This is a genomic window from Sutcliffiella sp. NPDC057660 (assembly GCF_042800035.1).
Classification (GTDB): Bacteria; Bacillota; Bacilli; order Bacillales; family Bacillaceae_I; genus Sutcliffiella_A.
Genome location: NZ_JBHVHV010000002.1, coordinates 1 through 56,644 on the forward strand (window position 1 = coordinate 1; position 56,644 = coordinate 56,644).

The 56,644-nt window shown below is 42.5% G+C and carries 61 protein-coding genes and 3 pseudogenes (1 of these 64 cut by a window edge); 18 read left to right on the top strand and 46 right to left on the bottom strand.

The window, feature by feature from the left end:
- Window positions 1-133 precede the first annotated feature (133 nt).
- From ACFVAD_RS01610 to ACFVAD_RS01620, 3 genes are all read right to left on the bottom strand, one after another.
- Window positions 134-1,681, bottom strand: coding sequence for an ATP-binding protein (locus tag ACFVAD_RS01610; protein ID WP_386635386.1), 1,548 nt, complete (start codon window positions 1,679-1,681; stop codon window positions 134-136).
- Window positions 1,682-1,830: 149 nt separating this feature from the next.
- A complete protein-coding gene (locus ACFVAD_RS01615; RefSeq protein WP_386635389.1) occupies window positions 1,831-2,079 on the bottom strand; it encodes a DUF2552 family protein in 249 nt (82 codons plus the stop codon).
- Entirely contained in the window at window positions 2,076-2,411 is a 336-nt protein-coding gene (locus ACFVAD_RS01620) for an iron-sulfur cluster biosynthesis family protein (protein ID WP_386635392.1), read from the bottom strand. The genes ACFVAD_RS01615 and ACFVAD_RS01620 overlap by 4 nt, the downstream gene beginning before the upstream one ends.
- A gap of 166 nt (window positions 2,412-2,577) precedes the next feature.
- Between ACFVAD_RS01620 and ACFVAD_RS01625 the strand changes: the two genes are divergently transcribed.
- Entirely contained in the window at window positions 2,578-2,790 is a 213-nt protein-coding gene (locus ACFVAD_RS01625) for a CDGSH iron-sulfur domain-containing protein (protein ID WP_204417703.1), read from the top strand.
- A 40-nt stretch (window positions 2,791-2,830) separates the two neighbouring features.
- On the opposite strand, the gene ACFVAD_RS01630 is transcribed toward ACFVAD_RS01625, so the two are convergent.
- Window positions 2,831-3,670, bottom strand: a complete 840-nt coding sequence (locus tag ACFVAD_RS01630) for an SPL family radical SAM protein (protein WP_386635395.1) — start codon at window positions 3,668-3,670, stop codon at window positions 2,831-2,833.
- Between the two features lie 95 nt (window positions 3,671-3,765).
- Here ACFVAD_RS01630 and ACFVAD_RS01635 point away from each other — a divergent pair, with 95 nt between their 5' ends.
- Window positions 3,766-4,005 carry an HPr family phosphocarrier protein gene (locus ACFVAD_RS01635; RefSeq protein ID WP_386635398.1) on the top strand — a complete coding sequence of 80 codons (240 nt, stop codon included), beginning with the start codon at window positions 3,766-3,768 and terminating at the stop codon, window positions 4,003-4,005.
- Window positions 4,006-4,096: 91 nt separating this feature from the next.
- Here ACFVAD_RS01635 and ACFVAD_RS01640 read toward each other — a convergent pair whose 3' ends face one another.
- A complete protein-coding gene (locus tag ACFVAD_RS01640) occupies window positions 4,097-4,423 on the bottom strand; it encodes a YolD-like family protein (RefSeq protein WP_386635401.1) in 327 nt (108 codons plus the stop codon).
- Between the two features lie 16 nt (window positions 4,424-4,439).
- Entirely contained in the window at window positions 4,440-5,696 is a 1,257-nt protein-coding gene (locus ACFVAD_RS01645) for a Y-family DNA polymerase (RefSeq protein ID WP_386635404.1), read from the bottom strand.
- Between the two features lie 180 nt (window positions 5,697-5,876).
- Between ACFVAD_RS01645 and ACFVAD_RS01650 the strand changes: the two genes are divergently transcribed.
- A complete protein-coding gene (locus tag ACFVAD_RS01650) occupies window positions 5,877-6,068 on the top strand; it encodes a YqzH family protein (RefSeq protein WP_386635407.1) in 192 nt (63 codons plus the stop codon).
- Window positions 6,069-6,088: 20 nt separating this feature from the next.
- On the opposite strand, the gene ACFVAD_RS01655 is transcribed toward ACFVAD_RS01650, so the two are convergent.
- From ACFVAD_RS01655 to ACFVAD_RS01670, 4 genes are all read right to left on the bottom strand, one after another.
- Complete coding sequence (locus tag ACFVAD_RS01655) at window positions 6,089-6,523, bottom strand: NUDIX hydrolase (RefSeq protein WP_386635410.1); 435 nt, start codon at window positions 6,521-6,523, stop codon at window positions 6,089-6,091.
- 56 nt (window positions 6,524-6,579) lie between these two features.
- Entirely contained in the window at window positions 6,580-7,230 is a 651-nt protein-coding gene (locus tag ACFVAD_RS01660) for a zinc dependent phospholipase C family protein (RefSeq protein WP_386635413.1), read from the bottom strand.
- An 85-nt stretch (window positions 7,231-7,315) separates the two neighbouring features.
- Complete coding sequence (locus ACFVAD_RS01665) at window positions 7,316-8,533, bottom strand: MFS transporter (RefSeq protein ID WP_386635416.1); 1,218 nt, start codon at window positions 8,531-8,533, stop codon at window positions 7,316-7,318.
- A 22-nt stretch (window positions 8,534-8,555) separates the two neighbouring features.
- Entirely contained in the window at window positions 8,556-9,602 is a 1,047-nt protein-coding gene (locus ACFVAD_RS01670; protein ID WP_386635419.1) for an ArsR/SmtB family transcription factor, read from the bottom strand.
- Between the two features lie 368 nt (window positions 9,603-9,970).
- Between ACFVAD_RS01670 and ACFVAD_RS01675 the strand changes: the two genes are divergently transcribed.
- Complete coding sequence (locus ACFVAD_RS01675) at window positions 9,971-10,156, top strand: hypothetical protein (protein ID WP_386635422.1); 186 nt, start codon at window positions 9,971-9,973, stop codon at window positions 10,154-10,156.
- A 54-nt stretch (window positions 10,157-10,210) separates the two neighbouring features.
- Window positions 10,211-10,690, top strand: coding sequence for a hypothetical protein (locus ACFVAD_RS01680; RefSeq protein ID WP_386635425.1), 480 nt, complete (start codon window positions 10,211-10,213; stop codon window positions 10,688-10,690).
- Window positions 10,691-10,767: 77 nt separating this feature from the next.
- On the opposite strand, the gene ACFVAD_RS01685 is transcribed toward ACFVAD_RS01680, so the two are convergent.
- The 4 genes and pseudogenes from ACFVAD_RS01685 to ACFVAD_RS01700 all read right to left on the bottom strand — a co-directional run bounded on the left by ACFVAD_RS01685 (window position 10,768) and on the right by ACFVAD_RS01700 (window position 14,569).
- Window positions 10,768-12,453 (bottom strand): hypothetical protein, encoded by a 1,686-nt coding sequence (locus ACFVAD_RS01685; RefSeq protein WP_386635428.1) that lies wholly within the window; start codon window positions 12,451-12,453, stop codon window positions 10,768-10,770.
- 113 nt (window positions 12,454-12,566) lie between these two features.
- Window positions 12,567-12,989: pseudogene (locus ACFVAD_RS01690) on the bottom strand (NUDIX hydrolase).
- 10 nt (window positions 12,990-12,999) lie between these two features.
- Window positions 13,000-13,482, bottom strand: a complete 483-nt coding sequence (locus ACFVAD_RS01695) for a DinB family protein (RefSeq protein WP_386635433.1) — start codon at window positions 13,480-13,482, stop codon at window positions 13,000-13,002.
- A gap of 274 nt (window positions 13,483-13,756) precedes the next feature.
- Window positions 13,757-14,569: a DUF2935 domain-containing protein gene (locus ACFVAD_RS01700; protein WP_386635436.1), complete on the bottom strand. Its 813-nt coding sequence runs from the start codon at window positions 14,567-14,569 to the stop codon at window positions 13,757-13,759.
- A gap of 163 nt (window positions 14,570-14,732) precedes the next feature.
- On the opposite strand from ACFVAD_RS01700, the gene ACFVAD_RS01705 reads away from it, so the two are divergent.
- Both ACFVAD_RS01705 and ACFVAD_RS01710 read left to right on the top strand, forming a co-directional pair.
- Entirely contained in the window at window positions 14,733-15,230 is a 498-nt protein-coding gene (locus ACFVAD_RS01705) for a hypothetical protein (protein WP_386635439.1), read from the top strand.
- A 121-nt stretch (window positions 15,231-15,351) separates the two neighbouring features.
- A complete protein-coding gene (locus ACFVAD_RS01710) occupies window positions 15,352-15,627 on the top strand; it encodes a DUF3889 domain-containing protein (protein ID WP_386636022.1) in 276 nt (91 codons plus the stop codon).
- A 165-nt stretch (window positions 15,628-15,792) separates the two neighbouring features.
- Here ACFVAD_RS01710 and ACFVAD_RS01715 read toward each other — a convergent pair whose 3' ends face one another.
- Genes ACFVAD_RS01715 through ACFVAD_RS01725 form a run of 3 tightly spaced genes read right to left on the bottom strand, consistent with a single transcriptional unit; the run spans window position 15,793 to window position 18,193 of the window.
- Complete coding sequence (locus ACFVAD_RS01715) at window positions 15,793-16,368, bottom strand: hypothetical protein (protein ID WP_386635442.1); 576 nt, start codon at window positions 16,366-16,368, stop codon at window positions 15,793-15,795.
- A gap of 53 nt (window positions 16,369-16,421) precedes the next feature.
- On the bottom strand, window positions 16,422-17,216 hold the full coding sequence (locus ACFVAD_RS01720) for an SDR family NAD(P)-dependent oxidoreductase (RefSeq protein ID WP_386635444.1): 795 nt from the start codon (window positions 17,214-17,216) through the stop codon (window positions 16,422-16,424).
- Complete coding sequence (locus ACFVAD_RS01725; protein ID WP_386635447.1) at window positions 17,213-18,193, bottom strand: MBL fold metallo-hydrolase; 981 nt, start codon at window positions 18,191-18,193, stop codon at window positions 17,213-17,215. Before ACFVAD_RS01725 ends, ACFVAD_RS01720 begins: the two co-directional genes overlap by 4 nt.
- Before the next feature lie 715 nt (window positions 18,194-18,908).
- Between ACFVAD_RS01725 and proC the strand changes: the two genes are divergently transcribed.
- Window positions 18,909-19,748 carry a pyrroline-5-carboxylate reductase gene (proC, locus tag ACFVAD_RS01730; RefSeq protein ID WP_386635450.1) on the top strand — a complete coding sequence of 280 codons (840 nt, stop codon included), beginning with the start codon at window positions 18,909-18,911 and terminating at the stop codon, window positions 19,746-19,748.
- Between the two features lie 420 nt (window positions 19,749-20,168).
- Here proC and ACFVAD_RS01735 read toward each other — a convergent pair whose 3' ends face one another.
- The 4 genes from ACFVAD_RS01735 to ACFVAD_RS01750 all read right to left on the bottom strand — a co-directional run bounded on the left by ACFVAD_RS01735 (window position 20,169) and on the right by ACFVAD_RS01750 (window position 23,953).
- On the bottom strand, window positions 20,169-20,441 hold the full coding sequence (locus tag ACFVAD_RS01735) for a S41 family peptidase (RefSeq protein WP_386635453.1): 273 nt from the start codon (window positions 20,439-20,441) through the stop codon (window positions 20,169-20,171).
- A gap of 5 nt (window positions 20,442-20,446) precedes the next feature.
- Entirely contained in the window at window positions 20,447-21,229 is a 783-nt protein-coding gene (locus ACFVAD_RS01740) for a nucleotidyltransferase domain-containing protein (protein ID WP_386635456.1), read from the bottom strand.
- Window positions 21,230-21,310: 81 nt separating this feature from the next.
- Complete coding sequence (locus ACFVAD_RS01745) at window positions 21,311-22,231, bottom strand: GNAT family N-acetyltransferase (protein WP_386635459.1); 921 nt, start codon at window positions 22,229-22,231, stop codon at window positions 21,311-21,313.
- A 120-nt stretch (window positions 22,232-22,351) separates the two neighbouring features.
- On the bottom strand, window positions 22,352-23,953 hold the full coding sequence (locus ACFVAD_RS01750) for a M20/M25/M40 family metallo-hydrolase (RefSeq protein ID WP_386635462.1): 1,602 nt from the start codon (window positions 23,951-23,953) through the stop codon (window positions 22,352-22,354).
- 138 nt (window positions 23,954-24,091) lie between these two features.
- Here ACFVAD_RS01750 and namA point away from each other — a divergent pair, with 138 nt between their 5' ends.
- Entirely contained in the window at window positions 24,092-25,108 is a 1,017-nt protein-coding gene (namA, locus tag ACFVAD_RS01755; RefSeq protein ID WP_386635465.1) for an NADPH dehydrogenase NamA, read from the top strand.
- 337 nt (window positions 25,109-25,445) lie between these two features.
- Here the strand turns inward: namA and rnz are convergent, their stop codons facing one another.
- The gene (gene rnz / locus ACFVAD_RS01760; protein ID WP_386635468.1) at window positions 25,446-26,366 is read right to left on the bottom strand and encodes a ribonuclease Z; all 921 of its coding nucleotides are present in this window, start codon (window positions 26,364-26,366) and stop codon (window positions 25,446-25,448) included.
- Between the two features lie 115 nt (window positions 26,367-26,481).
- Between rnz and ACFVAD_RS01765 the strand changes: the two genes are divergently transcribed.
- From ACFVAD_RS01765 to ACFVAD_RS01775, 3 genes are all read left to right on the top strand, one after another.
- The gene (locus tag ACFVAD_RS01765; protein ID WP_386635471.1) at window positions 26,482-27,318 is read left to right on the top strand and encodes an HAD family hydrolase; all 837 of its coding nucleotides are present in this window, start codon (window positions 26,482-26,484) and stop codon (window positions 27,316-27,318) included.
- 111 nt (window positions 27,319-27,429) lie between these two features.
- Window positions 27,430-27,636 carry a hypothetical protein gene (locus tag ACFVAD_RS01770; RefSeq protein WP_386635474.1) on the top strand — a complete coding sequence of 69 codons (207 nt, stop codon included), beginning with the start codon at window positions 27,430-27,432 and terminating at the stop codon, window positions 27,634-27,636.
- Window positions 27,626-27,799 (top strand): hypothetical protein, encoded by a 174-nt coding sequence (locus ACFVAD_RS01775; protein WP_386635477.1) that lies wholly within the window; start codon window positions 27,626-27,628, stop codon window positions 27,797-27,799. The genes ACFVAD_RS01770 and ACFVAD_RS01775 overlap by 11 nt, the downstream gene beginning before the upstream one ends.
- A 100-nt stretch (window positions 27,800-27,899) precedes the next feature.
- On the opposite strand, the gene yunB is transcribed toward ACFVAD_RS01775, so the two are convergent.
- The 7 genes from yunB to mce form a co-directional block, all read right to left on the bottom strand.
- On the bottom strand, window positions 27,900-28,757 hold the full coding sequence (yunB, locus tag ACFVAD_RS01780) for a sporulation protein YunB (protein ID WP_386635480.1): 858 nt from the start codon (window positions 28,755-28,757) through the stop codon (window positions 27,900-27,902).
- 126 nt (window positions 28,758-28,883) lie between these two features.
- On the bottom strand, window positions 28,884-30,125 hold the full coding sequence (locus ACFVAD_RS01785) for a DNA polymerase IV (protein WP_386635483.1): 1,242 nt from the start codon (window positions 30,123-30,125) through the stop codon (window positions 28,884-28,886).
- A 105-nt stretch (window positions 30,126-30,230) separates the two neighbouring features.
- Window positions 30,231-30,707, bottom strand: coding sequence for a chemotaxis protein CheW (locus ACFVAD_RS01790; RefSeq protein WP_386635486.1), 477 nt, complete (start codon window positions 30,705-30,707; stop codon window positions 30,231-30,233).
- A gap of 88 nt (window positions 30,708-30,795) precedes the next feature.
- On the bottom strand, window positions 30,796-31,914 hold the full coding sequence (locus ACFVAD_RS01795) for a tripeptidase T (protein WP_386635488.1): 1,119 nt from the start codon (window positions 31,912-31,914) through the stop codon (window positions 30,796-30,798).
- An 81-nt stretch (window positions 31,915-31,995) separates the two neighbouring features.
- A complete protein-coding gene (locus ACFVAD_RS01800; protein ID WP_386635491.1) occupies window positions 31,996-32,481 on the bottom strand; it encodes a GNAT family N-acetyltransferase in 486 nt (161 codons plus the stop codon).
- 59 nt (window positions 32,482-32,540) lie between these two features.
- Complete coding sequence (locus ACFVAD_RS01805; RefSeq protein ID WP_386636024.1) at window positions 32,541-34,088, bottom strand: acyl-CoA carboxylase subunit beta; 1,548 nt, start codon at window positions 34,086-34,088, stop codon at window positions 32,541-32,543.
- Window positions 34,084-34,503: a methylmalonyl-CoA epimerase gene (gene mce / locus ACFVAD_RS01810; protein ID WP_386635494.1), complete on the bottom strand. Its 420-nt coding sequence runs from the start codon at window positions 34,501-34,503 to the stop codon at window positions 34,084-34,086. The genes ACFVAD_RS01805 and mce overlap by 5 nt, the downstream gene beginning before the upstream one ends.
- A 147-nt stretch (window positions 34,504-34,650) precedes the next feature.
- Between mce and prli42 the strand changes: the two genes are divergently transcribed.
- Window positions 34,651-34,743 carry a stressosome-associated protein Prli42 gene (gene prli42, locus ACFVAD_RS01815; protein ID WP_386635497.1) on the top strand — a complete coding sequence of 31 codons (93 nt, stop codon included), beginning with the start codon at window positions 34,651-34,653 and terminating at the stop codon, window positions 34,741-34,743.
- 54 nt (window positions 34,744-34,797) lie between these two features.
- Here prli42 and ACFVAD_RS01820 read toward each other — a convergent pair whose 3' ends face one another.
- The 3 genes from ACFVAD_RS01820 to ACFVAD_RS01830 all read right to left on the bottom strand — a co-directional run bounded on the left by ACFVAD_RS01820 (window position 34,798) and on the right by ACFVAD_RS01830 (window position 36,164).
- Window positions 34,798-35,079 (bottom strand): hypothetical protein, encoded by a 282-nt coding sequence (locus ACFVAD_RS01820; RefSeq protein WP_386635499.1) that lies wholly within the window; start codon window positions 35,077-35,079, stop codon window positions 34,798-34,800.
- Between the two features lie 2 nt (window positions 35,080-35,081).
- Window positions 35,082-35,627: a GNAT family N-acetyltransferase gene (locus ACFVAD_RS01825; RefSeq protein ID WP_386635501.1), complete on the bottom strand. Its 546-nt coding sequence runs from the start codon at window positions 35,625-35,627 to the stop codon at window positions 35,082-35,084.
- 114 nt (window positions 35,628-35,741) lie between these two features.
- Window positions 35,742-36,164, bottom strand: a complete 423-nt coding sequence (locus tag ACFVAD_RS01830) for a hypothetical protein (protein ID WP_386635503.1) — start codon at window positions 36,162-36,164, stop codon at window positions 35,742-35,744.
- A 404-nt stretch (window positions 36,165-36,568) separates the two neighbouring features.
- Here ACFVAD_RS01830 and ACFVAD_RS01835 point away from each other — a divergent pair, with 404 nt between their 5' ends.
- Window positions 36,569-38,311, top strand: coding sequence for an ABC transporter ATP-binding protein (locus tag ACFVAD_RS01835; RefSeq protein ID WP_386635505.1), 1,743 nt, complete (start codon window positions 36,569-36,571; stop codon window positions 38,309-38,311).
- Between the two features lie 123 nt (window positions 38,312-38,434).
- Here the strand turns inward: ACFVAD_RS01835 and gnd are convergent, their stop codons facing one another.
- The 3 genes from gnd to hxlR form a co-directional block, all read right to left on the bottom strand.
- Window positions 38,435-39,328 (bottom strand): phosphogluconate dehydrogenase (NAD(+)-dependent, decarboxylating), encoded by an 894-nt coding sequence (gnd, locus tag ACFVAD_RS01840; protein ID WP_386636026.1) that lies wholly within the window; start codon window positions 39,326-39,328, stop codon window positions 38,435-38,437.
- Window positions 39,329-39,412: 84 nt separating this feature from the next.
- Window positions 39,413-40,873, bottom strand: coding sequence for a glucose-6-phosphate dehydrogenase (zwf, locus tag ACFVAD_RS01845; RefSeq protein WP_386635507.1), 1,461 nt, complete (start codon window positions 40,871-40,873; stop codon window positions 39,413-39,415).
- Window positions 40,874-41,525: 652 nt separating this feature from the next.
- Window positions 41,526-41,891, bottom strand: a complete 366-nt coding sequence (gene hxlR, locus ACFVAD_RS01850; protein WP_386635509.1) for a transcriptional activator HxlR — start codon at window positions 41,889-41,891, stop codon at window positions 41,526-41,528.
- Between the two features lie 201 nt (window positions 41,892-42,092).
- Between hxlR and hxlA the strand changes: the two genes are divergently transcribed.
- Window positions 42,093-42,725, top strand: coding sequence for a 3-hexulose-6-phosphate synthase (hxlA, locus tag ACFVAD_RS01855; protein WP_386635511.1), 633 nt, complete (start codon window positions 42,093-42,095; stop codon window positions 42,723-42,725).
- A gap of 202 nt (window positions 42,726-42,927) precedes the next feature.
- Here the strand turns inward: hxlA and ACFVAD_RS01860 are convergent, their stop codons facing one another.
- The 3 genes from ACFVAD_RS01860 to pepF form a co-directional block, all read right to left on the bottom strand.
- The gene (locus ACFVAD_RS01860) at window positions 42,928-43,434 is read right to left on the bottom strand and encodes a L,D-transpeptidase (protein ID WP_386635513.1); all 507 of its coding nucleotides are present in this window, start codon (window positions 43,432-43,434) and stop codon (window positions 42,928-42,930) included.
- Between the two features lie 54 nt (window positions 43,435-43,488).
- Entirely contained in the window at window positions 43,489-44,454 is a 966-nt protein-coding gene (locus ACFVAD_RS01865) for an aromatic acid exporter family protein (protein WP_386635515.1), read from the bottom strand.
- 297 nt (window positions 44,455-44,751) lie between these two features.
- Window positions 44,752-46,623: an oligoendopeptidase F gene (pepF, locus tag ACFVAD_RS01870; RefSeq protein WP_386635517.1), complete on the bottom strand. Its 1,872-nt coding sequence runs from the start codon at window positions 46,621-46,623 to the stop codon at window positions 44,752-44,754.
- Window positions 46,624-46,788: 165 nt separating this feature from the next.
- Here pepF and ACFVAD_RS01875 point away from each other — a divergent pair, with 165 nt between their 5' ends.
- Both ACFVAD_RS01875 and ACFVAD_RS01880 read left to right on the top strand, forming a co-directional pair.
- Window positions 46,789-47,445 carry an alpha/beta family hydrolase gene (locus tag ACFVAD_RS01875; protein ID WP_386635519.1) on the top strand — a complete coding sequence of 219 codons (657 nt, stop codon included), beginning with the start codon at window positions 46,789-46,791 and terminating at the stop codon, window positions 47,443-47,445.
- Complete coding sequence (locus ACFVAD_RS01880; protein ID WP_386635521.1) at window positions 47,442-48,260, top strand: GNAT family N-acetyltransferase; 819 nt, start codon at window positions 47,442-47,444, stop codon at window positions 48,258-48,260. Before ACFVAD_RS01875 ends, ACFVAD_RS01880 begins: the two co-directional genes overlap by 4 nt.
- A gap of 321 nt (window positions 48,261-48,581) precedes the next feature.
- Here the strand turns inward: ACFVAD_RS01880 and ACFVAD_RS01885 are convergent, their stop codons facing one another.
- The 3 genes and pseudogenes from ACFVAD_RS01885 to ACFVAD_RS01895 all read right to left on the bottom strand — a co-directional run.
- Entirely contained in the window at window positions 48,582-49,394 is an 813-nt protein-coding gene (locus tag ACFVAD_RS01885; protein WP_386635523.1) for a class I SAM-dependent methyltransferase, read from the bottom strand.
- An 18-nt stretch (window positions 49,395-49,412) separates the two neighbouring features.
- Window positions 49,413-50,243, bottom strand: coding sequence for an inositol monophosphatase family protein (locus tag ACFVAD_RS01890; RefSeq protein WP_386635525.1), 831 nt, complete (start codon window positions 50,241-50,243; stop codon window positions 49,413-49,415).
- Window positions 50,244-50,291: 48 nt separating this feature from the next.
- Window positions 50,292-50,406, bottom strand: a pseudogene (locus tag ACFVAD_RS01895) (DinB family protein); the annotation flags it as partial.
- A gap of 307 nt (window positions 50,407-50,713) precedes the next feature.
- Here ACFVAD_RS01895 and ACFVAD_RS01900 point away from each other — a divergent pair.
- Window positions 50,714-52,693: an LTA synthase family protein gene (locus ACFVAD_RS01900; RefSeq protein WP_386635527.1), complete on the top strand. Its 1,980-nt coding sequence runs from the start codon at window positions 50,714-50,716 to the stop codon at window positions 52,691-52,693.
- A gap of 649 nt (window positions 52,694-53,342) precedes the next feature.
- Here the strand turns inward: ACFVAD_RS01900 and ACFVAD_RS01905 are convergent.
- From ACFVAD_RS01905 to ACFVAD_RS01925, 5 genes and pseudogenes are all read right to left on the bottom strand, one after another.
- Window positions 53,343-53,918, bottom strand: a pseudogene (locus tag ACFVAD_RS01905) (peptide-methionine (S)-S-oxide reductase MsrA); the annotation flags it as partial.
- An 81-nt stretch (window positions 53,919-53,999) separates the two neighbouring features.
- Window positions 54,000-54,725 carry a hypothetical protein gene (locus ACFVAD_RS01910; protein ID WP_386635529.1) on the bottom strand — a complete coding sequence of 242 codons (726 nt, stop codon included), beginning with the start codon at window positions 54,723-54,725 and terminating at the stop codon, window positions 54,000-54,002.
- A complete protein-coding gene (locus ACFVAD_RS01915; RefSeq protein WP_386635532.1) occupies window positions 54,722-55,426 on the bottom strand; it encodes an ABC transporter permease in 705 nt (234 codons plus the stop codon). Before ACFVAD_RS01915 ends, ACFVAD_RS01910 begins: the two co-directional genes overlap by 4 nt.
- Complete coding sequence (locus ACFVAD_RS01920; protein ID WP_386635534.1) at window positions 55,427-56,272, bottom strand: ABC transporter ATP-binding protein; 846 nt, start codon at window positions 56,270-56,272, stop codon at window positions 55,427-55,429.
- Between the two features lie 11 nt (window positions 56,273-56,283).
- Window positions 56,284-56,644, bottom strand: the 3' portion of a protein-coding gene (locus tag ACFVAD_RS01925) for a TetR/AcrR family transcriptional regulator (protein WP_386635536.1). 233 nt of this gene lie beyond the right edge of the window; only the last 361 of its 594 coding nucleotides appear in the window; the start codon falls outside the window, past its right edge; its stop codon occupies window positions 56,284-56,286.

Below are 56,644 nucleotides of genomic sequence, written 5' to 3' on the forward strand. Positions count from 1 at the left end.
TTTTTCTTTTTCATACTTTTCACCCTGAGAGTTATATAAGAACATTATAAGAACAGTTATCCACAATTTAAAGGGGTTTATAATTTCCTAAACAAATATAAAGGTGTCCTTTTATATTTCAGGACACCTTCTCTTATGTTTGCGGTAGAATGATATCCACTATCGCTCCGCCGTCTTGCTTATTATGAATGATCAGCTGGCCATTATGAATGGTTTCCACTATCCTCTTGCAGACCATGACCCCAAGGCCGTTGCCATCTTCTTTTGTAGTAAGGAATGGTTGACCCATCCTCTTTAGGATATGCTCCGGAAATCCGTCCCCATCATCCATAAAACGGATCAATATACTCTCAGGGTTGGGTGATTCGACCGTTATGTCAATCCTTCCATTGTGGCCGACTGCTTCCACACTGTTTTTCACAAGGTTGATGAATACCTGCTTTAGCTGATTAGCATCACAAAAGATAGGTTCTATATCTTTAAAGCTATGGGTGATTTCGATATTTTTGCTGATTGCGAAACTCGATAAGAGCACCCCGATTTCTTTTACAAGTTCCCGGACATCATACCAGTCCTTCGCTTGTACGGTCGGTCTCGACAAAACGAGAAATTCGTTTGTAATCTGGTCAATTCTCTCAATTTCATTTAGCATGATGGCTGGATAGGTGTCACTGTATCTATTTTCCTGAACAAGCTGAATGAATCCCTTTAATGTGGTGAGCGGATTTTTTATCTCGTGCGCCACACCCGCTGCCAAATGTCCGACGATGGAGAGTTTCTCAGCATTTTGGATATAGGCCTCCGTCAATTTATACTCCGTTATATCGCGGATCTGAATCAGGGTCCCTGCCTGAAATGGAAAAAAGTCAACGAGGCAGGTTCTATTTTCCGTTCCATTCTGGAGAATTATCTCGTAATCCTGTAGTTCTTCATCTTGCTTTTTGTATTGTTCATGAACCTCTCTTAGCTGCAATATATCCTTAATGGAAGAGTAGTCAGGTATCTTGTCCAGGATGGCTTTCGCTTTTGGATTTACTTTTACTATACTTCCACTTTCATCAAGGACGATGTAGCCGGTTTTGGATTGTTCCAGGATCATCTGATTCATTTCATCGAGATAGCGGTTCTGCTCGCGCAAATCCAATTCCCGTTCAATGGAATCCACCACAGTTTCCAACGAAGCCATAATCATCGGATTCGCTACATGCAGGAATGTCATCATGGAAATCGTGCCGATTACTTTTTTCTGAAGAAACAACGGGACACTGTAGCAGGCCGTTAGATGGAGAAATTGATAATAGTGATCATCCCCTATCACCTGCACCGGCATCTGTAGCTCCAGTGCTGCAAGAACGGAATTCACCCCTGCCTTCTCTTCCGTAAACTGGACCCCCTTTTGCAGTCCGATTTGATTGACCACCGTATCCTCGAGACTTTCATCTCCCATATATTCAATAATATTCCCCTTATCATCTGTCACTGCAACCAATAAGGGAATTCCTTTGCTTTTCCCTAAAAATTTATCCATAAACAATCTAATAATATGTAATCTCGCTTTATATTCACCTTGTATTCTGGCAAGTTCCTCATTGGATAACCTTGTAAAGACAGGAATTACATTTGGATCTAACTTATACTCAAGGCATCTTTCCCGTACCTTCGCTATATAATTATCCAACATGTCTATCAACCCTCTTGACTTTAATTTACTTTATACGTAAAAAGTATACCCTAGTGTGTCTATATGTGCACGAAGTTCTCGGTGATTCTGGATTGCAAACAAAATAGCCAAAGAGTCAATCTCTGGCTTGTTCCACAGTTTTCTATTAATTAACCCAGCACATCCGTAATACCTTCCATATTTGCCGCTATCCACTCGATGGCAACATCCAAGCTTGCAAATTCCTGCACTTCAAATGTCACTTCGTCCTGCAGAAGCCATACATCCTTATCTTCATGATTGATGCCGCCAATCGACCAGTGCAGTAGGCTGTACGGGTGATTATTGTTCAGGAAGGATGCCCAGGTTTTGGATTGAGCGGCATTCCTTAAGGAGTTGATTTTGCCCTCGACACTCATTTCGTTCCCTCCACTACGAGTAGTGACATGCGAGGGTTCAAAATCTGGCTTGGACACTTCAGCATGTATGTGTTGGCGCTCTCCACGAAATCGACCGTCATATCCTCATCGAAGAAGAGCAACTTTGACTTTTCCATTAATAGTGGCCCGACATTGGTGTCCAATGCCACATCATCGTCCTCTTTCTCCGGTGTGATCCATAATGCGGAGACCCCGCTCACCACACACCCGCATCCGTCTGTATCATATTTAAGCTTCAACCATTTCCCTTCCTGGTTTTCAAGCTTTGCTTTTACTCGTTCTGCTGCTGTTTCTGTGAACGTTACTTTCACGTTTCATGCCTCCACTGTTTCATTGTTAGCCTGATTGTACCATATTTTACCCGATTGTATAACCAGAAGGCATTTGGAAAGGATGGTAGGGGTACAAGTTCTTATTGTAAAATTGGGTAATTGTAGGTACGATACTAATATCTGAATATGAAGGAGGGTTTTACCAATGTCAAAAGTAACGATCAAAGTCCTGGATAACGGGGGTTTCCGTGTAACCGGAGATGTCGAGCTGATTGATGCAGAAGGCAATAAATTCCCGGACAAGCCTGCATTTACACTTTGCCGCTGCGGCCTTTCCAAGAAGCTTCCATATTGCGATGCTTCCCATAAAGGGAATTTCGAGTCCTGTGTGCGGGCTGAGCAAGTATTGAACGACTAATACGGTTCAGCCTATCATGTACATAAAAGAGTATGGGCCTTTACGGTTCCATACTCTTTTTTGGTGGCATGAACCCTTCTGGACTAAGGATCAGCTTCTCGGGTGAAAACACCTCATTCAGTTTGTCCCAGACGCGTCTCTGGACATCTCCCTCATACCACTCTTCCTTCTCCAATCCGTCAAACCGCTCCCCGATTTTCAACCGGTTTGTCCGCTTGCCACCGCTTCCGTCACCTGTAAAATCATCCACACAAATACGGTCCACAAGTCCTGTAAGCTTTTCCGGGAATCTATCCGAAAATGGCAAGGCCGGGGCTACGGCTGCCTGTACTGGAATGCCTGCTTCCCTCAATTCCCTTAATGCCTTCAACCTGGCGGGAATGGGCGGTGCTGCAGGGGAAAAGCGTTTCCGCACGTCCTCGAGATCGGTTTCCACGGTAATGCTGACCATCACTTTCTCCCCAAGCTTCGCCAACAAATCAATATCCCTTGTCACCATGGGACTTCTTGTCTGTACAAACAGAAAGTCAGGCTGGATTTCCGCCATCACTTCCAGTAAGGTTCGTGTAACCTGCTCCTTGTGCTCGACTGGCTGATAGGGATCTGTGCTCGATGACATGAAGATGACAACCTGCTTTTCTTTTTTCCGAAGCAGCAGCAACTCCTTCTTTAGCTTTTCTGCCACCCCTTTTTTCACATCCACCCAGGTCCCCCACTCCTGTTTCCGAAACAATCCGACCGGGCTCTGCCTGACATAGCAATAGGAGCATCCGAAAGCACAGCCGATATACGGGTTCAAGGAATGGGTATAGCCCTCGAGAAATCCGCTTGTCGGAGTGAGGATTTTTTGCGGTGTCTTTTCTGTCACGTCTATTTTCATGTTCTTTCTCCTCATTTGATATCAATATTTTTCTCTTGTTGTTTCCATCATTTTCTCTATACTATAAGTATTACAGTCCAAAGGGGAAGATATAAATGAAACTTAAAGTGTTAAAGCCCATTTTTGCGGAATCCGCCAGCAGCCTTGTCAATACAACAAGCTCTTATCCTGGCACGGTACTGTTTAAAAAGGAGCATTGGGTAGTGGATGCGAAAAGCCTGCTTGGTGTGCTGGCTCTTGCGCTTCAGCCAGGCCAAGAGGTTGAAGTCACTTCCGATGAGGGTGACGAAGTGTTTGCAGCGATTTTGGATCTTGGCTATTTTGAACAGGTCTAAATAGGATTAGATCAGACGCATCTGCGTGCAGTCTGACCTTTCTTTTCATTGGCATCCTTCCTCTTTCATGGGGAAGGATATTCGTCTTTTTTCAGGAGATATCCAAAATATTTTCCAGACATAGGTAGCTCGCCTCACCAAACTTATCCACTACATGCAACCGGCGCTGGTAGGCATCCAAATGATGCACCGCTCCTACGAACAGATGGTATCTTCTCTTTTCATAATAGGTTATGGTTACTTCCTTACCCGTTTCCATCGCTTCGCAAAACAGCTCATTCATTTCTTCGAGTCGCTGTTCGTCGAGTTCCGGTTTTGTTTCATATAGATCTTCCTTTGTCCAGTCCCGCAGCAGCTTCACATGCTCCGGCAGCATCATGGACGTCCATTTGATGGTTCCTCGATCACGTATTGCCATACTTGCTGCACCTCCTTTATGCTTTATGTCCGCCAACCAGTCTGCTACGATGCTTCGCCGTTCCTGCATTTGTATAGGAAACCGCCCGAAGCAATGCATTCGAGCCATGCTTTCCGCGAATGCGATCCATCACGTAGCCGAGCTGTCTTTTCTTCGGGCGCTCGAGTTCAAACAGGCTAAGCTGCATCTCGCTGTCGTCGATGATGTTTGAGATGGAGACAGCTATTTTTCTCACCGTCTTATGCTCGTAATTCTCTTCGAACAATTCCAAGCAGGTGTTGTAGAGATCCATGGTAATATTCGTTGCCCGCTCCATCGTCCGGGAGCGATAGAAGCCTCCACCAAGTTCGTCGCGGCTATATCCGATTCCAAGGCTGATCGTCCGACCGGCTTTCCGGTGATGGCGCGTCCTTCTTGCCACCTCCTCGCAAATTTCCAGAAGGACATGCTTCACTTCCTCCGGGTCGGTGTAGTCGCGCATCAGGATTTGGCTTTTCCCGAAGCTGATCTGCCCTTGGATGATGGGCGCACCGAGCTCTGACAGATCGATGCCCCATGCATGATGATAAAGCTGATTACCCATGATCCCGAATTTCTTCTCCAGCAGCTCAAGCGGATAGTTCGCAAGCTGGCCCACGTTGAAAATCCCCATACGGTTGAGTGTTTTTTCCACTTTTGAACCGATTCCCCACATTTCACGCAAAGGCGAAAGGGGCCATAGTTTCGTTTTGACATCCTCATAGGTCCATTCGGCAATGCCCTTCTTTTTTGCTTCGAGGTCCAGGCAGAGTTTGGACATCAGCATATTCGGTCCGATTCCGATGGCACATGGAAGCTGAAATTCCCGCTCCATGTCTTCTTTTATTTTCTGCGCAATGATGGTGGCATCCCCCCAAAGGCCTTCCACTCCGTCCACCTGCAGGAAGCTCTCATCGACACTATACGTGTGGATCGCATCCTTAGGGACGTACCGGTTGAAAAGACGGGTTATTTCGGTGGAGATGCGAAGATAGGTCGCCATCTGGGGATTGACCACGTGAATACGTTCATCATTTGGTATCTCAAATCGACGGGAGCCCGTTTTTATTCCGAATTCCTTTTTCAGCATCGGGGAAGCGGCAAGGACGACACTCCCCTGCCTCTCTGTATCCCCGACTACCGCCAAATAGCAGGAGAGCGGGTCGAGCCCCATCATGACAGCGGAGCAGCTGGCATAGAAGCTTTTCATATCTACGCAAAGAATCTTGTTGTTTGGCATCTGGCTGTAATCCATTTTAGGGTCACACCTCTCTAAAACAGAATATATGTTCGTATTAGTAGTATATACCCAATGATAAGCGAATATACGTTCGGTTTCAATGGTAAATTCCAGTACTTTTTCCGACATTTTTCGACGATGGGCTCATCTTTTGAGCGCAAATCCTTTATACTAAAGGAATAACGGGGTGAAAACGTGGAAAATAAATTATTGCGCAAGATGATCAGAAATTGTTTCATTCAGTACCAGCATGACCTCGAATCGGTGCCGCTGAGTGAAGAGGATTACATAAGGATGACAGCAGAAATTACGGAGATTTTACAGACGGAAGAAACTGATGTGTTTGAAGTGGTCAATGATGTAGTGTATGAATATTTGAGCCAGTAAAAAAGCTTGAGATCGGAGTCTCAAGCTTTGACTTTAATGACAGCCTCGGCTGCCTTTATGCTATCGATCAACCAGACAGGGGCATCTGGGTGCCCGATGATTTCCTCGGCGGTGAGCCAGTGTACCGACTCCACCTCATCCGGGCTTTTGACAAATGCCTCCTCCCCCTCCAATAGCTCGCAAAGATACACGATATCGATTACCTCGCTGCCTTCGTCCAGTATGAAGGAAGTGTTTCTCACATAAATCATCTCGTCCTTCACCTTTACTCCAACCTCTTCAAACATTTCCCTTTGGACGGTTCTCTCCAGAATATTGGAAGAGAAGCCTTCCGGATCGACCGTACCACCGACAAGTGATAACAATCCTCCAGCGTGGCCCTCTTTTTTACTCCGTTCTATCACTAACCACTTTCCATCCCGAAATACCGCGCCTTCCACATTTACATGAAACATGTAAAACTCCCCTTTCAAACTGCTTTTTTCATCAGTATTATCCGGTACTAGGTCAATTACCGGCGCCCACGATTAACATAACTTTGTTCCAAGGGTGGTTCATTGCTCCCCCCACTCCCGAATGCCTTGTTAATATGTATGATCCCTTTATCCACCGACGTTTCCACATACCCCACTATCTGCTCGAGGGTAAAAACCTTCAAAGGTGCTTTAAGGTCCTCGGTTGGATACTGCATATCCCCTTTTACAAACGGCAGGAAATCCAGCACATCCTTTGTGGTCACTTCCTCTAGATCAACCATTGCGCTACTGTGCTCCATTTCCTCCAACACTTCACGATCCAGTCCGTAATAATCCAACAGCTTCGCATTCAGAAGGCGGAAATCCTCATGATAAAGCGCCAAAATATTTCGATCCTGCTCCATTCTGTTTTTCAGCCAAGGCAAGTAAAACCCCTTCAGCCAAAGGTCATCTGCGATTAGATGTGTGTAGTATCCAAGAATATAGTCCAATTGCCGGGAGGAACGGTATTTTTCCAAAAACCCACTGTAATCGATCATTCTGGAATAGTCCTGAACATCTCCGGTAAAGAAGTGGGACAGGTCCTTGGGGGAGACGGCATCCGGTGCAATTCCCCCTAAAAGGAAAGCAGATTTATTTGTAACGGAAAATTTTTCAGCGATTCTATTGGCAATGATAAGGTGCATGATACGAGAACCTATTTTGCTCACCCTTTCATTAATGGAATAATTATGAAAATTATAACATTTTATTAGGAGTATGTGATATTAATTAAGCAACTTTTCCTTTCGCCGTCCTACCATCCAAAAACTTGAAATAAGGATGCGTCATCCCCACAATGGAAACAGTAGAAATAATGGTGCCAATCAAAATATACAACGGCCGGATGCCCCACATCTCACTTAATATCCCACCGGCAAGTACGCCGAGTGGCATGGCTCCCCTAATGATAAAAAGCCTTACGGAAAAAACTTTTCCCATTAGATGAGAAGGAATTGCCTGCTGGCTGATGGTAAGGTTATGGATGTTAAATATCGCCATTGCGATTCCTGCTATTCCTTCTGTCAAAAGTGCAGCATATATACTGTAGTTGAAGCCGAGCCAAAAGAAGGTCATTCCCCCTACCGTCAATGCACCTAGCATCAGAAATCGGCGACTTTTCACCTTTATTCTACCGACCATGAAGGAGCCGATCACATAGCCTAAAGGGAAGCTCGCCATGAAATAGCCGTAATGTGCATAGGTTCCAGCCAGTTCACCTGTAATATAGGGAAGCGTGATGACCATGGTCACTCCCACTCCAAATTGGACAAATGCCAGAAAAACACCAAGCCACACAATAACAGGCTGCTTGAAAAAGTAGACCATTCCTTCCGTGAACTGGCTTATCCATGACTTTCGAATTTTTTCTGCAACCCTGTTTTCCTGGATAAACAACAGTAAGAATCCACTGGAAAATAGCAATAGACTAACAGCTGTCAGAGTAGGCTTAACGCCAAAGTAATCTGCCACCAACCCACCAGTGACTGGGGCCAGAAAGGTCATTAAACGAAGCGTTCCATCAAGATAGGCATTGGCGACATGTAGCTGTGAGGTTGGAACAATCGTTGGGGTCAAAGCTTGAGAAGCTGGTGTATAAAGGGGCGTGATTAACCCGACTGCCATCTGGACAGCGAAGATATGCCAGGGCTGCAGGCTTTCAGTCGTAAGTGCAAGCAGGGGCAACAGAAAGACCAGTCCCCTCATCCATTGCGAAATGATCATCGTCCATTTTCTGCTCCACCTGTCAATAAACGGTCCGATAAACAACTGCAATACAAGTGATGGAATAAAATAAAGCAGCCACATACTAGATAGTGCCAGTGTTGAACCTGTCAATTGATAGATAAGAATGGAATTGCAAAAGGTGCCAAACGCCCCTCCCAATTCCGAGGAGGCCGTTCCCATCCATACAAATAGAAAGGAACGGTTTTTTAATATATTCCTCAATCCCTCACACCCTTTTGTGTTGTCATTGCTCTAAATACAGCGCTAATTCTTTTGCTAATGATCGAACAGCATTTTTCTTAAGAACATATTTCGAATCGTGAATCGCCACCAGCTTGGCTGCTCTCAAAATTTTCAGGTGATGATGTATGGTGGATTTACCAATGTTGAGATGTTCTGTGATGTCTTGAAGGGTTCGATCTTTTTCATGAAGGAGCTTAACAATCTGGAGACGAACCTCATCGCCCAATGCTTTATGCTTTAAAACCAGAAAGTTGTCAGGGACATATTTATTGTCAGGAAACATGCTTTCATTCGAAATAGGATAATAGAAAACCTTCATTCCCTCGATGTCTGCCTCAATATTCCATGGACGATAGATATATTGGGGAATTAATAGAACCGTTGACACACCTGGCTCAGATTGGTATGTCACTCCACCTGTCGCCCATTCCACAAGCTCTTCCGGACTCATTTTGTGACCCATTTGTTTTTTTGCTTCACCATCTGTCTTCAAAAATGATAAAAGTCCATCAGCGCTATCGTTTCGTATCACTTCCTCATACCAACACGTAAAAACAGATATAAGGTGTTTTTTTAGAACCTCCACCTCTACATGAAAAATATATTCTATATAACGAGGGAAAAAGGGATTATCTTGTGACAGAGCTTTCATTTCTTCCAATGCAGCAAGATTGCCTGATGCCGTCTGTTCTCTTATGGATTGGTAGGTCTCCCCAATAAAAGGAAGGCAATGAAATCTGAATTCTTTTTCCGGGAGCCTGCTGATATTGGAAATAAAATCTGGTAATTCATTGAATTCTTCCCTATGAAGGAGCTGAAGAAGAGCTTTCCATGAATTATCCCGTTCCACTATAACCAACTGTTCCCTTAATTCTTCTGAAAAAGAACTCTTTAACTTGTCCCAGTATGACTTTGGTTTTTCCAAGCTATCCAATAATGGGGTATTGGTAAAGGCAGCGATCCCCAATGCACATTCCCATAGCAAGGAGTACTCCACTCTGATCTGATAGGTCTCCCTCTTCCTGCTTGTCAGGTTTAAAACTTCCATTTTTACCATCCTCACCTTCAATTGTTTGAATACTCTAATTCTATATATAACGAATTAAATATTCAACTTTTTTCGAATTTTGTCTCAAAAAAAAGATCATGTATGCTTTTCATTCACTAATGACTATAGCCGTTTCTGCAAAACCAACTCGTCCCTTATAGGAATCCCGTCATAACCTCTGCAAAGGAACTATCATCGTGCTCATCCCCACTCACGAGTTTATTTATATTAATATATTTACTTTTCGAACGTAATAGTCAAGATATTCAGACAGTTAAATGGAATAATTATGGTATTATAAGAATAAATGGTATTACTCTGATAGTCAGGAATATAGCTGAAGAATATTACATAAAGGGGAGAGAAACTTGAGGAATGACAGATTAGCAGCAGTATATATGTTATGGGCCCTGGTAGTCATTATCGAGTTATGGTGGTTTCATAGCGTATTACCAAGCAACGCTGCCGACCTTGCATTTGTGGTGACAGTAATAGGCGTTACTCTTGTAATGGGTGCAGTAGGGTTAAATTTGCTTGGAAAAACAAAGGGGTAAAGATAAAAGGAACATGGATTTACATAGGAGATACTGGTAGATGGGTGGAATCCAATGAAAAAATGTATTGTTCTTACGATATTTTGTTTCACCTTATTTTTAACGGCTTGTTCCCAAAGTGAAGAAGATAAAGAAGAATATTCAGGAATTATTAGTGATGGAGAAGCTATGGGCTATCAGTATAGCATAGCAAAAGAGCAAAATACCTTTACTTGGCAGGTTGGCTACAAAGGAGATATTTCTAGCATCATAGAAAGTATCGACAACGAAGATGATTTAGAAAATTTTATGAGTGCGGTCAGTGATTGTAAAGTACTTTCAGCAAAATTTATCATATCGGCATCTTACCTTTTAATTATTGTCATTACAGCTTTTATTCTTTATAGGAAAAATAGAAAAATCCTTAAAGAAGGCAGTGCAATTATTACTATACTGGCAGTGATTGCTATATATACAGCCTTTTGGTCATCAGTTGAACTAAGTAGATCAATACAGGATGCAAAATACTATTATTTGATATTGACTAATTATTAAAAACGCAGGATTTCAAAAACCCTGCGTTTTCTGATGCAATTTAATAGCTTCTGTGGAAAAAGATCGCACAATTTCAATTATTCTTCAATAAACGGCCTCTCACGCAAATGCTGCGTCTGCTCTCTCAATACATAGGAAAAGTGGTCATAGTTCACCCACTTCAATGGAACTTGAAGATGCAGAGAATTTTCTTTATTAAAGATTTCGATTTGCTTCTTGTTGTATTTCACCTTTTTTATGTCCTGAATGCGGATCGCTTTTGTGTCCTTTCCTCTATTCACAATAAGCTCCTGTCCCACGATGGAAATTTTGCTGCGCTTGATTTTCCACATTTCATAGGCAGTCAGAAGCAGACCAAGCCCAGTAAATCCGATAGAAATGTACACCTCATCATCTACCCCATTTAACAGCACTCTCACCCAATGCGAAATGAGAATCGCGTAGAAGAACCACAAGCCTTTTGGTAATTTTGGTGCACTTTCATAATGAACTTCTTCATGGTATTTCTGACTCATCTCTTCCCGTCTTGAAAAGAAATCCTGCTTATGCCCATCCAGGGATTTAGAGTCTAGCTCTACAAAATCCGTGTATGTTCCTTCCCAGACATGGGCAGTATCATCCCCGTCCTCGAGCGAATAGCCGCCGACCCAAGCCACATAATCGGTGCCGGATTCCTTGAAGCTCATCAGATAATAGCGCACGGGCTGTTTGTATTGATTTTCCGTTTCAATCGTATCCTGCACATGGATCTCTTCCGGAAATTTGTTCATCAACCTACCTTCTTCATCCCTCAGGTAGACAAGATAAGTGAAGAGTTTAGCTTTTGCCAATAAAGGCTGCTTCTTTTCCTTGATTGGATATAGGTGTTCCTTGTTGCTCGATTTCAGGTCCCAATAGAGGCCCTCGGCACTTTCGAGATTGGTCGCAAGTTCCTCGATTAGACCATTTTCAACATCTATGTTCTTTTCGATGCACACATGAATCGCCTTGGAGCGGATGACAGGGTCATTAAACCCTAAGGCTTCCCTCAGATTCTCTTCCGCTTCCTTTGAGTAATAGTAGTTCATCAGCCCGATTAACAGATTCATATGATAACGGACGGTAAAATAGCTTTCCTTCCAGGAAGTGTACACAAATCTGGCATGATAATCTTTGTCGTAGGAAAAGTACTCTTCCCTCAGCTTTTTATAGTCGGAAAGAATCAGTGGAAGAACGTCTTCCTTTCTGTAGCCCCATTCCAGGTCGGATTCGTTGATGGCAGTGATAAATTCATACATCGTAAATTTATAATGAGGAGAATGTATCTTTTCAAAAGTACGCTCCACTACATCCCGCAGAAAGACAGGGTATTGAGTGAGCTGATCCACAGGAAGCTGAACCTCCTCGTTTTTCATCATAGCAACGAGCTTCTCTTCCATTTCATAAAATAATTCCTCATCCTCGGTCGCCAAGAATAATTCCAACACTCTCACTTTTGCATCCGAGGGCAGGCGGTCAAAATACTTTAATAATTGTTCCATCACCTCAGGCATGGGATAATCGCACACAAAGTCGATTAAATAATAGGAAGGGTTGTCCCACCCATCAACAGACTCAGGAAAATTGCCGGCAGCTAGCCTCACCATTTCCTTTAACAAATCGACCCTGATTTCCAAGTCCTTTTCGACCTTACATTCATACAAAGTGCCAAGTGCTTCAAAACGCTTTCCGGGATCCTCGCTCCTAAGGCGCTTCATCATACTTCTTATCTTCAACTCGTTCATCTCTTCACCTTTTTAGTAGAAATTTTCATATAAAAAATCAAGTTTTGGACTAATTCTAATGGACAAAAAATGAAATCACATCATCCTTTTGGCCTATGCAGAAAAATATAAACTCAATTGGCCTTATTAAGATTAATGCATCCGATTAAATCCAGCAAATAGTGTCTATCCTCCGGAAAAGAAAGCTTCAATTCCATCAATTCCTCTGCACTTTTCCAAGCAATTTCATGGATAAGATTGTCAGGATCCTGGATCTGCTACGTTCCTCCAACCACTCTCACCACAAAATAATGAACCTCCACGTCAATTCCGTATGTAGTTCCTTGCTTCACTTTCAATGAGGCAATCACTTCCACTTCAAACCCCGTCTCTTCCCTGAACTCCCTCACACAACATTCTTCAAAGCTTTCGTCTTTCTCCAATCCGCCAGATGGGACCGTCCAGACCTTCTCTTCGTCTGGCTTCCCCTGTAGGACCATCAGAATCTCTTTATGTTCATTGATGCAGACGCCTGCTGAACCGTACCATTTTTGCATGGTAATCACCTCACTTTTCTTGAATAACTAGGCCCCTACCAATAAGGTTGGCAGAGACCGGCTTGCGGCCCAATTCCCTTGACCATACTGATAGCTGCCCGATGTGATGTATTTCATGTGCAAGGGTATGGTGCATTACTTCGCCCCAAGTAAACAGTTCAACTCTGCCATCCCGCCCAGGAAGGTGTAATAGCTTGTTCTCCAAATTGCTGTCCCAATCTGTCACAAACTGCTGCACTTCCGGTCGGAAGGAAGCATCCAATTCACGAACCAATTTTAAACTGCTGTAGTCCTCAAACTTACCTGTAAATTCGGATTTCCCCTGTAAGATCCGGATCCAGCTCCACTCCACATCAGCAATGTGAAAAAGGGTATGCAGAATACCACCCACTCCACCCGTCCGTTCCTTCAACAGCTCAACTTCCTCCACTTCTTCACACCAGCGGTACCACTCTTCCCGTACCATCCAGTTGTACTTGAACATCATCTCCATGCTTATCCCTCCAAAATAATGCTTACAGTCTATATTCCTTAAACATGGAAAAAATCCCTTTTTATTGCGGCTCTTTTCTGCTGTCAATTGAGCGAAGCGGTATCGTGCAAAATTGCTCGGCATCAACTTTACCATTTTCGGCACGAACTCTGGTCACTTTGGCACGAACTCTCTACTGTTTGGCATCAACTCCCCATTGTTTCGCACGAACTCAGCTACAATCAAAAAATGAAATGGCCCTTCCAATTGCGGAAGCGCCATTTCATAGATATTTTTAATAGGAAATCCTTTTCAATGAGCATTTACTCGCCTCATTCTGTAGATCTGGCGCAAAATAGCTGAGCTTTTTGATAAAATAACAGGTTTCCGGAAAATGATGCTCCAGAAATGTTAACGTGGAATCGTTTAGCAGCTTATTTTCTTTGAATTTATGAACCATAGTAGAAATATACTGGCTCATTTCCAAGGTTGTCTGTCCGACCTCGTTGGCGAATTCCCTCTGCCTGGCAAAACCGGGCTCTTTGAAACGCAGATATCCTTTTAATATTCGATTTTGCACCATAAAGCCCTGATAAATTCCAATATAGGCCTCTGTTTGACGTCTTGCAGCAATTTCGATTGGGTCCAGCAAATCCTCGAACAGCAATGCATGACCCAGTTGATCTTCGAGCCACAAATCCATCAGATTTACTAGAGGAAGATGCTCGGGTTCTTTCCCCTGAACCAAATGGCTTAAAATCCTTAGATACTCTTGATTCTCAGCCAACGTACCATTCAAATAGGTAGGGGATAAATTCAGATTCACCTGGTTATCGATTCTAAGGGCTTGCAACTTTCCCTCAAAATCAAAATAACCCTTCGCAACTGGCCAGACCCTCTGAGAAAAGTAAATCATGGTTTCATCTGAGTGATTAGCGGACTTAGAAATATTCCCCAACATATTATTGAGCTCGCCGAACCAATTAATATACTGCTGAGCAGTTTTCACATATTCCACTTCTGTGGGTGAAAGATGGTCCCTTATAAAATAAGCATGATCTTGTAAAATTCCCAGCCAAAAAAAATGCTCTTCCCATACTGAAATCATATAGTTTTGCAAATCTCCTCCCTCTCCATTCCCTCTACTATATATTTACGACAGGAATTTGGAAGTAGAAATGATTTATCGTATTTTAATAAAAATACATGCACATATCTTGATAAAGATTAGGAAAAATATACTTATCATGAACCATAAAGGATGTAAACTAATGCGAAATACAAGAAACTTCATTATATTTTTAATGACCATATTACCCTGGGTCACTGCCCCGTTTATGGGGAAGTCGTCGTTTAAACGGTTTCTTCCGGGGACCATTTTTATGTGTTTATATGTAACTGTAGAGGGGTTGGTAGCGGAAAAGAGAAAATGGTGGTGGTTTCCATTTGCAATTAGACCGAATGTCTTGGGTGAAATGCCACTGATTTTAGGGCCTTTCTTTGTTGGATCTCTCTGGATATTGAAATACACCTTTGGAAATTTCAAGCTATATATGAAGGTAAATATAATTATTGATACAATATTTACTTATTTTATGCTCGATTGGTTTAAAAGAATTGGATATGTAACTCTTGTGAGGTTCTCCAAGATTCAGTTATCACTACTTTTTTTGGTGAAATCAATCCTGATGTATGGATTTCAGGTAATATATGAAAAGTATTCACCGCCCCCTCACGCACTATGTTCAGAAAAAGAAACTATAAAGTAAGGAGCAATGCTATTCATTTTGTTCGTGAAATCTAACAGAATAGGAGGAAAATAAAATGAGAGTGCTGGTTGCATTTCTTATGATTTTTTCAATATATGCAGGGATAAGCCCATCATTTAATATGAAAGAGATGGCATACGCCAATACAAAATTAGAAGTTCCCCCTTACGCTAATTGGGGGAAAATGGCCATGCAAAAAACTAAGGAGAAGTATCCAAATGCCGATATCATTGACTACCTTCATGTGGGCAGAAAGAAAGGGGAGCAGACCTCAGTTGAAACTTTCCGTCTCTGGTTAAAAGAAGATCAAAAAGAATTTGGTGTAAACGTTGATATTGAGTTTGAAAACGAAACTGAAAGAGTGATAAAAATTTCATTTAAGGAAATTCAAGGTTAATGCTAAAATTGTTCTCCATTCCCCCGCAAAGAAACACGTACTAGATGAAGCACTCATACTATACTTCAAATAAATGAAACCTCATGTACGGCTTTCCATCATTATAGGAAGAAAGCATAAAAAAACGGCTCGCATTAATCAAAAATGCGAGCCGTTTTTTATTTCTTAGAGTTGAACTTCCACTTCGACCGGTTCAGTATCCTCTAAAAGATTTTTTAGTGTAACCTTATATTTGCTGTCCTCTACCTTTTCAACCGCGTCCACATGCCATGGATCACCGGCTTTGACTTCCCCTAACGCTTTTTCAATAGCCTCCTGCTCGTTCCCGTCCTGACCTGCATCCACTACCACTTTCAAAGCACCGGACTGCGCCGGGAAGGATTCCGCTACAATTCCTGTATTCCAGACAGTAACCTTCATTCCCACCTTCTGATCAGCAGCCTCCAACCCCTTGCCCTCAGTGTCCTCGACCTTTGTACTCTCTTCGAGGGTGTACATCGTCGCAGACACTCCTGAGCTGTTCGCGTGAGAACCTGTCACAAGGATACGCATGTTTCCTTCATTTGAAATGGAAATGATATGGCCAGTCAGATCCTCCACTGCCTCTTCATCTTCCGTGTTATCTGTTGGAGGTGCAGTGTCTGATCCTGTACCGTTTTGGTTGCCGTTATTGTCATTAGCCGTCCCGCATCCGAATAGTAGGAGAAAACAACTCAACATTGCAAAAAATTTCAATTTCATCTTTTTCACCTCTTTTTCCTATTTGACGAATTGTCCGAAAAAAGGTTACAAGACTATTTTTGGCGAAATGCCTTACCGGCAAATTTCTCAACAAGCCCAGGAAACAGCTGATAAAGCTTGCTCCCTATGCTCATCCAGCCAGGAAGATTTATTTCCCGCTTGTTGGTGAACATGGCATCCGCAATCTTTTTTGCCACCATGTCAGGATTCAGCATCCATTTATCGACCTTCTTTTTGTAATGGCCGGATGAATCTGCCTTATCAAAGAAGTTGGTGCGGATTGGACCTGGGTTGACCGCTGTAACATGGATGCCAGTATCATGGAGTTCCATCCTCAAACTGTTAGTGAACCCTAGAACTGCATGTTTGGTCGCAGCGTATACACTGGATTTTGGTGTGGCCAATTTTCCAGCCTGGGATGCAATGTTAATGATGTGGCCGCTGTTTTGATCCAGCATCGCAGGTAATACCTTTTTCGTGCAAGCAATCAAGCCGAAGACGTTCACTTCAAACATTTCACTCATATCGTCGAGTGACAATGTGTGCACCTCATCAAAGATTCCAAAGCCAGCATTGTTGACCAACACATCAATGGCAGGGATTTGCTCAAGCACTTTATCAAAAGCAGCATCCACATCCTCCCTGTTCCGTACATCCACGCGGTAGAATGGCGCGGAAATACCGGTAGCCATTTTAATTTCATTCGCAGCCTGTTCCAGCTTATCCAAGGAACGTGCCAGAAGCACCGGCGTGGCCCCACGTTTGGCAACCTCGAGGGCAAGGGCTTTACCGATACCACCTGACGCTCCGGTAATAACAATATATTTCCCCTTCCATTCCGCCATCAAGACACCCCTTCCTTCGCTTTATAACGATACGGAAGGGAAGCAGTATCCACTTCTATCCGTTCCATCTCCATCAGATAATCCACTTGCCCAAGCGTTTCAGATAACGTCAGTAATAGCTGTTTCTCAAACACTTTCGGGAAAAGATGCTGGCAGATCTCGTAGGCGGTTGCAGGATTTCCTTTTACAAAAGCCTCTACCTTGGCTGCGCGCTTTTCCTGCTGATGCAATCGTTCCTCCAAAAGCAGCTTCACGTTTTGCACTGTTTCCCCGTGGCCTGGAAGTACGCGTTTTATCGGCAATTTCAACATTTTTTTAATGGACGCCACGTAATCGATCATCGATTTTCTCCGGTCCTTTTCGCCCAGGTACGGCGGCTCGACCAAAGGATTTGGGGAGATATGTGCAAGAATCAGGTCTCCACCAATCATGGTTCCGCTCTTTTCGTCAAAGAGCACCAAATGACTGCTTGCGTGACCGGGAGTCTCGTAAATACTCCAGTCAGCAAGTCCCTCCAACCTATACCCTTCTTTCACAAAAGAAGTCAATCCCCTTTGACAGGAAAAACGAAGTGGCTTATCCATGGCCCCAAGAAGGGAATAAAAACGCTCCTCCACTCCCATTTGGGCGAACAACTCTCTATAAAATACATCATGTGTAGTGAAATAGCGTTGATCCTGCGTCATCCATGGATGAGCTCTTTCATGCCCATAAACTGGAATATTGGCAGGAAGATAATCAAGAAGGCCGACATGATCTGGATGATGATGTGTAATCAGTACTTGATCGATATCCAGCACCTTGAGGCCATGCTTTTTAAGCTCATTTTGAAAGACTTCCCATGCTTCCATCGTTCTTACTCCAGCATCCACCAGGGTCACTTTATCTGTAATAATAATGTAAGTATGTACATCTCCAACAGCAAAAGGAGTCGGTATGGTAATCTGTTTTATTTCTTGCTTACAAGAAAGCTGATTCATAGTAATCCCCTTTTTGTTTTGTCCGTTTTATGTAAGGATGGTTCGGTAAAATTATAACAAAATAATTGAACGCAACCACCACTGAATACCCATTCACTTAAAGAATGCACTATTTACACAAAAAAAGAAAGGGTTAATCTTCATAAATTTTAAAAATATCCCACTTCAATTATTCTTAAATAACAAGGCTCTTTTCGTAAAGTTAGTTATATATGACCGTAAAAAATCGGCTTTTCGATTTTTTTCCGAGATAAACGTCGCATTATTTACAAAGTAAAAAATCTATTACACCTGAAAAGAGCAAGATAGAATGGAAATTTACGTGTTTATGTTGTATTCGTCAAAAGCAACAATTTCTGCGAAAACAGCCAATAACCACAATCTTTTTTTTCTTGAATCGTGACAAATATCCCCTTGACATTCCTTCCGTCCCGTTGCATAATGTAAAAAATTATAAAAGATAACGTGACGAATGGGACCAGTAGAAGGAAGAAGGATGCAAGAGATGGAGGTTCACCGGCTGAAAGACCTCCTCATTCCCTGTTCTTTTGAACCTACCCAGGAACAATTAGGCAAACCTAATCGTCCCCCACGATACGGGAATGAAAGCTGGGTTTAACCAACCAATCAAGGTGGTACCGCGGATAAGACCTATCCGTCCTTATTTACAAGGACGGATAGGTCTTTTTCTATTTAAAAGAGGAGCGTGGAAAGAATGAAAATTGCTTTTATCGGTGCCGGATCCATGGCTGAGGCCATTGTTGCAGGACTTGTGAAACAGGAAATTTGTGATAGGAATAATGTAGTGGTGACCAATAAACAGGATAAAAACCGTCTTGTTATGCTTGCATCAGTATATGGCGTAAAAACGACAGAAGACAAAAATTTGGCTGTACAGGATGCGGATGTCATCTTTCTAGCGATGAAACCAAAGGATGCACGTGATGGCATACTTTCCATCCAGCCGTTCGTTAGTACCAACCAGCTAATTGTTTCCGTGCTCGCCGGGATATCCAGTGAAGTGATCGAGCAGCTTTTCCATCAGGACTTGAGGGTGATCCGTTCCATGCCGAATACATCCGCAGCAATCGGTTTATCTGCAACAGCCATCGCAAAAGGAAAATTCGCCACAAACGAAGATCTGGAACTTGTGCATTCCATCTTTTCAGCTATCGGATTATGTACGATCGTAGAAGAAGAACAGCTCCATGCAGTCACGGGCGTTTCAGGAAGCGGCCCAGCCTACATCTATTATATCGCAGAGGCGATGGAAAAAGCGGCATTGGCACAAGGACTTGATACAGAAATCGCAAAGAAACTCGTAAGCCAGACGCTGATCGGCGCCGCTCACATGCTACAGGAGACCAATAAGGATGCCGATGTCTTGCGTGCCGAGGTGACCAGTCCTGGCGGCACCACGCAACGCGGCATCTCCCTATTGAATGATTTGAAAGTATCCGAGGCGTTCGAAACATGCATCGACGGGGCGACCAAGCGCTCCAGGGAAATGGGCGAGGAGATTGCGGAGAGGTTGAAGGGGAGCACGTTGGACTGAGCTTGAAAAAAGAAGCAGCGAATTCAAAAGGAATTCACTGCTTCAGTTTGTAGACGAAAGTATTGGACTCCATCTTTGTCTACGGAATTTCGAAAAACGCTGAAGATTGGAGTGGAAGGAACAAAGACTCCAGCGCGAGGAGAGGGACATGGAAGACCCCACAGGAGCTTGCGCCGAGGAGGCTTCCGGACCGCCTTAGGATAGGCGAGGAAAAAAGGTCCATCTTAAGCGAGATGAGAGCCCTTTTCACCCCACGGACCCGGTAAAAGGTCCATCTTAAGCGAGATGAAAGCCCTTTTCACCTCCAAGCGAAGTGCCTGGAACGGAAATCCTAATTTAACCAAAAAACGAAAAAACTGTAGACAGATACGTTGATTATCGAGTTTGTCTACAGTCTGAAGCAGCGAATTCAAAAGGAATTCACTGCTTTTGGTTAATTATTTCAATAGCTTTATCCAACAACTCATCTTTACCCTCTTTGATCCCTTTAATAGTAGGAGTCAGGTAAATGTCAGGAATGATTCCTATCCGCTGCGTTTCTCTTCCGTCTGGATAGTAAACACCAATTCCTGAAATGGATGTATGAATTCCACCTGGTAGGGTAAAAGTTGATATATTCCCATCTGCTGCTGCCGTAGTACTTCCTATTACAGTAGCATTTTCAGCTGTACGAAATAGTTGAGTATTCAGCATTGTGTTTAATTTCTCAAATTTACAGAGGTATTTTTTTGGGGGAACGAAGAGATCATTCGTTCCCAAAATGGGCTGATTTTTCCAGGGTCTGAAACCCTAGAGAAAACCCATTCAGTTTCACTGGCTATCAAGTCGCATATAAGTTGGACTGCATATTTATGTTTATTGGGGGTCATGGTCTCATAAACTTGTTTTATTTCCTTTAGAATTCCTTCTGGTAGTGATGACTCAATTGTTTTCATTCCCAATTGTGCCCTGTCCGGATTGTACCTGTGCAACAACACTCTTGATAGATGTGTCATGACATGGTGGAGCATACTAACTGCCCATATGTCATTGCCTCGATCAGCTGATTTTTTATATTGGAAAAGGAACCACGCGACATCGTCTACTGCGTCCTGAAACTCTTGGTCTGACAATTTTAAATTCTGATTTTGATTGAGCTTCTCTAATTTATTGTTTGGGTCGAAGAAGACTTTCATGAAATCCTTTTCGATATATGTACGTTCCGTGACTGTATACATGTCTACATGGACAAAATTCTCATAGACTGCGATAATTTGAGGTGCAACGATAAAGATATCATCATAATATAGCAATTTGTTATAGGACTCTAAATGTCGGACCCTGTTTTGAAGAAATTCCTCTACATCTTCTTCGTTCACCAGGCAATAAAGGTCTATATCTGAATGCTCGTCCTGTTCGCCTCGCCCTATTGAACCCTGGACCCTATTGTCCTGTTTAAGACTATTTAGAATAGCCTCTATTACATCATTTAATATCATCATGACTCCCCCTCGAATATACGCATTGAACAAGTTAAAAGTTCCTGTTCTTGGCATTCGTCCACCTAGAACAGGAACTCTTTTTTATATAGATAGACCGAACTCAATCTTCACATCAATCACTTTATATCCCAATGATAGATACAACGGGATTGCCTTCTCATTTTCACCGAATACGCCCAGTGTCGCCTCCGTTTTCCCTTTATCTTTTAGGAATTTAAGAGCTTCTGTTATGACAGCCTTCGCTACGCCTTTTCTTCGCCATTCTGGCAATACAAAAATGTTCTCTGTTGCCCCGCGGTTTTCACCCAGGCCCCATGTCATGCAGCTGCCGACAACCTGATCTCCCTCAAAAGCGGTAAACGTATCCCATTCGGATCCTGATTTCGTCCATCTGAGATGATTGAGGCTCCAGGAGACCCCATTCCCATCTCCCTCTCCTTCCGCTTTAAGATACTGCTGTTCTTCTGCCTCCGTTTTCATTTTCCAGTTTTTTATTCTGATATTTTCAGGAAGTGGCGCATCAGGAATCGGCTCAGTCAAATCTCTTTTCATGATGATATGATTCCTGGTAACAACGAACCCTTTCGAGAGGTAGAAATCCATTTCCTCGAAATCATCGGAGTCGATATTGTGACTTACTACTACTTTTTTATGAGGATAGGAATCTCTCATTTCTTGTGCCTTCCTCAATAGCTGCTGCAATAGTTCATCCAGGCAGGCTTCAGCCCCTGCAAAATGCTCGTTTATCTCGAGCTCCAGATTTAATTTATGGATGAATTCGGAATCATTGTCGCTATCTTCAATCCTGCACCATGTTTGATCTGGGACCACATGACCAAAGGCATAGATTTCCCCTTCAGAATTTACCGCACAATAAATATTTTCCGGCTTAAAGTCTTTGTTGAATCGATAATAGAGCATGGATAAGAAGTTGATGGAACCTATTTTTTCCGCATCCTTTTCTAGATAATTTCTAATCTGATAATCCATTGTCTTCCCCATTGAGTTGTCCTCCCAGACTGCATACGAGTAAATTGAATATTATGAACTATTTTAACATAATTAACCAATTTGTATATAAAAAAGAATGAAACCATCGTGATTTCATTCTTTTTTCATCCATTATAAATTTCTCACAAAATCAGCCAGAATAGGCGGAAACTCTTCAAATGAAAACTTGGTGTTCAGTCTTTCCGTCCACTGATGCGGATCTTTTCCGACTGGCCCCAGATTGAAAACCGGGATCTGCAGCTCTTCCATTTCCTTGAATGGAAGCATGTAGGTGGCACCATAGACCGGTATGTTATGCGGCAGACGGTTCTTCGCTGTGTAATCCCCTTTTCCAATGAAACTCAAATCACACAATCCGGGGAAATAGCGCTGTTCCACGAATTCAACATTGGCTTCCTTTTCCCATTTTGAAATGAAAGCACGTGCAGTATCCATCATCTCTTCATCCTCGGTTACAACCGCTGGGTAATATGGGGGTGCAAAGAAAAGGACAATCATCGGTCCAAGCTCTTTGCATAGGGAAGCAACCTCTTCCACCACTTTGATTGACTGTTCACGCACATCGAGATGTGAGAAAGCAGTGATGACTGACGAAATCCTCAAGTCCACTTCGTGATCGCCATGAACTTCTTTCGCTTTTTGCAGGAGATCCTGATAAGTATAAACGGCAACTTTGACGGGAATTTCCTTAAATGAAGTAAACTGCTTGTACCGTTCCACCTTACCTCGAGAAAATTGTTCAATATTTGCCGCAGCCTGCTTCGCGATGGACAGCAGTTCAACCTCCCATTCCTCCAATGATTTCTTCATGAAAAGTACATTGTATAAGGTCACCGCTGTATGCGGGATTTGAACGGAATACTCATTTTTAAGGTCTTTTTGGATCAGGCTTGTCGGGGGCGGCGTCACTTCCGAACCTACCTGCTCGCACAGGTCTGTGTTCCACTCCATCAATCTGCTGATTTCCGAAACCATCAGATTTGCATTCAGTCCTGAGAGCGGCTCTCCGACATGCGTTTCCTTGCCATAGCAGAAGAAACCGGGCAAAAGCTTTCCTATCGATCCGGAATAAAGATAAAGATTGTCATCACCAGGATATTGTTGAAACATCGGTTCAGAATTGACACATGCCTTAAAAGTAATATCATGCTTCCGGGCAATTTCACTTAGAGCAGGAAGCGCTTGCAGCATCCCCTGGGAGTTGACCTCTTCATCCGGCACGGTCAAAATCAGCAGGTTGCCATCCCATTTTTCTGCAACCGCCTTTTCGAGCAAGGACATCTGAAGGGCTAGTCCCGCTTTCATATCCATCACACCGCGTCCGAAGAGCCACTCGCCTGATTGCAAGTGCTCTCTTGCTTCAGTAGGAAGTACTTCGGCATAATTCTCCAGTTCCCTGGTTAACTCCACCGGCTGGAATGCCAATTCCTTCAGCACGCCATAATCCTCTACCCCGACCACGTCGAAATGACTGACCAGGACGATGGTTTCCTTTTTTGCAGACCCCTTAACAAGGGCGGTAACAAAGGATCGCCCGTCCTCCATGCGATGCAGCTCCAGATTGCCAGGCTGCGCTTGAAAATAATCCAGATGGTTCAACTGATAATAAATAAAAGAAGCAAGCCTTTTCTCTTCACCTGATAACGTCACACTTCCGTGTTGGACAAGGGATACCAATAGATCCGTCAACTGCTCTTTCGTCTGCCAGCGCATCTCTTATCCTCCTCTAGTTCGTAGTATTTTGCTCCTATCATACTATTAATTCCTGCAAATGAACACCTATCTTTTGGATGTCGAAAAAACATTTGATATAATATTTTAGGTACTCGAAATAAATAGGAGGAATGACAAATGAAATCAGCTCTTTTCTCACCATATACGGTAAAAGGCGTTACCTTAAAGAATCGCATTGTGATGTCCCCTATGTGCATGTATTCCAGTCATAACGAGGATGGGCAAGTGGAAGACTGGCATATGACGCACTATGTGTCACGTGCAGTCGGCCAGGTTGGTCTCATCACGGTCGAGGCCACTGCGGTACAACCGCAAGGGCGCATCTCCGCACAGGATCTTGGAATCTGGAGTGATGAGCACGTCGCGGGATTCAAGGAATTGAATAGACAGTTGAAAGCGCACGGTTCCGCCACTGCGATCCAGCTTGCACATGCTGGCCGCAAAGCTACGGTGGAAGGCGATATCTACGCTCCATCTGCTTTGGCATTTAACGACAAAATGAAAACACCTGTGGAAATGACGCAGGAGGATATAAATGAAACGGTGGAGGCATTTGTGGCAGGTGCGACACGTGCCAAGGAAGCCGGCTTTGATATCATCGAGCTTCACGGTGCACACGGTTATCTGATCAATGAGTTCTTATCCCCGCTGACCAATAAACGGGAGGACTCTTATGGCGGCAGTACAGAAAACCGCTATCGTTTCCTTCGTGAAATCATTGATGCGGTGAAGGCGGTATGGAGCGGCCCTCTATTTGTTCGGGTTAGCGCAAATGACTATCATCCAGAAGGGCTTATTGCTGAGGATTATGTAACCTATGCTTCCTGGATGAAAGAGCAGGGCATCGACCTGGTGGATGTGAGCTCCGGGGCTGTGGTACCTGCTCAGATTGATGTCTACCCTGGCTACCAGGTAGGGTTCGCCGAAACAATCAAGTCCGGTGCCGGCATTGATACTGGTGCAGTCGGGCTGATCACAAGCGGGTTGCAAGCGGAGGAGATCCTGCGTAACGGCCGTGCCGATCTGATTTTCGTGGCGCGCGAACTCTTGCGTGACCCATACTGGCCAAGAACCGCTGCGAAAGAGCTTTGTGTGGAGATTGAAGCACCGAAGCAGTATGAGCGTGGCTGGTAGGATTATGGTTGCGGGAGGTGCCTGACCCCCGCTACTTTAAAGTGATAAAATTTGGAGCTCTGGCTGCGCGGTGGGATTGTCCGGTCAGGGTTTTTTGGTTTTTTTGTGGCACCGTGAGTGCGCGAGAAATAAGTCGGTTGGTGTCGTTTAATCGATATCCGGTTCATTTTCTCGTTGATATATGAATAATTCCGTTGATATATTCATTCATTGATATATCCATTTTTTCGTTGATACCCAAGTTTGCCAACCATCTTTTCAGCCCCACTCTCCGCCAAAAGTAGATGTCCTCGCAAAAAAAGATGTCCCATCACCCCCAGGACACCCCTTTTCATCATTATTTTATTTCAATCACATCAAAATCTCCGACAACTTTCACCCTAGGGAAGATACCAAGAGCTTCTTTTTCCAACACCAGCACATCGTCCTTCTGATACCTTGCGCTGATATGAGTCAGCAACAGCTGCCCGACTCCGGCATCAAGCGCCACTTTGGCCGCCTGGACAGTCGTGGAATGAAAATATTCGTGTGCCAGCATTTCATCCCCAGCAGCAAACGTCGCCTCATGAACAAGCACATCCGCCTCCGCTGCCAACTCAACCGACATTTCATTGTACCTTGTGTCTCCAAGAATCGTGACCACTTTCCCCTTTTTTGGTGGACCGATAAAATCGACCCCATGAAAGACCCGGCCATCGGCTAATTCGATGGATTTCCCTTCTTTTAACTGCTGATAATGCGCTCCTGCAGGTATTCCTGCCTCTTTTACTTTATCCATCAATAACGCCCCTGGCAGTTCCTTCTGCTCGATGCGGAACCCATACGATGGAATGCCATGAACCAACTTCTTCCCGAAAATCCTGTACTCCTCTTCCTCGAGGATCATACCTTCCTCATCAAACTCTACAATATTCAACGGGTATTTCACATGAGTCATGCTTACCGACAAGGAAATTTCTATATAATCCTTTATCCCCTTTGGTCCATATACCGTTAAAGGTGTTTCCCCACCTTGGAATGATCTGCTGCTAAGTAAACCGGGCAATCCAAAAATATGATCGCCATGTAAATGGGTAATAAAAATTTTTGATATCTTCCGCGGTTTTAACGATGTATGTAAAATTTGATGCTGCGTGGCTTCCCCGCAATCAAAGAGCCAGAGCGAACTTTCTTTATCATCTATATGCAAGGCCATCGATGACACGTTACGATGCTTGGCCGGAACTCCAGACCCGGTTCCTAAAAAAGTTATTTTCACCTTCAACCTCTCCTTCTTCCTCCATTATACTCAAATTGTAAAAAAAGCATAAGGGGATGGAAGCGGGCACTCATTGTAGTACAATGAAAATAGAACGGATAAAGGAGCGAATCACTTGGAACAAATTACAACCATTGTTTTTGATCTAGACGGAACTTTATACGAAGACACGCACCACTTTGGCTATTATGCAAAGCTATTAAAAAACAGACTGCCTATGGAAGCACAGGCACAGTTTGAAAAAGACTATACGGCAGTTGGTCAAGGAGAACACACGCTAAAAATAGGCAGGGTATATGATGCAACAAAAGACCTCGTGCTTGCTCACCACCATGGCGAAGTGACTCAAGGCTGGAAATGGGATGGTGAGATTGTACCCTCTCATGAAATCAAGGAGCTTTACCCTGAACCGCTTCAATTCGATTTATTGAATATGCTAAGCATCGGGGATCTGTGGTGGGTACCGGTTGCCATCGCAAAGCACTATGGCCTATCGAGCGAAGATGCATATAAGGCTTTCCTTCAAACACGCGAGCATATGATGACAGATGACTTTGAACTGATGCCATTGAAGGAATTTGCAGAAGTATTGGAAAAGCTGCATGAAAAGTACACCCTTATTCTTATGACCAACAGCCCACGGACGGATAGCGACATCATCATCAAAAAATTAGGCTTCACTTCTTTCTTCCATGATAAAATCTTTGAAGCAAACAAGCCGATACATACAGCTGAAACTTTGACTCGCATATCGGAGAAATGGGACGTTTCCTTCGACCGGATGCTGAGCATCGGCGACAACTATATCAATGAAATACTCCCTGCATCCCTTTTAGGGTGCTCCACCATTTGCATCGACCCATACGATATTCACGAAAACAGCGTAGCTGACCTGACTGTACACAACCTGACAGAGCTATCGTCCAAGCTTGAAGATTTACTGCTGAAATGACACCGTAAATTAACGGTGTTATTTTTTTTGCAAAAATACTTGCAATACGAACAAATGTTCCTTATAATTAAAAGCAGAACAAACGTTCTAATAACTTATGAGGTGATAATAATGAAAAACTTCCAAAATTCCTTCTACCTATTCCTTAAGCTATTGGCAATTGCCGGATTTGGTATCCTCTTCTATTTTGTAATCACAGATAAGACAAGCACTGCACCAATGTTGATGCTTAGCCTTCTTACCTCTATCTGCCTGATTGCGATTCCCGGCATGAAGAATGTACTGAACGAAAATGAGGAAACCAGTCATGAATCATAAGAAATCCGATACCATCTCCTACTATTTATCATTGGAAATCGCAAGAAAAATGATCGATCAAAAGGTTACCAACGACCTTGATGTGATATCTTCCATCGTCAACATCTGCAAAGAGGATGTTATCTCTTATATAAAAAAGCCAAACCGGGAAGGTTCAGCTTAAGGGTATCCATCCAATATAGACATCATATCCATACCCACCTTTGGCAAAGATTTTAGTTGCTGGAATGTGGCATACAGGTGGGTTGAACTTTCTTTAACACCTATTCATTCGTGTCTTCTGATTCCTCTGTGTTCTCTGTGTTCTCTGTATCTTCCAGTCCTTCCGCATCCTCTTCTTCTGTCGGGACAAAAATAGGAACCATGCCACCATTGGAAGAACCATTGCTGTTTCCTCCCCCATGATGATAGTATTGCGGAACTTTTCCTGTAACAAAAATATCGCCTATTTTTACCACGTTGCTTATCTCAATCGGAGGCTCAATCAAAGGAATGATTACGTTCATTTTCACGTTCACTCTCACAAAAAGTTCCAAATGGGTATTATTTATACCTGTTTCAATAACCCTTGTTTCCACGTCAGATATTACATCTCCCATAATTTCAAATTTCACAGGAATTTTCGGTCCAAGGTTCGAGAATAAAGTTGCTCCCGTCGCCATTCCGAGCGGAACATCATAAACAATGCCATGCTGTTTTTTTGACTCTTCATAATTGATATTTATATCATTTTTAAATGATTCCAGATCCTCCAGATTCCCTTCCTCGACTAAATCAAGATACCTTTGCACCCGCATAGTTGCTTCTGAAGTAACACGATTGGAGATTTGAGAGTTAAAACTGAAAGTCAGCTGACCCTCCGAATATTCTTTCACGATAATAAGCTGATCCATATCTATTCCGTCCGTTATTTTCTTTGAAATCGCATCATTTATTGCCTGTGAGGCTATCTGTCTTGCTTTTGTATGTGCGATGCTTTGTAAATTCGGCTCCAAATTGTTATTAATGATGATCATACTGAAGACGGTCAGAAAGATAAAAAAAACAAAGGTGATAAGAAACACATATCGTAAAGGCAGAGGTCCTCTTTTAATAAGTGAAGTCCGACGCATTTTTCTCATGGCAAAAATCCTCCTTCCCTAATATATATAGAGGAGTAGGACAGATTATTAGCTATTTTTTCAAGGACAACCCATAGATAATAAAAAAAGTCCCATACACCCTGATGAGGGTATACAGAACCATATTTATTCCAGAAAATCCTTCTGGAAGCTTGTAGTAAGTTTAGCCGTGGTACTTGTCCGGACAGTATTTTTATCCTTTATCCCCCTTTTAATGATTCCCTTTCCATACTTATCTTCAAGTTGCTGCAAAGTTTTGTGAAGAGGTTCATGCTTGGCATCCTCTTGAAAAGTGAACAAATCCAATTGTTTCACCGATTGATCCTTCTCCACCATGTCCTGTGCCGTAATTCCCAGCAATCGAACAGGATCTCCGTTCCAGTGCTTTTTCAGCAGAAATAGTGCGGCTTCCATAATATGTTCCACCGATTCAATGGGATTCTCCAGCTTCCTGCTTCTCGTCACCGTATGATTTATCCCATATCTGATAACCAGCTGTACATTATGACTGAGCACGGACTTCCTTTTCATACGAGCACTAACCGAATTTGCCAGTTTCTCCAACACCTTCTCAATCACTTCTTCATCATCCGTATCTGCAGGTAACGTGGTGGAGTTACCAATGCTTTTGAACTCCGAAACAGAGTCTGGATCTACGGGTCGATTGTCTTCCCCGTTGGCCCGTTTCTTCAATCTTTCACCGTTGATGCCAAGCAGGTGTTTTAACTGATAGTCATTTCCCTTTGCAAGTTCACCGATCGTTGTTATTTGAATGGTTTTTAGCTTTTCAGCGGTTTTTGCGCCAACACCATGCATCTCAACTACCGGCATAGGCCATAATTTTGTGGAAAGCTCTCTCTTCCGCAAAACTGTTATTCCCATCGGCTTTTTCATATCGGATGCCATTTTGGCCAAAAATTTATTAGGTGCAATCCCGATACTGCAAGGCAATAAGAGTTCCTTTTTAAGCCTCTGCTGGATTTCTTCAGCAATTTGAACGGGAGTCAAGGACAGCGTGCAGTCAGTCACATCCATATATCCCTCATCAATGGAAACAGGTTCTACGAGATCCGTATAGGTTCTTAAAAGTGCAAACATCGCCTGTGAGCTTTTTCGATAACGTTCAAAATTAGGCTTCCGCACAATTAACTGTGGACACTTTTGTTTTGCTTCCCAAAGGGGCATTGTTGTTTTCACACCAAAGGCTCTTGCCTCATAGCTGCATGTGACAACTATGCCTTTTCGCTCTTCCACATTTCCGGCAATAGCCAAAGGTTTGCCCCGGAGTGTAGGATCATAAGCCATCTCTACTGAAGCATAAAAGCTGTTCATATCTACATGGAAAATAATCCGACCGGTTCTTTTCATCCAAACCATCCTAATTTTTTGTTACTTTTATTATATGAAATATCCATCGATTAACAAAGAAAGAGACCTTCACTTACGTAAGGTCTCTTATTAAGCAAAAGCTCTTTACTCTTGAGCTGCCATATGTCTTTCCATTTCTTCCTTGATATCATCCATTTCACGAAGTCCGTCTACTAATTTTCCCGGCTCGATCACAGCGATTAAGCGTTTATCCAAGTTGACCATTCCGCTTATGTAATTAGAGTTGTTTGCTGCAATAAGACTTAGTGGTTTAATAGTATCTTTTTGTACATCGAGGATTTCTTTCGCATCCTCCACCAGTAGGGCTACAGAAAGCTCCGTAGTTTGAACAACAATTACTCTCGACTTATCCGTCAGTTCCGTTTGGTTGCGAAACAAGATCTGTCCAGTATCCAATACTGGAATCAGTTCGTCTCTAACCTTCATTAATCCCTTCATATAGACGGGCATATCAGGTATTGGAGTAACCTTATCCAATTTTTCAATCGAAACAACGTATTCTACTGAAACACCATACTCTTCTTGATTAGCTTGAAAGATTACCAGTTTTTTAGATTCCATGACTTTTCTCCTAATAGGCTTTTCTCTCATTATAATGGAAGGATCAAAAAAAAGCTTGGCAATTTCACCAAGCTTTCCCAAAAGGCTATTATTTTGCAACTTCCTTCATAATGCTTACCACTAATTCTGTAGTCTTCACTAATTCTTCAATCGGCATTCTTTCATTGGTTGTATGAATTTCTTCATAACCGATGGCCAAGTTTACTGTCGGAACACCAAACCCGGCGATTACGTTTGCATCACTCCCGCCGCCGCTAGTTTGTAATTCAGGAGTTCTTCCAATAGCGGAAACTGCACGCTTCGCCACTTCCACAACATGATCTCCATCAGCAAATTTGAAGCCAGGATACATTACTTCAATGGTCACATCAGCTCGGCCGCCCATGTCAGCTGCCACAGATTCAAATGCTTCTTTCATCTTTGCAACTTGCGCTTCCATTTTCTCAGGAACGAGGGAGCGAGCCTCTGCTAAGATATCTACACGGTCACATACGATATTTGTAGGACCGCCACCTTCAAAGCGTCCGATATTCGCAGTCGTTTCCTCATCAATACGACCAAGTGGCATCTTTGCAATCGATTTTGCTGCAATCGTAATAGCAGATATACCCTTTTCAGGTGCCACACCAGCATGTGCCGTTTTTCCGTAGATGGTCGCTTTTACTTTTGCTTGAGTTGGTGCAGCAACAATAATGTTTCCTACTGTTCCATCACTGTCTAATGCAAAACCGAATTTAGCAGTTACCATGGCCGGATCAAGAGCTTTTGCCCCAACAAGGCCGGATTCTTCCCCTGCTGTTATGATAAACTCGATTTTACCATGCTCGATATTGTTTTCTTTCAGGACTTTGATTGCTTCCAGCATCGCAGCAAGACCTGCTTTGTCGTCTGCACCAAGAATAGTTGTGCCATCTGTTACAATATAGTTGTCTTGAATGGAAGGCTTGATTCCTTTACCAGGAACCACTGTATCCATGTGGGAAGTGAAGTAGATCGTGTCCACTCCCTCTTTTGTTCCTTCTAACGTACAGATAAGGTTACCTGCACCATGGCCAGTTTCATTCATTGTGTCATCTTCCACTACATGTACACCAAGTGCGGAAAATTTCTTTTTAAGAACTTTGCAAATTTCTGCTTCGAATCTTGTCTCGGAATCAACCTGAACTAGCTCCAGGAATTCTTCCACAAGTCTATCTCTGTTAATCATATGTATGTTCCTCCTACTGCTTATTAAATCCATCCCTATTATAACCTATTTGAAAATATTTTTCCCGTAGGACACGTCAGTCTAGGGTAATTGCCTTGTATCAAACTCCTGGACAGAACGGCGATGATCATCATAGCTTTCCTCATAGGAATTGCTTGTGAACTCCTGTATCGTTTTTCTCCAGAAGGCCTGGGCCGGGTAGTTGTTCTGAATTTGCACCACTTTCCATTTCCCTTCAAACATGGAAAACAAGCGCTGTGCGGCAATTCTCCCAAAGCCCTTCCCATGATACTTACGCACCACAAAGAATTCCTCTACATAGCTTGGTAACTCATCCCAACCTTCTTCAATCAGGGCAAAACCTACATACTCTTCTTTATATTTAATAAAAAAAGCATAATATGGACTGGCAGTATCCCAATATTTTTGAAGGTCAAAAGGCTTGTAGCGACCGTCATTTTCCAGTGTGATTACTTTCTGATACTGGGAAAACTCGTAAATGTAAAACTGCATCAAGTTATGTAGGATTGTTTCTTCTTCACTCTTCACTTTTATCAGGTCGATCATTGGTTTCCCCTTCTCATGAAAGAAGATAGCAGGAACGCCCTACTATCTTCTCTTTACTATTATAGTGGAATATTTCCGTGTTTCTTGTAAGGCCTTGATTCTTTTTTGTTTCGCAGCATCTCCAGCGATTGGACAAGCTTGATTCTCGTTTCCCTTGGGTCAATGACGTCATCAACCATACCTTGGCTCGCTGCCACATATGGATTGGCAAACTTTTCACGGTATTCTTCTATCTTCTGTGCTCTTGTCTCTTCCGGATTTTCGCTTTCGTTTATTTCTCGGGCGAAGATGATATTGGCTGCACCTTGTGGGCCCATCACAGCGATTTCGGCATTTGGCCAGGCAAAGACAAGGTCTGCACCAATCGACTTGCTGTTCAATGCCACATAGGCACCGCCATATGCCTTACGTAATATTACCGTAAGCTTCGGTACCGTCGCTTCGGAGTATGCATAAAGAATTTTCGCTCCGTGACGGATGATTCCCCCATGCTCCTGCTTCACTCCCGGGAAGAAGCCTGTTACATCTTCAAAGGTAATAAGCGGAATATTGAAGCTGTCGCAAAAACGGATAAAACGGGCCGCCTTATCAGAGGAGTCAATATCCAATCCTCCGGCCATCACTTTCGGCTGGTTGCATACAAGTCCTACAACTTCCCCTTTCAGCCTTGCCAAGCCGACTACAATATTTTTCGCGAAATCCTTATGCACTTCCATGAAGGAACCTTCATCCACCACTTGGTTGATGACGATTCTTACATCATAAGGACGGATCGCATCAAAAGGAATCGCATCTGCAAGCTCCGCACGATAGTCGTCTCCTTGTTCACAGGAGATACGGTCCGGCTTTGTTTCATTATTCTGAGGAAGATAGCTGAGCAGTTTTCGAACCTGGGCCAGTACTTCCTCTTCCGAAGAACTGGAGAAATGGGCATTTCCGCTAATCGCATTATGTACTTTCGCACCACCTAGCCCCTCAGAGCTGATTTTCTCCCCTGTCACGGTTTCAATTACCTTTGGTCCCGTGATGAACATCTGGCTTGTCTTTTCCACCATGAATACGAAATCCGTAATCGCTGGTGAGTACACAGCTCCGCCTGCACATGGTCCCATGATGACCGAGATCTGCGGGATGACACCGGAATATATGGAGTTACGGTAAAAGATATGACCGTAGCCGTCCAAGGAAAGAACGCCCTCCTGGATTCTTGCACCACCCGAATCATTTAACCCAACGATCGGTGCACCATTTTTAGCGGCCATGTCCATGACGTTGGCAATTTTTTTCGCATGCATTTCGCCTAATGCCCCACCGAATACAGTAAAGTCCTGGGAAAATAGATAGATTGGCTTGCCATTTACCTTTCCGTAGCCTGTAACGACTCCATCTCCGGGACCCTTTTTCCCTTGGAGGCCGAAATCATTGCAGCGGTGTTCAATGAATGGATTCAGTTCGACAAAGGAGCCTTCATCCACCAACAGTTCAATCCGCTCCCTTGCGGTAAGCTTTCCTTTTTCATGCTGCTTATCTATTCGATCATCGCCACCGCCAAGCTCTACCTCGCGACGTTTATCGTATAGTTCGTTTATTTTTTCATAAATATCAATTGTCATGCTGTTTCGCCGCCTTTTCACAAAATTCCACCAGTACCCCATTGCTTGCCTTAGGGTGCATGAAAGCAATGTTTGCTCCTCCTGCACCTTTTCGGGAAGTTGAATCGATCATCGGTATTCCTTTTTCGATCATTTCCTGGATTCGCTCTTCTATATTGTCAACACTCAGTGCCACATGGTGGATACCTTCTCCACGCTTTTCAATGAATTTAGCTACCGGGCTATCAGGCGAGGTTGGCTCCAGCAGTTCAATTTTACAATTACCGGCTTTGATAAATGCCACCCGAACCCGCTGACTTGCCACATGTTCCACCGTTTCAAATGTGAGCCCCAAAGTTTCTGTATAAAATGGAAGCGCTGTCTCGATGGACGTAACAGCAATCCCAATATGATTAACATCCTTTATCATGCACAATCCCCCTTGTTGTGTGTCCTAACTATGACTCTATATCATTTCGACTTTTTCTGCAAAAATCCTTCAATTATCGTATCTTGAGAAGAGACAAGTTTCCATGTACAATAGAAGAAGCACAAATGAATGAGGAGTGAAAACTCAATGAGCCGCAAAATGCAGAAAGTAGTCGTCTTTTTAATGATTGGTGTTATGCTGATTACGACCCTTTTAGCTGGAGCATCCATGTTCTTCTAATAAATATGATAAAACCGAGCCTCCCTTAGGATGGCTCGGTTTTCTTGTTTTCTATCATTCTTCTGCTTTTAAGATAGCTCTTTTTATAGCTCTTTGGAATCTTGGATTGGAGGGATTTTTCTCTACTTTTTTTGTGTTGAGCCTCCCAATTTCGTAGCGTACATCCGTGTTGTAATGAATTAATTGATGATATGTTTCATTGGCAAGTAATTCGCGAAACCAATCAAGTTTTTGAAGAACCCCTAAATTCTTCTCAATTCGCTCTTCCGTTACCTCTTTTGAAAATATGGAAAAGTAGTTCGTTACAATATTGATAAGGTCGAGAAACGTATCCATAGTTAACGACCAGCCCTTCTGTCGATCCAGAAACGCCTTACCACATTCCCTGACTCTTCCACGAATTGTTCATCTTCCACACCACCGTTATGCAGGATGGTTTTTGCTGACCCTTCATTCGTGGCATCACATACGACCAGTACTTTATCAATTCCAAGTTCATCTGTCTTTTCCATGGAAAGCTCGAGAATCTTTTTGGCATACCCTTTTCTTCGCTCAGACGGACGAATGCCATACCCGATATGGCCACCAGCATTCATCAAGTGCTCCGTCAGGCGATGGCGGATGTTGGTGACACCAAGGATTAAATTGTCTTCTTCCCTGACTAGCCAGTAGGTAGAATCCGGGACCCATCCTTTCGGGAGATTTATTCCTTGTTCGGCATCCAATAACTCTTGAACCATACGCTCAAAATCAGTTGGATCTTTACTGACCACCCAAGGAATGACTTCTTCCTCGCTTTCCAACCATTCGTTGAAATATGACAAGTACTCCGTTTGGAATTTAATAGTCGGTTTTAATAGATATACATGCTCATTCTCTTTCATTTATTTTCCCTCTCCATCTAGTTTATCTGTGTGGTATTTTTTGCCTATTATATCTTAAAACAGAGGAAAAGTAACATAATTTTTAGAAATTATACCTTATGGACTCCGAATCATCTAATCTACCGATAATATCTCTTTAAGTTCCTCCGCACCATCCTTATCCAGCTTGCCAAAATTCTCTCTAGCTACATTACTGATTATCGTTGCAGTTCCGTCTTCATTGAACCAAATTTTATATTCAAACAATCTCTCCGGCATATTTTCATTATAAGTATAAAAAAGAGTTAACTGAAAGTCTTCCATTCTCTCCATCTCTGCTTCGACATTTGGCGTCCATTGGACTTGTTCAAAGACTTTCCGGATGGAAGACAGCTCTTTTTCATCCACTATTAAGAACTCTTCCATTTTAGTACCTTCCACAATAGGGAAAACATCCACTCTCGAAAGCATATGTAGATCTTTTTTATCGGATACTTCATCCTTGCAGCCAATCAGAAACAATGTCACTAAGCTAATTAACAAATATACTTTTTTCACGGGCAACTCCTTCTCTTCATATTTGCTTGGTATGAACCGTATTTCCTAAAAAGGGGAACAGTAAAATAGATAATAATGCATATAACCATTTCATAGGAATCCCCCCTTAATGAAATAGACTCTTATAAAGGGATTTAGTTACAATAAACTTAAAAAAGTAATCTCTTCCTTTTTCCAAAAGCCAGGAAATTATCACACAACGACTTGCTCCCTGAATGAATAAAGCTATCCCCGCCAGCATAAAATCGTTTACAATGAATGTATCAATTAACAAGGAGGCAATTTTCATGAAAAACATGACGAATAGAACCGTATTAACATATAAGGGTGTAACACGTTCTTAAATCGTAAACGGTGTTCCCCTTATATGTGTTTATTTAAATAACACAAAAGAGGGGTAAATCATGCGTTTCCCAGTAAAAAAATTTCTTTCCTATTACAAACCTTATTTACCGTTGTTTCTTTCGGTATTGGCCTGCGCCTTTATTGTATCTGCTGTGACTCTGGTGTTCCCTTTGCTCGTCCGTTATATAACCAAGGATGTGCTGGAAGGGGATTTGTCCTCTGCGCTAAGTGAAGTGCTTTGGATAGGAGCTCTGATGCTAGCTTTAGTTGCAATACAGAATGTCGGTAACTATTTTGTGGATTACAAAGGTCATGAAATCGGTGCTCGCATGGAAAGTGATTTGAGAAGCGAACTGTTCGCACACATGCAAAAACTTTCCTTCAGTTTTTATGATAAGGAAAAGACAGGTCAGCTCATGTCCCGTATCACGAATGACCTGCTGTTGCTTTCCGAACTGTACCATCATGGCCCGGAAGACTATGTTAAGTATTTTGTCCGCTTTATTGGCGCATTTGTCATACTGTACTTTATTAACCCCGCATTAACGATCGCTGTGTTCTGTTTTTTACCATTGTTAGGTATCTTTGCATTGTATTTTAATAAGATGTTGAATATGGCATTAAGGAAAAACAAAGAGCGAATCGCAGACGTGAATGCACAGGTAGAGGATAGTCTATCGGGAATCCGGGTAGTAAAATCGTTTAATAACGAGCAAATAGAGATCGAGAAGTTCAACCGAGAAAATAATCGGTTCTTCGAAAGCCGCAAGAAAACATACAGGGCTGAAGCGCTCTTGTACAATAGTTTTGAAACGATTATTCAACTGATCACCATTACGGTAATTACCTTTGGCAGTGCCAATATTATTAACAACTCATTAGATTTAGCCGATTTAATTACTTTTTTATTGTATATCGGCTTTATGATTGAACCCATTCAAAAGTTGACTCATATGAGCACGCAATTTCAAGAAGGTATTACTGGGTTCCAGCGCTTTATGGAAATCATGAACCTGAAGCCGGCAATCGAAAACAAACCGGATGCCAAAAACCTTACCGATGTACATGGTGAAATAGTATTCAAACAAGTTTCCTTCCGTTACGAGGACCATTTAAATGATGTATTAGAAAACGTGTCGCTTCGGGTACAACCGGGAGAGTTTATCGCGTTAGTCGGTCCCTCTGGTGCGGGCAAAACTACATTATGTTCGCTTACCCCCCGCTTTTACGATGTGACAGATGGGGAAGTGTTACTGGATGGGGTCAACGTCCGCGATCTAGATTTGCAATCATTAAGAAAAGCAATTGGTATAGTGCAACAGGATGTTTACCTTTTTGGGGGAACGGTGATGGAAAACATCCGCTACGGTAATCCAGCAGCAAGTGATGATGAAGTAGTTAGAGCAGCCATGCACGCCAATGCACATGACTTTATCATGAGCTTGCCAAATGGCTATCACTCCGAGATCGGACAACGAGGTGTCAAACTGTCTGGCGGTCAAAAGCAGCGCCTAAGTATCGCTCGTGTATTCTTAAAGAATCCGCCTGTGCTCATATTGGATGAGGCAACGAGCGCACTGGATAACGATAGTGAAAGCATCGTCAAAAAATCTCTTGAATTATTAGCAAGAGGACGTACAACCCTAGTCATTGCCCATCGCCTTTCTACTATTCGCAATGCCGGGCGGATTATCGTTTTAACGAAAGACGGTATTGTAGAACAAGGAACACATGATGAATTACTAGCATGCAATAAAGAGTATGCACATCTATATTCTAAGCAGTTTGGATTACATGTGTAAGGCATTTGTACAGAAAAAATCGGATCTCTCATTAGCGAAAGAGAGATCCGATTTCATTACTTTATCCACTCATTTTTGACACTTTGCTATTTCCTTTCCCGTTACACTTTTTTTCTTCTATTCTTATTTTTTTTCCACAGCATGTCCACCAAATTCGTTTCGCAAAGCAGCAACCACTTTACCTGTAAAGGTATCATTGTCTAAGGAACGATATCGCATTAATAAAGACATAGCGATAACAGGGGTAGCAGCTTGAAGATCCAATGCTGTTTCAACTGTCCATTTCCCTTCACCAGATGAATGCATAATACCTTTAATTTCATCTAATTTTGCATCTTTAGAAAACGCGCGTTCTGTTAAATCCATGAGCCAAGAACGAATAACCGAACCATTATTCCAAACTTTTGCTACCTTTTCATAATCAAAATCGAATTCACTTTTTTCTAATACTTCAAATCCTTCTCCAATCGCAGCCATCATTCCGTATTCAATTCCATTATGAATCATTTTTAAGAAGTGGCCACTACCTGCATTTCCAGCATATAAATATCCATTTTCTACAGCTGTATCTCGAAAAATGGGCTCGACAATGCTCCATGCTTCAGGGTCTCCCCCAATCATATAACAAGCTCCATCCCGAGCACCTTCCATACCTCCGGATGTGCCGGCATCCATAAAGCTCACTCCCACTTCCTTTAGCTGGTTGTATCGACGAATGGAATCCTTATAGTGAGAATTACCAGCTTCAACCACGATATCTCCCTTACTCAGAAATGGTGTTATCTCACTAATAACGGAATCAACAACGGAGTGTGGAACCATAATCCAAAAAACTCGTGGCTTTTCTATTGATTGAACAAGTTCTTGTAAGCTGGATGCACCTTCAGCCCCGTATTTCTTTATTTCTTCAACAGCATTTATATTTAGATCAAATGCTACGACATCATGTTTATGATCAATTAAGTTCTTTCCTATGTTTAGCCCCATTTTTCCTAATCCAATTAATCCGACCTTCATCATAATCCTCCTAGTGTATTTCTTTATTTTTGAGATTTTTCATCTTTAGCATATTGAATTCAAAGTATAATCATAATCTTTCATTTACCACCATCTATAACCATCCTCTTCCAATAATTGATGAGCAGCTTCTGGTCCCATCGAGCCAGATTGATATGAGTGAAGTGGAACAATATTTTCCTCAAATGTCTCTAAAATAGGCTGTACCCATTTCCAAGATAATCTCACTTCATTCCAATGAGCAAAGAAAGTAGAATCTCCACGCAGAGCATCAAATATTAATAGTTCATATGCTTCGGGCACGTCTTTTTTACTCGCTGAAAAATCAACAACAATAGGTTCTAATTTTCCATTTATCGGGTTTTTACTGTTTAACTGCAACGAAACGCCTTCATTAGGACTTACATCAATAACTAATAGATTGGGTTCAGGTTCAGTGTTTTGAATTTCATTGGTATACAAATTCTTTAATGGGTTTTTGAATTCAATCACAATCCGCGTTAATTTTTCCTTCATTCTTTTTCCTGTACGGATATAGAACGGGACCCCGTCCCAGAAGGGATTATCGATCCATAGACGAGCAGCAACGAATGTATCGTTTTTAGAAGAAGCAGCAACTCCAGGTTCTTCTAAGTATCTGACTACTGGTTTACCGTTTATTTCACCTGATCCATATTGGCCACGAACGACGTGGATACCTACAGTATTTTTCTGTAATGGTCGCAGAGATTCCATAACTTTTCTTTTCTCATTACGGATATCTTTTGCACTAATCTGTTTTGGGAGATGCATGGCTGTCATCATCAACAGCTGTAGCATATGATTTTGAACCATATCACGAATAGCGCCTGCTTTGTCATAATAACCAGCCCTCCCTTCTACACCAACCGTTTCACTAGCCGTAATTTGCACATTGGCAATAAACCGATTGTTCCAAAGTGATTGCAGTACAGGATTGGCAAATTCCAGGGCTTCAAGGTTTTGAACCATTGGTTTTCCGAGATAATGGTCAATCCGATAAATTTCGTCTTCTTCAAAAGCTTTGCTTAATTTTTCGTTTAAAACTTCAGCAGATTTTAAATCATACCCAAATGGTTTTTCGATAATCAGTCGTTTCCATCCCTTTGTCGAACTTAAGCCACTTTTCTTTATGTTTAAAGCTATTACATCAAAGAATTCAGGAGCAACAGAAAGATAAAACATTCGATTCTCTTCAATACACTGGTCTTTTTCATTTTGTTGAACTACTTCAACTAACTTCTTATACCCTTCAGCATTCGTGAAATCTAACTGGCAATAACGAAATGCCTTTACAAACTCTTGTTTTTCGGATTTATCATTTATCAAGTGTCTAGAAAAAGTGTATAGCGAGTCTGTTACATGGTTTTGAAAATCAACATCACTCATTTCGTCTATTCCTACACCAATGATCAAAAATGAATCTGGTAATTTTTGATTCAAATATAAATTAAACAAGGCGGGGTAGATTTTCCGCTTAGCTAAATCCCCAGTTGCCCCAAATAAGACAAACGTCATATAATCCACTTCTCATTCCTCCACTTTTTCAAAACTATTCCGTTATCCTACTTTTGGATGTAAGATTCGTTTATTTCTCCCAGCTTGTCCGGTAATAATGATATCTCTTAATTGAGAATGTCCACATTTTGGACAAGTTTCATTATTTATGGTGATGCTTAGACATCTTTCACAAACTTTTCTCAGCTTAGTTTTGAAATTCCCCATGCGGATCTCTCCTTTCGTAAAAAGCACAACATGTAATATTTATTAAAATGAAGTTTGACTCCAGCTCACCATGCTTGTAGCAGTATTCTCTTAAGGTTTGGTAGTATTCTTTATGCTCGCTATTACTTGAGCAAAATCAGTATATTACGTATGTTAAACTTTTGAAAGTACGCACTTTTTTAACATATAGATACATTGGTATATCATAGTGTTAAAAATAATACTATAAATCCAATACCAAAAGTGAAAAGCTAAGTACAACGATTGTATAAAATTCGCTGCCCTTGGCTTTTTATAAACTGATTCTTTTATTAAATGGTTTGTTTTTTCACCCTTTTATATACGTAGAGATATAAAAAAACCACTGTCAGCATCTTTATTAAGATAGCTGACAGTGGTTTGTTAGTATATGCACTTTTTTAAAATTTCTCGAACCCCTAAGAGACATTCTTTTTTACTGAATAGAAGATTTGTTTTCTGTTTCACTTTCCAATACATTCTCAATATAACCTTTACCCCAGTCATACATAGCTTCTAGAATAGGCATCAGACTTCTTCCCTGCTCGGTGAGTGAATATTCGACTTTTGGTGGAACAACAGGATAGACTTCACGATGAATAATCAAATGGTCTTCAAGTTCACGCAATTGATTAACAAGCATTCTTTGAGTGATACCAGGCATGAGGGCCTTTAGTTCACCAAAACGTTTAGTTCCTTCTTTTCCTAGATGCCACAATACCAGCATTTTCCATTTTCCACCAATGATTGAAAGAGTCAATTCTTTTTCACAATTAAACACTTTTTCCCCAAGATTCGGCATTTATTTCACCTCCAACTCTTATTTTGCCCCACGGTATACTTTTTGTTACTATATGATAAAAAAGTGCATACTTTTAATTCAGTAACATAACCAGTATACTGAGTATCGTGCTGTTAGTAAAGCTATCAATTGTAGCAATAACAGATTACAAAAGAAAGCTATACGGCACAATTATTCTATTATATAAGGAGCGAGTAATAAATGAAATTACAATTAGCATTAGATCTTGTAGATATTCCAGGTGCCATTGAATTGGTGAAAGAAGTGGAAAATCATATAGATGTTGTAGAAATCGGCACGCCGGTTGTTATTAATGAAGGCCTTAAAGCAGTAAAGGAAATGAAAGCTGCATTCCCTAACTTAACTGTATTAGCTGATCTTAAAATCATGGATGCAGCTGGATATGAAGTTAGCCAAGCATCTGCAGCAGGCGCTGACATCATCACTATTCTAGGTACAGCTGAAGACGAATCCATTAAAGGTGCTGTAGAAGAAGCAAAAAAACAAGGTAAACAAATCCTTGCTGATATGATCGCAGTTAAAGACATTAAAGTTCGTGCGAAAGAACTGGACGAACTAGGAGTAGATTATATCTGCGTTCACACAGGTTATGACCTTCAAGCTGTAGGAAAAAACTCTTTCGAAGACCTTGCAACCATTAAGAGCGTAGTTAAAAATGCGAAAACGGCTATTGCAGGCGGAATCAAATTAGAAACACTTCCAGATGTGATTAAAGTACAACCAGATCTTGTCATCGTTGGTGGCGGTATCACAAGCAAAGAAGATAAAAAGGCAGTTGCAGCTAAAATGCAAGAAATGATTAAACAAGCTTAATTTTAAACGTAAAGACCGCATTTATTTCTTTTATGAATTGCGGTCTTTACTGCATATTACAAATAACACACCATATAGATACGAAAAAAAAGCCTCTGATTCGATCCCTTCTTTAGCTGGATTGAGAACAATGATTAGGATAAAATTGCCCTATCCTTAGACACTTTGGTATTCTGTGCCTATCTACCTCTACATCCCCCTATTACCTTAATGCCCCCTTCTCCCTCCCCAACTCCTCAAACGTTTTATCCGAATGAACGATCCAGATCTTCGTGCCAATTGGAATATGGTCAAAGAGTTCTTCCACCATTTCGTTTGGCAGTCTTATACATCCTTGGGTGACATAGCCGCCGATGGAGTTGGGGTTGTTGGTGCCATGGACACCGTATGTCCGGCCGTCTGAGTCCTCAGCGTCGAAACCGATCCATCTGGTACCAAGCGGGTTTTGCGGGTCTCCACCTGGGATATCCTTTTTACGGTAGTAGGGATTTTTGGCTTTTACGATGATGGTGAATTCTCCTTCAGGTGTGAGCTCGATGGATTTCCCTGTGGCAACGGAGTGGACCTCTTTTAGCTGTTCCTCATGGAAATATGCGAGTTCATTGGTCTTCTTGTTTACAATGATATACGGGTCACCTGGCAGCGGATTTGGTCCGAGTGGCCATATGGGAGAAGTGACGAGTGCGAAAATGAGCGAAAAAATAAACACCTTTCATCCACCTACCTTTTTAATAGTAGTGTGGATGAAAGGTGTTCTTTCCATTCATGAAGAGGCCTTCAATCCGACAAAATCACTTTTTAAAATGAGGTATTGCTCCAACTCTTTGGTCAGGTGGACCAGTGATGCTCTCGTTTCAAACTCTTCCCTTGTCTCCGGCAGGGGCATCGCCTGGAATTCTTCATGCATTTCTCTCAGGCGCTGCAGAAACAGGTAGGCGGTATTGCCAGAGTGGATGGAATCTGCCAGGTCTTCGATAAACTCGGCTATCATCTTGGCCTGCTCTACATCGTATTCAATGGTGGACACGATTGGCAGCATCCGCTCCATCACATCCAATTGCTTTTCACGCATTTTGAAGTAGTAGTAGAAATGATTTTCTTCCCGTTTGAAATGGTTCTCCACGTCACGGAACGCCAAGCTTTTTGCTTCCCGCAGGACATCTGCGGTCTCTGGTATTTCCTTCCCATCCCAGCCGTTGTCTCCATGCTTTAAATAATAGGCCAGCTCGGAAAAGACATTATAGAAATTCTCTTCAATTTTCAATTGAAATCTGGTAAGCTCCTTCTCCACACTTGGCATGTAGGTGTTCAAGAAAAGAGCCACCCCTATTCCTATCGAAATGATGCTGAGTTCATTGGCAACTAGCCCAAACGAGTATTGTTCGACAGAATAGACATGCAGGAGCACAACGGAGCTGGTTGCGATTCCTTCTGTTATTTTCAGCATGACGGTGACCGGTATGAAGAATAGCAGTAATAGTCCGATTGATACAGGATGGTATCCCAGCAGTTCAAAAAAGACAAAGCCGAACACCAGGCTCAAAGCGCAGGCAAAAAATCTTGCTATCGCCACTGTCCATGATTTTCGTTTCGTGTTCTGGATGCAAAGGATGGCAATGATCCCGGCAGATGCATAGAAGTCCAGCTCCAATAGCTGGGCGATACTGATGGCAATACCTGTACCGAGAGCCGTTTTGGCTGTCCGATAGCCAATTTTAAATTTTCTCATGTTTCAAGCTCTCCCGACTTTCGTTTGTTCATTTTCTCACATAGTACTACTATACCAAAAAGATTGTATTCGCAGTACGTTGTTTTGACGAATAACGAGTAAACACGTAAATTTACATACCTTCGTGCTCTTTTCGGAGTATTAGTTCATCTACTCTTTAAATATTGCGTAGTTTATCCCTGTAAAAAATCCAAAAGCCGATTTTTTACTGTTATATGAAACAAACTTTACGAAAAGAGCTTATCAAAAAGATGAGCAAAGGACTCGACAGGTTGCCTGCCAAGTCCGTTATTTTCGTTATTGCTCCTTTAAGAGCTTTTCAAATTCCTTGATCAGCTCTTCATAGCGCTTCATAGTATCTTCTATCGGTTCCTTCTTGCTCATGTCCACGCCGGCCCGCTCTAAGATCTCAAGCGGCGGTCTGCTGCCCCCGGAGGAGAACAACTCCTTTAGGATACGATTCTGCGCCTGCACACCGTCCTCCTCGAGCTGTTGCGTGAGCGCTGCTGAAGCGGCAAAGCTTGTCGCATACTGATACGTGTAGAAGCTTGAATGGAAAAAGTGCGGCACCCTTGCCCATTCCATCGCAATCTCTTTGTCCACATCAACAGCTTCTCCGTAATACTTTTCATTCAGATCATAGTACACCTTTTTCAATGAATCCGCGTGCAGCACCTGTTCGTCCTGCGCCATTTCATGAATGATCTTTTCAAACTCTGCAAATTGCGTCTGCCGGAACAGGGTCACACGGAAATCCTCGAGATATTGATAGAGGGCATGGAGCTTTTCCTCCTTCGTATTTGCCTCCCTCATCAGCTGCTTGTGTAATAGATGCTCTTGCAGGGTCGAGGATACTTCCGCCGTAAAGGTCACATACCTTGCAGCATGATAGGGCTGCTCCTTGTTGGAAAAGTGGGAATGCATCGCATGCCCCATCTCATGAGCCAAGGTCAGTACATCACTTGGCAGACCCTGATAGTTCAATAAAACAAAAGGATGTGCATCATAAGAGCCAATCTGATAGGCACCTGTGGCTTTCCCTTTTGTGCTGTAGACATCGACCCAATTTTCCAAAAGCCCTTTGGATAATGTGGATAAATACGCTGCTCCGAGCGGGCTCAATCCTTTTATGACGGTTTCCTTCGCTTGTTCATATGGTATTACCTCATCCGGTGTGAAAAGGGATGGTGCCGATAGATCGTACATATGCATCGTATCAAGCTTTATATATTCCTTTTTCAATGCCAGATATTTATGAAGTAGCGGCAAATGCTCATTAACCGTGTCGATGAGCTGGGTGTAGACTGCCGGATCAACTTCATTGCTGGTTAGATGTGCCTCCAGAGCATTTGGATACTTCCTGGTGCTAGCAAAAAAATTATTTGCTTTCACGATATTTGCCAGCATCGAAGCGAAGGTGTCCTGATAATTTTCCAGGGTTTTATAGTACGTATGAAATGCAGCTTTACGCACTTCGCGGTTTGGGCTCAACATGTACACGCTATATAGTGGTGCCGTCAATGAGTACTCCTTATCCTGTACAGTAAACGATGGCAGGACAAGATCCTTGGACATCATCGTAAACAGCTCACTCGGCGCATTCACGATTGGCATTGTCTTAATCAGGAGCTGCTCCATTTCACTAGGCAATGCGTGCTTTTTCTCCTCATAGGTCTGTTTCAGAAAATATCGGAAAGGAGTAAGCTTTTCGCTTTCCAAGTAGGTGTCCCACTGCTTCTTATCCACTGCCTGAAGCTCATTTGAGAGCCATGCCGTCCGCTCGACCACATACATCATCATCATTTCGGCTTCATTGGAAAGCTCCTGGGCGCTTGAGTTGCTGATATCCACGTCCTGGTTCACTCGGGCATACACATACAATTTTTCCACCAATCTATAAAGTTCAAAGTACTCCTCCAACAAAGTAAGAATCTGCTTATCGGATTGAATCGGCCCCTTCTTTTCCACAAACTGATCAGCAAGCTTTTTCGCTTTTTTCGCATCACTTTTCCATTTACCTGCATCGGAATAAAGACTCTGGATTTTCCATTTATATTCTTTCGGAATTTCGTCTCTAGAGTTATAAGTCTGTTGTTCTGCAAGTGTACTGGTAGTCACGGCAAGCATCAGACTAATTACGATTAGGATGATTCGATTAAACTGTCTCATTTCATTCCCCCACATTTTCTTGATACCTTTAGTCTTTGTTTTCCATGTTTTTCTATGCAAAAGTTTGTGAATCAGATGGAATGTTTTGCTTTTTCCACTGGAATATTGTGCTAAAATTGTAACAGGTATTTTTAATATTCCGGCTATTTAAAAAGGGGGAAAGTAATGATGAAAATCAGGACAAACAGTATACAAGGCTATAAAGAGAAGACTATACCTTTTACACTTCTAAGCAAGAACGAGGGATCGAGGAGCTTGGCGATTTTGCTCCCTGGTTCAGGTTATAGCGTACAGGCACCGCTTTTTCATTATGCAACGGGACTATTTTTGAATCGAGATATGGATGTACTCCAGGTGAATTACCAATACAATGACACCTTCTATGACTCCTTTACCATGGAGGAAATTACAAAAGCGATCGTCCATGATGTACGTGAGGTGATTGACCAAGCTATTAACACCGATGACTATGACACCTTCTATCTTTTTGGGAAGTCCCTTGGTACCATTGCAATGAGTTCCGAGCTTAAAAGAGATGTCTTTCATTCTGCCTATGCGATTTGGCTCACTCCATTACTTCAAAGAAAAGACGTTTCTGATGCGATGATTACGTGCAAGAATAAAAGCGTTTGTTTTATAGGTGATGCTGACCCATGCTACAAGGAAGATCGATTTAAGGAAGTCAATGAGAATCCGTTATTCACAACCAGGCTTATATCCAATGTCGATCACGCCTTGCAATACAGGGAAGATGTACTAGGTTCCATTGATGTATTAAAAAATGTAATCGATACAATAGAACAATGGGTGGATGGAATATGATGGGGATGGTGAACAAAAAGCTTGCTGTGGAATTGGAGAATTCGGAAATAGATGCGTTGCACTCCAGGTTAAATGCCATTCAGGAAATCAAAGGCAACCCAATGGGGGTGGAAATGAAGAGATTTGGGAATGCCACTGCTTTTTCATGCAAAAATATCCCTGGGCCAGCCTTTAATACCGTCAAAGGGCTAAGCAGCGAGGATGAAAGGTATTTAGAGGAGATTCTTGATTTCTATCGGCAAAAAGAAATTCCAGTACGTTTTGAAGTAACACCTGCACACGCCTCAACTGAATTGTTTCATCAGCTTCATAGATTAGGATTTTATCAGAGTGATTTTCATACCACGCTCTACATGCCCATCTCGGAAGTATCGGCTTCTGCAGATGATTCGCTATCCATTCGCAAGATGGAAAAGCACGAAGCTTCCACTTATGCCGACATATATGTCCAAGGGTTTCAGATGCCTGCTTTTCTCAAAGATGGTGTAGCACAAAACAATGCCGTGCTCTTTGACGATAATCGATGGACCTTTTATCTTGCAAGCGTAGACGGTGAACCTGCTGGGATCGGGGTGATTTTCATCAAGGACCGAATAGCCACTCTTGCAGCAGCGGCTACATTGCCTTCATTCAGGAATAGAGGTATCCAGCGGGCACTGATTCAGGAGCGAATCCATCAGGCATATAGAGAGGAATGCAGCTTGGTGGTCGGCCAGGCAACATTCGGTTCTGTGAGTCAGAACAATATGGAAAGAGCGGGTATGCGGATTGGTTATTCGAAAGCGATTTGGGCGAAGGGCCTCGGACAAAACTAAAAAAATCTAACAAAAAGACGAATAATTTAAGTGTCAGCTCTAAAAACCGCTATTGATTTCCGTGCAAGACTTCGCTTTCCGCGGGTGACCCGTGAGCCTCCTCGGCTTCGCCTGCGGGGTCTCACATTGGCCACTGCTCCCGCAGGAGTCTTCGTCTTGCACTCCAATCAACCGCTAGTGTAATCTTAAACCTAAACGCATATTTAAATTCTGTTAAAAAACGGAACTAATTTGAACGAAATCTCAAATTAGTTTCGTTTTTACTTAGGCTAAAACACTTTTGTCCCAGACTCCTTTTTTATTATCAACTCCATACTCCGATCAGACCCTCTTTCTCCCAATGTATAACAGATGTGAGGAAACTCCAAGAAGATATGGGTCAACCGCTTTTTCTATAAGCATCTGTAGAAGCTTATGCCTCTCCGACTCTCCCCTTTCATTCCAATAGCCCATGCTTTCTTTGGAGAGCATGGCACCGACATTGGAACCGATCAGCTCCATTGTTTCAAAACCATTCGATTCCATGAAAGGCCTGATTTCCTCAATATTGAAATAGTAGGCACCGGTAAAACGGCCTTCATCGGAATGGTTAAAACAGCCTGTTTGGGCAAACTCACCAATCGCATCCATGGTGTTATTCGGCTTCCAATTCCCCGGTGCTTGCAGAGAAGATAGGATGTGTTTACTCCGTGGCATGAACGCCACAAATACTACACCCTCCCGTTTTGTAACTCTATGTAACTCTTTTACCGCCTTGATACGGTCCTTCTCGTCCTGCAAATGATAGAGTGGCCCAAGCATCAGCGCTGCATCAAATCGCTCTGATTCCAAGTTGGATAGATTTGTTGCATCCGCTGCCTGAAAATCATCGAAGGAATCACGCAAGCCAAGCTCATCTGCCTTTGATTTTGCTATATCGACCAATCGGGGAGTCAGGTCCGTTAATGTGACCCGTTGTCCCTCTCTTGCCAATTCCATCGAATATTTCCCTGGACCAGCCCCATTATCCAGAACAGCACCCTCTTTTGGCAGGTACTTCTTTATATAATGCCAGTTTACTTGAAATTCAATAGGCTCCCGTTCCAAACGGCCCCATTCATCGAATTGATTGTAGTAGTTGATAATCTTGCTCATATACACACCTCTTGTTCTTTATTTTGCCAATGAGGAAACATTTGAAAGTTCCAATCCTTCGTTTACAAGTTTCAGGAAATAATCCTTATGTTCGGGATGGCAAGCAATAAAGTAAGGTGCTTTGTTCGAATCCGTTTGCTTGAACTCATTTCCTTCAAAATCCACGACAATTCCCCCCGCCTCTTTTACCATCAGAATCCCGGAATACAGGTCATCCCCTTCCGAGTTATAGAGGATGATTCCATCGAGATCCCCCTTTGCCAGCATGCACCATTGCAATGTCGGCGCCCAGAGTCTCATCATTCTCTTGCAATTCACATCTATGTAATTCCTCAGTCGTACCGCTTTTTCTTCATTCTGGACTTTGTGTCCTTGAATCCAGCCTACAATGAATCTATTGGTATTTTCTTTTTTCCTGATGCCTATTGGCTTCCCGTTGCAGAATGCACCCTCATTAATGGAGGCAACATACAGACGGTCAACCATCGGCTCATAGATGACTCCAAGTACCGGTTGGTTCTGGTACAACAGCGTGATGGAGGCAGAGAATACGGGCAGCCCAACTGCAAAGTTATTCGTTCCATCCAACGGGTCGATCTGCCAGAGCCATTCGCTTTCGACACCGTTATCACCCGCTTCTTCACTTTGTATTTGATGGTCAGGAAACACACGGCTAATTTCCTTTAGGATAACCTCTTCCGATAAATAATCGACCTCTGTCACCAGATCTCCAAATTCATCCTTTTCTTCCATTTGCGTAGTCTGATCGAATCGCTCTTTCGCGATGGTACCCGCTTCAACAATGACTTTGCTGGCAACTTTCTTGGCAAGCTGTAAAATATCCTTCATAAATGAACCTCCCTTATTTATTTGCATTCAATTGATAGATGTACTTTCTTACCCTAAACCTCTCCCTATGATATTTGAGGACACTTGCTTCAATCCCCTCTCTCTTACCCAGACGGAAAGCTGCCCAATATGGTGGATTTTCGTGTGCAATGACATGATGTAGAATATCAGTTTTCGAATAGGAATCATTGTTCCATGCAACCTGAATGCGTTGATCTGACGAAGAATCGGAATAGCATTGCAGGAATTTCAGCATATGCGAAGCACTCCTTGTACAATACTATTCTCGCAATCTTAAAGATGCATTTATTTTCATAGTATTCCAACTGTTCCAACATATCAAGCACTTCAAAATGAGGAAGAGAAAAGCTCTATAGTAAATAATGCCTAATTTGTGTTAACATAGTATAAAATCTGAATATTAAGAAATCAAACACCGCATATACTTATCCATGGGGAGGTGAAAGAGATTGAAGAATAACAAGAAATTGCATTTATACGGCTTTTTTATTCTTTCGTTTTTTCTATTGGAACTTATATTTAGAATAATCATGGATGCCCATAATGTTTCACCTATCGGCCAGGGATTATGGATATCCTTCATATTTTCTTTTTCCATAGGATTGGTGTTCCTGGCAATAGGTTCGATTTTTAATAGCAAGCTTAATTTTAAAATAAATGCAGCTTTATTATTTTTGGTAGGGTTTTTCTATTCAAGTCAATTGGTCTACCATGATTTCTTCCGGACTTTTTATTCCTTTTATTCCGCTGGCAATTCTGCACAGGTCATTGATTTCTGGAGGGAGATCCTTTCGGGCATAGGGAGCAACCTTTTATGGATAGTCATTTTCTTTCTCCCGATGATTTTGCTCATTATCTTTCGAAATGGCCCTTTCTCTTTTCAAAAATCCAATGCTAAAGTGATTGTCAGCTTGTTTGCCGTTTCCCTTTTTCTGCATGGTGGAGGTTTGGTGATGGTGGCAAGTGGAGATAAATCTCAAAATACTGCTTACGACCTTTATTTCCACAATAGCTCTCCCGTCCTTTCTGTAGAAAAGCTCGGGCTGCTTACAAGTATGCGCGTAGATTTTATGAGACTGTTAACTGATTGGTCCCCAGTACTGAAGGAACCGGCTTTTGTGACTGCACCTCCCGATAAGCCGGAGGATCTTGATAAACCGACGGAAGTACTGCCAGGTGACATTCCTGCTCAGTTCAATATGATGGATATTGATTTTGAGACCTTGATTGCGGATGAAAAGAATAACACCATAAAAAGGATGCATCAATATTTTTCACAAGTCCCTCCAACAAAGAAGAACGAATATACCGGTAAGTTCAAAGGCTACAACCTGGTATTGATAACAGCAGAAGGTTTCTCGCCCTATGGAGTGGACAAGGAAATTACACCTACCCTACATAAACTCGTGAATGAAGGCTATCAATTCACTGATTTTTATGTTCCGTTATGGGATGTCAGCACTTCAGACGGAGAATATGTGGCTCTAAACGGACTGATACCGAAAGCGGGAGTCTGGAGTTTTTCCAAATCAGGAAACAATCATGTTCCATTTGTGATGGGCAATCAATTAAGGCAGCTTGGCTATAAAACTGTTGCCTATCATAACCATACTTATTCTTACTACGACCGTCATGTATCACATCCTAATATGGGCTACAGCTATAAGGGAATCGGGAATGGCCTGGACATTAATGAAACCTGGCCGTCATCCGATTTGGAAATGATGGGGAAGACGACAAGTGACTACATGAAAGATGAACCATTCCACGCTTACTACATGACAGTCAGCGGGCACCTGGAATATAATTTTGGCGGTAATCAAATGGCTTACAAAAACAAGGAATACGTCAGCCACCTGGAACATTCCGACCAGGCAAAAGCTTATATGGCGACCCAGATCGAGTTGGACAGGGCGATGGAATATTTACTCTCTCAGCTTGAAAAAGAAGGGGTTGCAGATAAAACCTTAATAGCTTTAAGTGCCGACCATTATCCATACGGGCTGGATTACAAGACGATCGATGAGTTCGAAGGCAAAGAAGTGGAACGGAACTTTGATCTATACAAAAGCAACCTGATCATCTATGCAAAAGGAATGGAAGAAACGGTCATTACAAAGCCTGTTTCAAGCTTGGATATCCTTCCGACTCTCTCCAACCTGCTTGGATTGGAGTATGACTCGAGGCTCTTGATGGGCATCGATATCTTTTCCGACTCTGATCCGCTCGTTATTTTCCGCAATAAGAGCTTCATTACGGATAAAGGGAGATATAATGCAGAGACGAAGAAATTCACACCAAGCGCGGGAGCAGAAGTGAGTCAATCCTACTTGGATCAAATGGTATCCATCGTAGATCAGAAGTTCTATTATTCTGCACAGATATTGGAGAACGACTATTATCAGGCGGTTTTAGGGGACCAACCTTAAAATCCGTTGAACACTTTGTTAGTAGTGAAAATCAATAAAAGGCTGTAAAGGAAGTCTTGTTTCATTGACTTCCTTTACAGCCTTTTTCTTTTTGTACGGTAAACTACCACATTTCCCCCTCGTCACGGTACGAATCCTTCCCTTTCGTACCGCCACTACCACTCTTTTCACCTTCTCACGGTACGAATCCTTCTCTTTCGTACCGTGACTACTTCACTTTTCACCTGCTCGCGGTACGAATCCTTCCCTTTCGTACCGTCACTACCCCATTTTTCATCTTATCGCGGTACGAATTCTTCACTTTCGTACCGCCACTACCACTCTTTTCACCTTCTCACGGTACGAATCCTTCTCTTTCGTACCGTCTCCACCCCATTTTTCATCTTATCGCGGTACGAATCCTTCCCTTTCGTACCGTCACTACCCCATTTTTCATCTTATCGCGGTACGAATCCTTCCCTTCGTACCGCCACTACCACTCTTTTCCCCTCCTCACGGTACGAATCCTTCTCTTTCGTGCCGCTTCGCCCTCACTATTCGGGTTAACACGGTACGATTACTCCGACCTTTTACATTCCGCTATAACAAAACAGGCAGGGAAACGCGTGGTTTCCTTGCCTGCATCCATATAGTGGCTATTGATTTATTTTTACCATCGTATTCCATCAATCAATTCCACCAGTTCCCCTCTTGCTTCTCCCGATAAGTTCCAACCCGCCATTTCATCTTTCAAACCAGCAAGTGTACCATATCCCTTTACAAAGCTGTTCAGCCTGGCAACCAGTGTCGCATCCACCAATTGCTCATATGTTTCGTAATAGGACAACAATCTATCCATAGCTTTTGGATAGCGCTTCAGATAATATTTCTGATGCCGCTCCTCCGCCAGGGTAAATCCTCGATACGAAGCGATTTCCGTATCAATTTTATCTGCCATCGATTTCTCCAGGCTTTCTTTCAGGCGCTCTATCGTCTCTTTTTGCTCAGTATCATGAAACAAGAGAATGGAAAGATATTGTCGTCCTTTATAGTTCCCGCGGTTTGGATTATGGGAACTCCAAAAGTGCTTTACAATCTCTTCAAAACCGATTTCTTGCGGATCGAAATCAATCTCGAGGCATTCCGAATGATCTGCCATCTGTCTATAGGTCGGATTCGGCGTTGTACCACCAGCATATCCGACTCTTGTTCTTATCACTCCAGGTAAATACCCGAACCGGGCATCTGTTCCCCAGAATCAGCCCATCCCGAGGGTTACTGTAGCTAGATTGGGATTACTTGCAAGTGCCATTTTCCCCACTCCTTTCTATTCCGTTTTTTTAATAAACATACGGTATAATACACCAATATACAAGGCATGAACCGCTACACCGCCAATCATATAAACGGCGAATGAACCAGCTCCCCCCACTCCTGCTGCCATTGCCATTACCGGCCAGAATGGGGGCAAAATCGCCAAAAGCCATTTAAATGATCCAGGGATGAAAAACAGGAGTAAAGGCAAGGTCACACTCACGCTCAATACCTTATTCAGGGCGAGACCCTCCACTTTATTGTTGGCAAAATTCGCAAGCATTAATGCAAAGATAGGAGCCTCCAGTGCAAACAACAGAGCCAGAAGAACACATGCAACCTCCGGAAGTTCCACCAGATCAGCCACTAAATGAACGGCAAAGAACAGCAGAAAGGTAAGCAGCAAAGTCGATCCGATCCGATACCTCATATAACCTGATTTACGCATGGGGGTTACGGCGTAGTAGGCAAGCATCCCTTCGTCCATGTCATCAAGCAATAGGAATCCTGCCATCATTCCAAGCATGGAAGGAACGGTTAGAAATGCCATCGCTAGTATGGCTACATGATAACTTTCCAACGAAAATGAATAGTTCTCCATCAGCCATTTTTCCAGGACAGGAATAAGGAACCGAATAAGTAAAGCCAGAATGATGGGGGCAAATATCCCGACTAAAAGAATGCCATCCCTCCTGATCAGTTGAAGATCCGTTTTTGCAAATTGATTGATTCTCATCATTTTTCATCTCCCGCTTTTGCGAGTATATACTTATGAAAATCACGCTTGGCCCAGAGGTATAGGCCAACTGCCCATAGCAGCAGGATGAAAACAGCCAAGATAAACTCCCAAATCTTCAGCTCTTGAAAGGTTCCTTCCATTAACAAAAGTCCTGCGTAACTCGGTAGCCATTTGAAAAAATAAGAGTCCCACCATTCAAACAAGCCGACAACCGGGACAAAAAAAACCATCAAAACCAGTGGAGAAGTCAAAAGGAATTGATTGACCGTGTTGACTCTGACCGCAAGCAAGAGCCCGATGAGCGTAAAAACAATGGAGCTTAATAGAATACCAACCACAAAGGGAATCACATCAAAGGTGGAATGAACCATCAAAAGAATCGCTCCACTTGAAACCAACGAAATAAAAGATAAAGAGAGTACTTTGGATATAAGAAATTCACCGACACTTAAAGGTGTCACAAATAATGCATCGTACACCCCCTGGCTCTTTTCCAACAGAACAATACCTCCCACAAAAAAAGCTCCCAAAAAAGATGGATCGCTGAAAACCACTACAATGGTCACAATATCCAAGAAATCGTCAGGAACATATTTCAGCATCCCAACATAAATAATGGTCATGAATAGATAGGCATAATAGAATCCATGCTGAAATTGAAATCGCATATCTGAAACAGTGAGTAGGAGGATCCGTTTCATCTAGATCAGACTCCTTCCTGTCACTTCAATAAAAATCTCTTCCAATGACTTCACTTTTGTCGAAATAGTAGCAATGCTATTGGTGTTTAACATGGCCATAAATTCTTTGTTTTCTCTCACATCTTCCAAAGGGAAGTTCTGTATCGTCCCTTCCTTTGACTCAACGATTATTCTCTTCTCCCCTCCACTCCCTTTCAAACGCTTGGGAGAATCAATGAGGGCAATTTTCCCGTCCACTATAAATGCGACACGGTCACAGAGTTCTTCTGCAAGCTGCATATTGTGGGTGGTGAGGATGATGGTCTTTCCTTCCTTCTTCTTCTCAAGGATTATATCCTTCAGTTTTTTAGCATTGACCGGATCAAGGCCGGAAGTCGGTTCATCCAGAAAGAGAATATCAGGATCATTCAAAAGTGCCCGACAAAAGTTTAATCGCATTTTCATCCCTTTTGAATAGCTGTGAAACCGCTGCTTGGCATCGATCTCAAGGCCAACCAGCTTAAGCAGTTCCATCGCAGGAATGGTTGGTACGCTATAAGGTCCTTTGAACAGCTCCAAATTTTCATATCCCGATAGTTTGTGATAAAAATTCGGAAATTCAAAAGCAATCCCAATTCTTTCATAGAAATCCCTGTTTCGTTCCTTCACTTCCGTTCCCATCACTCGGACAGATCCTTCATAATCACCGAGGAGACCAATCAAAATCTTCTGCGTCGTACTTTTCCCTGCCCCTGAAGGACCGAGAAAACCGAAGATTTCCCCTTCTTCGACATCAAAGGTGATGTCTTTGATGGTGTTTGATTCCTTGCCTTTGAAACGATATGATAAATTCTTCACCTTGATCATACGTCTTCCCCCTATTTGAACAGGCGATCTGCCAAGCTTTCCGCCATAAGCTCCATTGTCTCCCAGTAGACCTCTTCCCCTATCTCTTTTTGATGAAATGCCAGGAAAATGAACGAACGGAACGCTCCACTCACCACTTCCGGACGTACTGATTCCATACTTCCTTCTGACTGCCAGAGTTCTACGAGTGGAGTCAAATCCTCCGTATCATTGTTTATATGCTTCTCCATACGCTCCGGAGGAAGTTTCCTCATCAGTCGCTCCATCTCGTTCTGTTGGAATAGTTGTTGGATGAATGGATTATTTTCAATTGTTTTGATCGAATATAATAAAAGCTGCTTGATGGCCTCACTTGTCATGGGACTTTTTATA

Excerpts from the sequence above, each read along its gene's own strand:
- ACFVAD_RS01610 (WP_386635386.1), bottom strand. The coding sequence starts at position 1,681 with ATGTTGGATAATTATATAGCGAAGGTACGGGAAAGATGCCTTGAGTAT.
- ACFVAD_RS01615 (WP_386635389.1), bottom strand. The coding sequence starts at position 2,079 with ATGAGTGTCGAGGGCAAAATCAACTCCTTAAGGAATGCCGCTCAATCC.
- ACFVAD_RS01625 (WP_204417703.1), top strand. The coding sequence starts at position 2,578 with ATGTCAAAAGTAACGATCAAAGTCCTGGATAACGGGGGTTTCCGTGTA.
- ACFVAD_RS01630 (WP_386635395.1), bottom strand. The coding sequence starts at position 3,670 with ATGAAAATAGACGTGACAGAAAAGACACCGCAAAAAATCCTCACTCCG.
- ACFVAD_RS01635 (WP_386635398.1), top strand. The coding sequence starts at position 3,766 with ATGAAACTTAAAGTGTTAAAGCCCATTTTTGCGGAATCCGCCAGCAGC.
- ACFVAD_RS01640 (WP_386635401.1), bottom strand. The coding sequence starts at position 4,423 with ATGGCAATACGTGATCGAGGAACCATCAAATGGACGTCCATGATGCTG.
- ACFVAD_RS01645 (WP_386635404.1), bottom strand. The coding sequence starts at position 5,696 with ATGGATTACAGCCAGATGCCAAACAACAAGATTCTTTGCGTAGATATG.
- ACFVAD_RS01655 (WP_386635410.1), bottom strand. The coding sequence starts at position 6,523 with ATGTTTCATGTAAATGTGGAAGGCGCGGTATTTCGGGATGGAAAGTGG.
- ACFVAD_RS01660 (WP_386635413.1), bottom strand. The coding sequence starts at position 7,230 with ATGCACCTTATCATTGCCAATAGAATCGCTGAAAAATTTTCCGTTACA.
- ACFVAD_RS01670 (WP_386635419.1), bottom strand. The coding sequence starts at position 9,602 with ATGGAAGTTTTAAACCTGACAAGCAGGAAGAGGGAGACCTATCAGATC.
- ACFVAD_RS01680 (WP_386635425.1), top strand. The coding sequence starts at position 10,211 with ATGAAAAAATGTATTGTTCTTACGATATTTTGTTTCACCTTATTTTTA.
- ACFVAD_RS01685 (WP_386635428.1), bottom strand. The coding sequence starts at position 12,453 with ATGAACGAGTTGAAGATAAGAAGTATGATGAAGCGCCTTAGGAGCGAG.
- ACFVAD_RS01695 (WP_386635433.1), bottom strand. The coding sequence starts at position 13,482 with ATGGAGATGATGTTCAAGTACAACTGGATGGTACGGGAAGAGTGGTAC.
- ACFVAD_RS01700 (WP_386635436.1), bottom strand. The coding sequence starts at position 14,569 with ATGATTTCAGTATGGGAAGAGCATTTTTTTTGGCTGGGAATTTTACAA.
- ACFVAD_RS01705 (WP_386635439.1), top strand. The coding sequence starts at position 14,733 with ATGCGAAATACAAGAAACTTCATTATATTTTTAATGACCATATTACCC.
- ACFVAD_RS01710 (WP_386636022.1), top strand. The coding sequence starts at position 15,352 with ATGAAAGAGATGGCATACGCCAATACAAAATTAGAAGTTCCCCCTTAC.
- ACFVAD_RS01715 (WP_386635442.1), bottom strand. The coding sequence starts at position 16,368 with ATGAAATTGAAATTTTTTGCAATGTTGAGTTGTTTTCTCCTACTATTC.
- ACFVAD_RS01725 (WP_386635447.1), bottom strand. The coding sequence starts at position 18,193 with ATGAATCAGCTTTCTTGTAAGCAAGAAATAAAACAGATTACCATACCG.
- proC (WP_386635450.1), top strand. The coding sequence starts at position 18,909 with ATGAAAATTGCTTTTATCGGTGCCGGATCCATGGCTGAGGCCATTGTT.
- ACFVAD_RS01735 (WP_386635453.1), bottom strand. The coding sequence starts at position 20,441 with ATGCTGAATACTCAACTATTTCGTACAGCTGAAAATGCTACTGTAATA.
- ACFVAD_RS01740 (WP_386635456.1), bottom strand. The coding sequence starts at position 21,229 with ATGATGATATTAAATGATGTAATAGAGGCTATTCTAAATAGTCTTAAA.
- ACFVAD_RS01745 (WP_386635459.1), bottom strand. The coding sequence starts at position 22,231 with ATGGGGAAGACAATGGATTATCAGATTAGAAATTATCTAGAAAAGGAT.
- ACFVAD_RS01750 (WP_386635462.1), bottom strand. The coding sequence starts at position 23,953 with ATGCGCTGGCAGACGAAAGAGCAGTTGACGGATCTATTGGTATCCCTT.
- namA (WP_386635465.1), top strand. The coding sequence starts at position 24,092 with ATGAAATCAGCTCTTTTCTCACCATATACGGTAAAAGGCGTTACCTTA.
- ACFVAD_RS01770 (WP_386635474.1), top strand. The coding sequence starts at position 27,430 with ATGAAAAACTTCCAAAATTCCTTCTACCTATTCCTTAAGCTATTGGCA.
- ACFVAD_RS01775 (WP_386635477.1), top strand. The coding sequence starts at position 27,626 with ATGAATCATAAGAAATCCGATACCATCTCCTACTATTTATCATTGGAA.
- yunB (WP_386635480.1), bottom strand. The coding sequence starts at position 28,757 with ATGAGAAAAATGCGTCGGACTTCACTTATTAAAAGAGGACCTCTGCCT.
- ACFVAD_RS01785 (WP_386635483.1), bottom strand. The coding sequence starts at position 30,125 with ATGAAAAGAACCGGTCGGATTATTTTCCATGTAGATATGAACAGCTTT.
- ACFVAD_RS01790 (WP_386635486.1), bottom strand. The coding sequence starts at position 30,707 with ATGGAATCTAAAAAACTGGTAATCTTTCAAGCTAATCAAGAAGAGTAT.
- ACFVAD_RS01795 (WP_386635488.1), bottom strand. The coding sequence starts at position 31,914 with ATGATTAACAGAGATAGACTTGTGGAAGAATTCCTGGAGCTAGTTCAG.
- ACFVAD_RS01800 (WP_386635491.1), bottom strand. The coding sequence starts at position 32,481 with ATGATCGACCTGATAAAAGTGAAGAGTGAAGAAGAAACAATCCTACAT.
- mce (WP_386635494.1), bottom strand. The coding sequence starts at position 34,503 with ATGATAAAGGATGTTAATCATATTGGGATTGCTGTTACGTCCATCGAG.
- prli42 (WP_386635497.1), top strand. The coding sequence starts at position 34,651 with ATGAGCCGCAAAATGCAGAAAGTAGTCGTCTTTTTAATGATTGGTGTT.
- ACFVAD_RS01820 (WP_386635499.1), bottom strand. The coding sequence starts at position 35,079 with ATGGATACGTTTCTCGACCTTATCAATATTGTAACGAACTACTTTTCC.
- ACFVAD_RS01825 (WP_386635501.1), bottom strand. The coding sequence starts at position 35,627 with ATGAAAGAGAATGAGCATGTATATCTATTAAAACCGACTATTAAATTC.
- ACFVAD_RS01835 (WP_386635505.1), top strand. The coding sequence starts at position 36,569 with ATGCGTTTCCCAGTAAAAAAATTTCTTTCCTATTACAAACCTTATTTA.
- gnd (WP_386636026.1), bottom strand. The coding sequence starts at position 39,328 with ATGAAGGTCGGATTAATTGGATTAGGAAAAATGGGGCTAAACATAGGA.
- hxlR (WP_386635509.1), bottom strand. The coding sequence starts at position 41,891 with ATGCCGAATCTTGGGGAAAAAGTGTTTAATTGTGAAAAAGAATTGACT.
- hxlA (WP_386635511.1), top strand. The coding sequence starts at position 42,093 with ATGAAATTACAATTAGCATTAGATCTTGTAGATATTCCAGGTGCCATT.
- ACFVAD_RS01865 (WP_386635515.1), bottom strand. The coding sequence starts at position 44,454 with ATGAGAAAATTTAAAATTGGCTATCGGACAGCCAAAACGGCTCTCGGT.
- pepF (WP_386635517.1), bottom strand. The coding sequence starts at position 46,623 with ATGAGACAGTTTAATCGAATCATCCTAATCGTAATTAGTCTGATGCTT.
- ACFVAD_RS01875 (WP_386635519.1), top strand. The coding sequence starts at position 46,789 with ATGATGAAAATCAGGACAAACAGTATACAAGGCTATAAAGAGAAGACT.
- ACFVAD_RS01880 (WP_386635521.1), top strand. The coding sequence starts at position 47,442 with ATGATGGGGATGGTGAACAAAAAGCTTGCTGTGGAATTGGAGAATTCG.
- ACFVAD_RS01885 (WP_386635523.1), bottom strand. The coding sequence starts at position 49,394 with ATGAGCAAGATTATCAACTACTACAATCAATTCGATGAATGGGGCCGT.
- ACFVAD_RS01890 (WP_386635525.1), bottom strand. The coding sequence starts at position 50,243 with ATGAAGGATATTTTACAGCTTGCCAAGAAAGTTGCCAGCAAAGTCATT.
- ACFVAD_RS01910 (WP_386635529.1), bottom strand. The coding sequence starts at position 54,725 with ATGATGAGAATCAATCAATTTGCAAAAACGGATCTTCAACTGATCAGG.
- ACFVAD_RS01915 (WP_386635532.1), bottom strand. The coding sequence starts at position 55,426 with ATGAAACGGATCCTCCTACTCACTGTTTCAGATATGCGATTTCAATTT.
- ACFVAD_RS01920 (WP_386635534.1), bottom strand. The coding sequence starts at position 56,272 with ATGATCAAGGTGAAGAATTTATCATATCGTTTCAAAGGCAAGGAATCA.